The 49,433-nt window shown below is 56.7% G+C and carries 50 protein-coding genes (1 of these 50 running past the window's edge); 22 read left to right on the plus strand and 28 right to left on the minus strand.

Annotated features, from left to right (window positions below):
- On the plus strand, nt 1–602 hold the end of the coding sequence (locus INF73_RS07935) for a DUF445 domain-containing protein (RefSeq protein WP_059357826.1). Its footprint begins 676 nt before the window's first position; 602 of the gene's 1,278 nt are visible here — the last part of the coding sequence; its start codon lies off the left edge, out of view; it ends in the stop codon at nt 600–602.
- On the opposite strand, the gene INF73_RS07940 is transcribed toward INF73_RS07935, so the two are convergent.
- Nucleotides 583–1,446: a LysR substrate-binding domain-containing protein gene (locus INF73_RS07940; protein WP_028015386.1), complete on the minus strand. Its 864-nt coding sequence runs from the start codon at nt 1,444–1,446 to the stop codon at nt 583–585. The two genes, INF73_RS07935 and INF73_RS07940, sit on opposite strands and share 20 nt — an antisense overlap.
- A 97-nt stretch (nt 1,447–1,543) precedes the next feature.
- On the opposite strand from INF73_RS07940, the gene INF73_RS07945 reads away from it, so the two are divergent.
- Both INF73_RS07945 and INF73_RS07950 read left to right on the plus strand, forming a co-directional pair.
- Entirely contained in the window at nt 1,544–1,852 is a 309-nt protein-coding gene (locus tag INF73_RS07945; RefSeq protein ID WP_028015385.1) for a carboxymuconolactone decarboxylase family protein, read from the plus strand.
- A complete protein-coding gene (locus INF73_RS07950) occupies nt 1,852–2,232 on the plus strand; it encodes a tautomerase family protein (protein ID WP_028015384.1) in 381 nt (126 codons plus the stop codon). Before INF73_RS07945 ends, INF73_RS07950 begins: the two co-directional genes overlap by 1 nt.
- On the opposite strand, the gene INF73_RS07955 is transcribed toward INF73_RS07950, so the two are convergent.
- From INF73_RS07955 to INF73_RS07985, 7 genes are all read right to left on the minus strand, one after another.
- Nucleotides 2,223–3,287 (minus strand): DUF2955 domain-containing protein, encoded by a 1,065-nt coding sequence (locus INF73_RS07955; RefSeq protein ID WP_045259544.1) that lies wholly within the window; start codon nt 3,285–3,287, stop codon nt 2,223–2,225. The genes INF73_RS07950 and INF73_RS07955 overlap by 10 nt on opposite strands.
- The gene (locus INF73_RS07960) at nt 3,277–4,344 is read right to left on the minus strand and encodes an HlyD family secretion protein (protein ID WP_193542105.1); all 1,068 of its coding nucleotides are present in this window, start codon (nt 4,342–4,344) and stop codon (nt 3,277–3,279) included. Before INF73_RS07960 ends, INF73_RS07955 begins: the two co-directional genes overlap by 11 nt.
- A complete protein-coding gene (locus INF73_RS07965; protein ID WP_028015381.1) occupies nt 4,341–4,811 on the minus strand; it encodes a MarR family winged helix-turn-helix transcriptional regulator in 471 nt (156 codons plus the stop codon). The genes INF73_RS07960 and INF73_RS07965 overlap by 4 nt, the downstream gene beginning before the upstream one ends.
- A 149-nt stretch (nt 4,812–4,960) precedes the next feature.
- Entirely contained in the window at nt 4,961–5,656 is a 696-nt protein-coding gene (locus INF73_RS07970) for a helix-turn-helix transcriptional regulator (RefSeq protein WP_041911329.1), read from the minus strand.
- Nucleotides 5,631–6,026: a hypothetical protein gene (locus INF73_RS07975; protein WP_063438171.1), complete on the minus strand. Its 396-nt coding sequence runs from the start codon at nt 6,024–6,026 to the stop codon at nt 5,631–5,633. The genes INF73_RS07970 and INF73_RS07975 overlap by 26 nt, the downstream gene beginning before the upstream one ends.
- Complete coding sequence (locus tag INF73_RS07980) at nt 6,019–6,342, minus strand: antibiotic biosynthesis monooxygenase (protein ID WP_028015378.1); 324 nt, start codon at nt 6,340–6,342, stop codon at nt 6,019–6,021. Before INF73_RS07980 ends, INF73_RS07975 begins: the two co-directional genes overlap by 8 nt.
- Before the next feature lie 75 nt (nt 6,343–6,417).
- Nucleotides 6,418–7,830, minus strand: a complete 1,413-nt coding sequence (locus tag INF73_RS07985) for an aldehyde dehydrogenase family protein (RefSeq protein WP_193542090.1) — start codon at nt 7,828–7,830, stop codon at nt 6,418–6,420.
- Between the two features lie 100 nt (nt 7,831–7,930).
- Between INF73_RS07985 and INF73_RS07990 the strand changes: the two genes are divergently transcribed.
- Complete coding sequence (locus INF73_RS07990; RefSeq protein ID WP_126326261.1) at nt 7,931–8,833, plus strand: LysR family transcriptional regulator; 903 nt, start codon at nt 7,931–7,933, stop codon at nt 8,831–8,833.
- On the opposite strand, the gene INF73_RS07995 is transcribed toward INF73_RS07990, so the two are convergent.
- Entirely contained in the window at nt 8,820–9,299 is a 480-nt protein-coding gene (locus INF73_RS07995) for a carboxymuconolactone decarboxylase family protein (RefSeq protein WP_014882392.1), read from the minus strand. The genes INF73_RS07990 and INF73_RS07995 overlap by 14 nt on opposite strands.
- A gap of 101 nt (nt 9,300–9,400) precedes the next feature.
- Between INF73_RS07995 and INF73_RS08000 the strand changes: the two genes are divergently transcribed.
- Nucleotides 9,401–10,789 (plus strand): PLP-dependent aminotransferase family protein, encoded by a 1,389-nt coding sequence (locus INF73_RS08000; RefSeq protein ID WP_193542086.1) that lies wholly within the window; start codon nt 9,401–9,403, stop codon nt 10,787–10,789.
- Nucleotides 10,790–10,828: 39 nt separating this feature from the next.
- On the opposite strand, the gene INF73_RS08005 is transcribed toward INF73_RS08000, so the two are convergent.
- Nucleotides 10,829–10,990 carry a DUF1127 domain-containing protein gene (locus tag INF73_RS08005; RefSeq protein ID WP_063154866.1) on the minus strand — a complete coding sequence of 54 codons (162 nt, stop codon included), beginning with the start codon at nt 10,988–10,990 and terminating at the stop codon, nt 10,829–10,831.
- 176 nt (nt 10,991–11,166) lie between these two features.
- On the opposite strand from INF73_RS08005, the gene INF73_RS08010 reads away from it, so the two are divergent.
- Nucleotides 11,167–12,582, plus strand: a complete 1,416-nt coding sequence (locus INF73_RS08010) for a PLP-dependent aminotransferase family protein (RefSeq protein WP_041911335.1) — start codon at nt 11,167–11,169, stop codon at nt 12,580–12,582.
- Between the two features lie 78 nt (nt 12,583–12,660).
- Here INF73_RS08010 and foxA read toward each other — a convergent pair whose 3' ends face one another.
- The 3 genes from foxA to INF73_RS08025 form a co-directional block, all read right to left on the minus strand.
- Nucleotides 12,661–14,769 carry a ferrioxamine B receptor FoxA gene (foxA, locus tag INF73_RS08015; RefSeq protein ID WP_193542103.1) on the minus strand — a complete coding sequence of 703 codons (2,109 nt, stop codon included), beginning with the start codon at nt 14,767–14,769 and terminating at the stop codon, nt 12,661–12,663.
- Nucleotides 14,770–14,890: 121 nt separating this feature from the next.
- Nucleotides 14,891–15,844, minus strand: a complete 954-nt coding sequence (locus tag INF73_RS08020) for an AraC family transcriptional regulator (protein ID WP_193542084.1) — start codon at nt 15,842–15,844, stop codon at nt 14,891–14,893.
- 138 nt (nt 15,845–15,982) lie between these two features.
- Entirely contained in the window at nt 15,983–16,216 is a 234-nt protein-coding gene (locus INF73_RS08025) for a DUF2171 domain-containing protein (RefSeq protein WP_003863067.1), read from the minus strand.
- 219 nt (nt 16,217–16,435) lie between these two features.
- Between INF73_RS08025 and INF73_RS08030 the strand changes: the two genes are divergently transcribed.
- Entirely contained in the window at nt 16,436–16,624 is a 189-nt protein-coding gene (locus INF73_RS08030) for a hypothetical protein (RefSeq protein ID WP_047363975.1), read from the plus strand.
- Between the two features lie 38 nt (nt 16,625–16,662).
- On the opposite strand, the gene INF73_RS08035 is transcribed toward INF73_RS08030, so the two are convergent.
- Nucleotides 16,663–17,784: a cupin domain-containing protein gene (locus INF73_RS08035; protein ID WP_193542082.1), complete on the minus strand. Its 1,122-nt coding sequence runs from the start codon at nt 17,782–17,784 to the stop codon at nt 16,663–16,665.
- Between the two features lie 135 nt (nt 17,785–17,919).
- Nucleotides 17,920–18,516 carry an ATP-dependent Clp protease proteolytic subunit gene (locus tag INF73_RS08040; protein WP_193542080.1) on the minus strand — a complete coding sequence of 199 codons (597 nt, stop codon included), beginning with the start codon at nt 18,514–18,516 and terminating at the stop codon, nt 17,920–17,922.
- Nucleotides 18,517–18,800: 284 nt separating this feature from the next.
- Here INF73_RS08040 and INF73_RS08045 point away from each other — a divergent pair, with 284 nt between their 5' ends.
- Complete coding sequence (locus tag INF73_RS08045; RefSeq protein ID WP_193542078.1) at nt 18,801–19,418, plus strand: response regulator transcription factor; 618 nt, start codon at nt 18,801–18,803, stop codon at nt 19,416–19,418.
- 3 nt (nt 19,419–19,421) lie between these two features.
- On the opposite strand, the gene INF73_RS08050 is transcribed toward INF73_RS08045, so the two are convergent.
- From INF73_RS08050 to INF73_RS08070, 5 genes are all read right to left on the minus strand, one after another.
- The gene (locus INF73_RS08050) at nt 19,422–25,004 is read right to left on the minus strand and encodes an ATP-binding sensor histidine kinase (protein WP_193542075.1); all 5,583 of its coding nucleotides are present in this window, start codon (nt 25,002–25,004) and stop codon (nt 19,422–19,424) included.
- 9 nt (nt 25,005–25,013) lie between these two features.
- Nucleotides 25,014–25,394: a response regulator transcription factor gene (locus tag INF73_RS08055; protein WP_193542073.1), complete on the minus strand. Its 381-nt coding sequence runs from the start codon at nt 25,392–25,394 to the stop codon at nt 25,014–25,016.
- Nucleotides 25,395–25,417: 23 nt separating this feature from the next.
- Nucleotides 25,418–25,678 (minus strand): XapX domain-containing protein, encoded by a 261-nt coding sequence (locus INF73_RS08060; RefSeq protein WP_193542071.1) that lies wholly within the window; start codon nt 25,676–25,678, stop codon nt 25,418–25,420.
- On the minus strand, nt 25,675–25,896 hold the full coding sequence (locus INF73_RS08065; protein ID WP_028015362.1) for a DUF1427 family protein: 222 nt from the start codon (nt 25,894–25,896) through the stop codon (nt 25,675–25,677). The genes INF73_RS08060 and INF73_RS08065 overlap by 4 nt, the downstream gene beginning before the upstream one ends.
- Before the next feature lie 61 nt (nt 25,897–25,957).
- Nucleotides 25,958–26,644: a hydrolase gene (locus INF73_RS08070; RefSeq protein WP_023331928.1), complete on the minus strand. Its 687-nt coding sequence runs from the start codon at nt 26,642–26,644 to the stop codon at nt 25,958–25,960.
- 219 nt (nt 26,645–26,863) lie between these two features.
- On the opposite strand from INF73_RS08070, the gene INF73_RS08075 reads away from it, so the two are divergent.
- The 6 genes from INF73_RS08075 (at nt 26,864) to mcrC (ending at nt 34,824) form a co-directional block, all read left to right on the plus strand.
- The gene (locus INF73_RS08075; RefSeq protein WP_193542069.1) at nt 26,864–28,735 is read left to right on the plus strand and encodes an amidohydrolase; all 1,872 of its coding nucleotides are present in this window, start codon (nt 26,864–26,866) and stop codon (nt 28,733–28,735) included.
- Complete coding sequence (locus INF73_RS08080) at nt 28,735–29,142, plus strand: DoxX family protein (protein ID WP_193542067.1); 408 nt, start codon at nt 28,735–28,737, stop codon at nt 29,140–29,142. The genes INF73_RS08075 and INF73_RS08080 overlap by 1 nt, the downstream gene beginning before the upstream one ends.
- Complete coding sequence (locus INF73_RS08085) at nt 29,139–30,758, plus strand: MFS transporter (RefSeq protein WP_193542065.1); 1,620 nt, start codon at nt 29,139–29,141, stop codon at nt 30,756–30,758. The genes INF73_RS08080 and INF73_RS08085 overlap by 4 nt, the downstream gene beginning before the upstream one ends.
- Before the next feature lie 30 nt (nt 30,759–30,788).
- Nucleotides 30,789–31,610, plus strand: coding sequence for an alpha/beta fold hydrolase (locus INF73_RS08090; RefSeq protein ID WP_193542063.1), 822 nt, complete (start codon nt 30,789–30,791; stop codon nt 31,608–31,610).
- A 131-nt stretch (nt 31,611–31,741) separates the two neighbouring features.
- Complete coding sequence (locus INF73_RS08095) at nt 31,742–33,694, plus strand: AAA family ATPase (RefSeq protein ID WP_022650329.1); 1,953 nt, start codon at nt 31,742–31,744, stop codon at nt 33,692–33,694.
- Nucleotides 33,691–34,824 (plus strand): 5-methylcytosine-specific restriction endonuclease system specificity protein McrC, encoded by a 1,134-nt coding sequence (mcrC, locus tag INF73_RS08100; protein ID WP_193542061.1) that lies wholly within the window; start codon nt 33,691–33,693, stop codon nt 34,822–34,824. The genes INF73_RS08095 and mcrC overlap by 4 nt, the downstream gene beginning before the upstream one ends.
- Nucleotides 34,825–34,864: 40 nt before the next feature.
- Here the strand turns inward: mcrC and INF73_RS08105 are convergent, their stop codons facing one another.
- Nucleotides 34,865–36,259: an MFS transporter gene (locus tag INF73_RS08105; RefSeq protein ID WP_047367247.1), complete on the minus strand. Its 1,395-nt coding sequence runs from the start codon at nt 36,257–36,259 to the stop codon at nt 34,865–34,867.
- A 45-nt stretch (nt 36,260–36,304) separates the two neighbouring features.
- On the minus strand, nt 36,305–37,393 hold the full coding sequence (locus tag INF73_RS08110) for a cellulase family glycosylhydrolase (protein ID WP_193542059.1): 1,089 nt from the start codon (nt 37,391–37,393) through the stop codon (nt 36,305–36,307).
- Between the two features lie 185 nt (nt 37,394–37,578).
- Between INF73_RS08110 and INF73_RS08115 the strand changes: the two genes are divergently transcribed.
- Nucleotides 37,579–38,586, plus strand: a complete 1,008-nt coding sequence (locus tag INF73_RS08115; RefSeq protein ID WP_193542057.1) for a LacI family DNA-binding transcriptional regulator — start codon at nt 37,579–37,581, stop codon at nt 38,584–38,586.
- Here INF73_RS08115 and fosA read toward each other — a convergent pair.
- Nucleotides 38,572–38,997 carry a FosA/FosA2 family fosfomycin resistance glutathione transferase gene (fosA, locus tag INF73_RS08120; RefSeq protein WP_193542055.1) on the minus strand — a complete coding sequence of 142 codons (426 nt, stop codon included), beginning with the start codon at nt 38,995–38,997 and terminating at the stop codon, nt 38,572–38,574. The two genes, INF73_RS08115 and fosA, sit on opposite strands and share 15 nt — an antisense overlap.
- 199 nt (nt 38,998–39,196) lie before the next feature.
- On the opposite strand from fosA, the gene trpS reads away from it, so the two are divergent.
- Nucleotides 39,197–40,201, plus strand: coding sequence for a tryptophan--tRNA ligase (trpS, locus tag INF73_RS08125; RefSeq protein ID WP_193542053.1), 1,005 nt, complete (start codon nt 39,197–39,199; stop codon nt 40,199–40,201).
- A 574-nt stretch (nt 40,202–40,775) separates the two neighbouring features.
- The gene (locus tag INF73_RS08130) at nt 40,776–41,147 is read left to right on the plus strand and encodes a hypothetical protein (protein ID WP_193542101.1); all 372 of its coding nucleotides are present in this window, start codon (nt 40,776–40,778) and stop codon (nt 41,145–41,147) included.
- Nucleotides 41,148–41,205: 58 nt separating this feature from the next.
- On the opposite strand, the gene INF73_RS08135 is transcribed toward INF73_RS08130, so the two are convergent.
- The 4 genes from INF73_RS08135 to INF73_RS08150 all read right to left on the minus strand — a co-directional run bounded on the left by INF73_RS08135 (nt 41,206) and on the right by INF73_RS08150 (nt 43,617).
- Nucleotides 41,206–41,673, minus strand: coding sequence for a SymE family type I addiction module toxin (locus INF73_RS08135; protein ID WP_193542051.1), 468 nt, complete (start codon nt 41,671–41,673; stop codon nt 41,206–41,208).
- Nucleotides 41,674–42,115: 442 nt separating this feature from the next.
- The gene (locus tag INF73_RS08140; RefSeq protein WP_008501360.1) at nt 42,116–42,601 is read right to left on the minus strand and encodes an Hcp family type VI secretion system effector; all 486 of its coding nucleotides are present in this window, start codon (nt 42,599–42,601) and stop codon (nt 42,116–42,118) included.
- A 1-nt stretch (nt 42,602) separates the two neighbouring features.
- Nucleotides 42,603–43,121, minus strand: coding sequence for a hypothetical protein (locus INF73_RS08145; protein WP_193542049.1), 519 nt, complete (start codon nt 43,119–43,121; stop codon nt 42,603–42,605).
- Nucleotides 43,102–43,617 carry a DUF2778 domain-containing protein gene (locus tag INF73_RS08150; protein WP_193542047.1) on the minus strand — a complete coding sequence of 172 codons (516 nt, stop codon included), beginning with the start codon at nt 43,615–43,617 and terminating at the stop codon, nt 43,102–43,104. The genes INF73_RS08145 and INF73_RS08150 overlap by 20 nt, the downstream gene beginning before the upstream one ends.
- 636 nt (nt 43,618–44,253) lie before the next feature.
- On the opposite strand from INF73_RS08150, the gene INF73_RS08155 reads away from it, so the two are divergent.
- From INF73_RS08155 to INF73_RS08175, 5 genes are all read left to right on the plus strand, one after another.
- Nucleotides 44,254–45,267, plus strand: coding sequence for an HNH endonuclease domain-containing protein (locus INF73_RS08155; RefSeq protein WP_193542045.1), 1,014 nt, complete (start codon nt 44,254–44,256; stop codon nt 45,265–45,267).
- Nucleotides 45,267–45,851, plus strand: a complete 585-nt coding sequence (locus INF73_RS08160; RefSeq protein WP_193542043.1) for a bifunctional 2-polyprenyl-6-hydroxyphenol methylase/3-demethylubiquinol 3-O-methyltransferase UbiG — start codon at nt 45,267–45,269, stop codon at nt 45,849–45,851. The genes INF73_RS08155 and INF73_RS08160 overlap by 1 nt, the downstream gene beginning before the upstream one ends.
- 153 nt (nt 45,852–46,004) lie before the next feature.
- Entirely contained in the window at nt 46,005–47,126 is a 1,122-nt protein-coding gene (locus tag INF73_RS08165) for a ParB N-terminal domain-containing protein (RefSeq protein WP_193542041.1), read from the plus strand.
- 15 nt (nt 47,127–47,141) lie between these two features.
- Nucleotides 47,142–48,155, plus strand: a complete 1,014-nt coding sequence (locus tag INF73_RS08170; protein WP_193547289.1) for a hypothetical protein — start codon at nt 47,142–47,144, stop codon at nt 48,153–48,155.
- A 68-nt stretch (nt 48,156–48,223) separates the two neighbouring features.
- Nucleotides 48,224–49,087, plus strand: coding sequence for a DNA adenine methylase (locus tag INF73_RS08175; protein WP_193547290.1), 864 nt, complete (start codon nt 48,224–48,226; stop codon nt 49,085–49,087).
- A gap of 48 nt (nt 49,088–49,135) precedes the next feature.
- Here the strand turns inward: INF73_RS08175 and INF73_RS08180 are convergent.
- Nucleotides 49,136–49,433: hypothetical protein (locus INF73_RS08180; protein WP_193547291.1), on the minus strand; the 298-nt coding region annotated here is incomplete at its 5' end.

Genomic DNA, 49,433 nt, shown 5'->3' on the forward strand with positions numbered 1-49,433 from the left:
CCACGGAGTGGCTGGGCGATCAAAGCGCGGAGATGGTGTCGAACGCGGTGAACACGCTGCTGGACGATATCAGCCACGACCGCACGCACCAGATCCGTCAGGCGTTCGACCGCGCCACGCTGAAGCTTATCGACAACCTGAAAAACGATCCGGAAATGGCGGCGAAAGCCGACAACATCAAGCACTACCTGAAGAACGATGAGGCGTTTAACCGCTATCTGGGCGAGATGTGGGCTGACCTGCGCCAGTGGCTGAAGGCGGATATGCAGAGCGAGGATTCGCGCGTGAAGCAGCGCATCGCCAACGCCGGACTGTGGTTTGGCGAAACGCTAACAAACGACGCCAGCCTGCGCGCGTCGCTGAACGAGCATCTGGAGCAGGCCGCGCACCGCGTCGCGCCGGATTTCGCCGCGTTCCTGACCCGCCACATCAGCGACACGGTCAAAAGCTGGGACGCCAAAGACATGTCCCGCCAGATTGAGCTGAACATCGGCAAAGACCTGCAGTTCATCCGCGTCAACGGCACGCTGGTGGGCGGGACGATAGGCCTAATCCTGTTCTTACTCTCGCAAGTCCCAACGCTTATCCATTCAGCGTCCTGAGGATCAGCGCCTTCATGCTGGTAATAGCTGCATCGGGGGAGGCGCTCCCCTGATGCAGCGCGATTCCCAGTTCTCCTGCATCTGGCAGCAGGTGGCTGTCGATCCGTAACGTCTCGGGCAGACCAATACGCGTGCGGAGCGTAATACCCAGCCCCGCACTAACTCCCGCCCACAGCCCGCTCAGGCTATAGCTGGTATAAGCGATACGCCAGGGAATACCTGCGGCATCCAGTGCCGCGATGGCCCGGCTTCGCAGGAGGCAGGGCGCGTCAAACATCACCAGCGGCAGCGGCTCACCTCGTTGCAGAAGGACCTCAATGTCCTCGCGGGACCGGCAAATCCATGCCAGCGGTTCGCTTCGCACGTAGTCGCCTTCTCGACCTTCCTGCCAGACCAGCGCCAGATCGAGTTCATTCGCCGCCACGCCGCGCAGCAGCGGCGGGTTGCGATCGACACGTGCCGTCATGCGAAGCTCAGGGTGTTGTCTGTGAAAATCGCCGAGGACCTTCGGCATCACGGACTCGCCAAAGTCCTCCTGCATACCCAGCCGTACCTCGCCCTGAAGCAACTCACCTCTGATAGCCCGGAGCGCTTCATCATTTAATACCAGCATGCGTCGGGCGTAGCTCAGCAGAATTTCACCCTCTCGGGTCAGTGCCAGCGTACGCCCCTGCTTAACGGTCAGAGCCACGCCACACTGCTGCTCCAGCTTTTTTAACTGGGCACTGACCGCAGAGGTGGACCGACACAGCCTGTCCGCCGCCTCGGCAAAACTGGCGGACTGAATCCCCTCCACAAAGCTGCGCAGCGCGTCCAGGTCTAATGCTGAAAAGCGTTTATCCATATCATCCTCATTTTCAGGACATTCAGTCCTGAACATTGCGATTTTATTTATGGTGGCAGCCTGCGAGAGTGATTTCCAGACGACAGGAGGAATAAAAATGAGCACAACACTGAATCGCGACACGCTTGCGCAGGTTTCCCCTAAGCTGGCGGAACTGAGCCAGCAGGTACTTTTTGGCGATATCTGGCAGCGTCCGCAGTTAGCCCCGCGGGATCGCAGTCTGATCACGCTTGCCGCGCTGGCAGCCCTGGGGCGCACCGCGCAGCTTCCCTGGCATATCGGCTTCGCCCGGCAAAACGGCGTGACGGACGACGAAATAGCCGAAGCGTTTACCCATCTGGCGTTTTACGCAGGCTGGCCGGCCGCCGTCAGCGCGCTGAGCAGCCTTGCAGAGGAGAAACAATAATGCCGTTTGTTCGTATCATGACGGGTGACCGCTATAGCGAGATGCAGCAAAAGCAGATCTCGGACATTCTGCACCAGGCGCTGACGGAAACCTTCGCCGTTCCCGCGCAGGACAGGTTCCATTTTTTTGAATGCTTCGCGGCCGGGGATCGATACATTGATCGGCGCTATCTCAGCACGGGCAGAACGGAGGGGGCGATACTGTTTAACATCGTTGCTGGTAAGCCGAGGAGCACTGAACAGAAATCTGCCCTCTACCGCCAGCTGGCTGCGCAACTGAATGAGAAGATGGGCATTGACGGTGGAGACGTGATGGTCGTTATCCAGTTTACGGCCGCTGAGGACTGGAGCTTCAGCGGCGGCAAACGCTATCAGCCCTGAATGACGTAGCGCGTGGCGGCGAAACGGTTCAGGATCAAATGCACCAGAAAGACCATCGTCAGCGTCGCCACCAGCGAAAAGGTCACGGAGGTGATGCGATAGAGATCGCTGAACACCAGGTCGCTGTCCGGGTGCATGTTCTGCCCGAACATAATGCCGATGGTCGTGATGCTGGAAAACCCCACGCCCGCGCCCACTTTCTCCATCACGTGCAGCCGCGCGCCAAACGCCAGGCCGAGGCCAATCAGCGGCATCATCAGCAGCATATGGCTGCTGTGATCGTAGAGGATAAGCTGCACCACCAGAATGTAGAGGCAGCCCAGCACTACCCCGACCACGCGCCAGATGGAGCTCATCACCGCGCCGCGGTAGTGCATAGGGAACAGGATCAGAATTCCTGCCATCAGCGCCGAGAGCGAATCGCTTAAGTCGCTAATCTGAAACACCACGAAAATCATCGTCGCGACGCTGCCGGAGAGCAGCGACTCGTGGCGCACGCGGGCGTCGTCTTTCTCAATCAGCGGCGGCGGCTTGCGGGGCTCCACGTCCGGCAGCAGGTAGTTCATCAGCGCGCTCAGGCACACCGCCATCACGCTCGCTTCAATGTTGGAAAACAGCAGCGTGTGCCAGTTGGTGGTGGGGTAGCTCATAAAGTTGAGCATTACGCTCTGGCACACAACGCCCATCGAGCCGAACAGGAACAGCGGCCCTTTGCTCATAAAGCGAAAACGCATCACGTAAAGGGCAAATACCACCAGCGTCATGATGACCGGCCATTGGGAAAGATAGCCGATGATAATCACCATTTCGACGCAGTTCAGCGATGCGCTGAAGATAAACTGCTTCGCCACGTGGCGGTTAAACACCGGCACCAGCGACAGCAGCATGATCGGATAGACCACGAAAAACACGCCGTAGCTGGTGTTGTAGAAGCTCGATATGCTCAGGGCAATCATCCCGGCAAAAACGATGCGCAGGGTCTGGCGAAAGTCGTTTGCCGTGTAGACGATGTTGCCGTGCGGGGTAAAGACCCGCGCCAGCGTATTAATAGACATAGTGAAGCAGGCTCACCAGGTGGATCTGCATTCCGGAGAAGAAGCGCGCAAACGGCCCTTCGCTGTTGTAGAGCTGCACGGTCGCCCGCGCGCCGGTTGGCAGCGGCTTCGGCAGCGGCTCATCCAGCTTGACGTGAATGCGCATGCGTTGGGCGTCTCGTACCCAGCGGTTAGAGGTCTCCGGCTGGGAGAGCTGGCCGTTAACCGCCTCCTGGCCTGCGAGGATCCCCGCGTCGCTGCTGGCCACGTGGGCGCGGAACACCTGCCCCGGGAAGGCGTCAAACACCACGGCGGCATCGGTGCCCTGACGGGTATGGCGCAGGCTCTTCTCGCGGAAATCGGCCACGATATCGGTCTGGTTGTTTACCAGCGCCAGCGCGGCGGAGCCGGATGAGGCGTAAAAACCGGGGCTTAACTGCAGGTTACTGACCGTGCCGTCCGCCTGGGCGTAGACCTTTGTCCAGCCGAGGTTCAGCTCTGCTTCATCCAGCGCGTTGCGGTATTTTTGCAGCGTCACGTTGCGGTGTTCTTCGCGCTCGCCGCGCTGGATGCGCAGGTTCCGGATGTTGGCCTGAATCGTGCTGACGGACTGCTCGCTGCTCTGCCAGGCGGTGCGGACCTTATCCAGATCCGCCTGCGAGACGTTCTGTAACGTGCTCAGCTTCTGATAGCGTTCGAAGGTCACCTTGTCGTTACGCGCGGTCAGCACCGCGGTTTTCAGGCTGGCCTGCGCGGCGGCTATCTGCGCGTCCAGCTGTTCGTTAGAGAGACGCGCCTGCTCCAGCGCGATTTGCGCCGCTTCCACTTTATTGCGAAACGGCGTGTCGTCGAGCGCAAACAGCAGATCGCCTCTCTTCACCTGGCTGTTGTTGTGGACATGTACCGCCGCCACGTAGCCGGAGACGCGCGGAGAAACCGGCGTCACCACGCGCATGACGGTGGAGTCCGGCGTCAGCGGGATCCAGATATCCGCGACGACAAAATAGATAAACATCAGCAGGAAAGAGGCAATACTCACCCTTACCCAGCGGGCAAACTTTTGTTCAGGGGTCATTATTTTTCGGTCTTGTTGTCTTCTTCGCGGATTGTCCGCAAATTGCAGGCGATTTGATTTAACGTGGCGCTGAAAATCTCGATATGCTCCGGCGCGATGTGTTGCGACACGCGTGCCTGATAGGTCTCAATCACCTGAGTGAGCCTTTTTAATATGGCTTTTCCCTCAGGCGTCAGCGTCAGAAGCCGGATGCGCTTGTCATAAGGCGATGTGGTGCGCAGCAGGTAACCCTGTTTTTCCAGCTGTGTCAGGGTGCGCATCAGCGGCGGCAGTTCAATACCCTGCACCTCCGCCAGCTCACTCATTGAGACGTTATCCCCGAGCTGATGAAGCTGCATCATCACCGTCCAGCTCGACTGGGTTAAGCCGGTATCGAGAATGGCATCATCAATCACCGCACGCCACTGGCGCACGATCATCGCCATCCGCATGCCCATCGGCCTGCGGCTAAACAGCGCTTCTTCACTCATGGGGAAACCTCTCGTCACACGCGGTCAAGATAATAGTTATCAGGGTAAGTATCAAGAAACACGAGACGAAAGCGCAGGAATTGCGAAAACGATGTCTCCCTCTCCCTGTGGGAGAGGGTCGGGGTGAGGGCACCAGCCCGCAGTGGAGTTTAGCGGCTAAAATGCCTCCTGACGGCACTTTTTCCCGAAGCCGTCACCACCACCTCCCGATACCCCGCCACCCGCTGGATCCACCCTTTGCTTTCCAGATGAATAAGCAGCGCCGCGCCAGCTTCGCCTCCGAGGTGAAACCGCCGCTCGCTCCAGTCCAGACAGGCGCAGCAGGCCTTGCGGCGCGGATGAGCGCTTAACGACACGCCGAGCTTCAGAAACTGCTCCCGGCCATACAGCGTGAGTGCTGAACCGTCTGCCTCCAGCCAGCCTTCCGCCTGCATGAAATCGTAGATCTTTACCGCCACCGCGCCCGCCAGATGATCGTAGCAGGTGCGCGCCTCCCGCATGGCCTTCGGCGCGGTGGTTTCCGGCGGCGCAATGCGGCTCCAGGAGAGCCCCATCATCTGTTCGATCAGCTCCGCCACGTCGTGCCCCGCCAGACGATAGTAGCGGTGCCGCCCCTGAGACAGACAGGTAATCAACTTTCCCTCCACCAGCCGGGCGAGATGCCCGCTGGCGGTCGAGGGGGCGACGTCTGCCGCGGTGCTCAGTTCAGTGGCGGTCCACGCCCGCCCGTCCATCAGCGCACACAGCATCTTCACGCGCGAAGGATCGGCCATTGCCGCCGCCACCGCCGCAATGGCCTGCTCCAGCGCCGCGCCGTTATCAGTCGGTAAGCTTGTCTTTAACATGTGCTGCCCAGGGTTCGGTGATCTCTGCGGCCAGCTTATCATCATCCGTCAGCAGAATAAGGTGATTCGCATGGTCGCTGTACTGGGTAAGAACAGACACGCCGCGTGCCGCCAGCGCCGCCGCGATCTCGCCCAGCTCTCCGGGGCGTTCCTGCCTGAGCTTTCTGATCACCGGCCTGCGCACCGCCTGCACGGTAAACCCGGCCTCCACCAGCACGCGGCGGGCTTTTTCCCCGTCCTCCACCAGGAAATGGGCATCGGTACCGAATACGCCGCCACCCTCAAGCCCCACGCCGTTGCGCCCCAACAGCTGTCCAAAGCGCGCCAGCTCGCCGGGCCCGTCGCGGAAAATCACGTGAACGTCATACATCCGCGCGCCCTCCCGTTTCGGAACTGTACTCCCGCACCAGCTGCGCCACGCGAATACGGTAGAAAGAGAAAATCGACTCCCGCCCTTCGGCCTGCGCCGCCTGATGGAAGACGTTCTGCTTCCAGCGGCGGACGGCCTCTTCATCCCGCCACCAGGAAAGGGAAAGAATTTTGCCGTCGGTCGTCAGGCTCTGGAACCGTTCGATATCGATAAAGCCGTCGATGTCGGCCAGCAAAGGCTTAAGCTCTGCGGCAAGTTGGAGGTAGCGCGCCTGATGGGCAGGCGCGGCTTTGGCTTCGAAAAGGACTGCGATCATGATGGTCTCTCCGCTGTGATGTTGAGGAGAGAATGCAGGATGGAAAAACACAATGCTTCGGTAAAGAGCGAAGCTTTAGCCCAGAACCGACCTTGGCTCCATAAACGCCCGGATCCCCCACTCGCCCATCTCGCGCCCCACGCCGGAGTGCTTAAACCCGCCGAACGGCGCTTTCGGTTCATGGGCCAGGGTGTTCACCAGTACGCGACCGGAAACAATCTGCTGCGCCACGCGGCGCGCGCGGTCCGCACCGCCCAGCACCACAGCGCTCAGGCCGTAGTCCGTGTCGTTGGCAATGGCAATCGCCTCCGCCTCGTCACGATAGGGAATAACGCACAGCACCGGGCCAAAAATCTCGTCACGGGCAATCGTCATTTGGTTGTTCACGTCGACAAACAGCGTCGGGCGCACAAACCAGCCGTCCTGCGTGCCTTCCGGCCGCCCCTCGCCGCCCGCCAGCAGGCGCGCCCCCTCTTCGACACCTTTGCGGATATAGCCCTGCACCCGCTGCCACTGCTTTGCGCTGACCATCGGGCCGACGTCCGTTGTTTTATTGCGCGGGTCGCCGGAGTTCACCGCCGCTACGGCCTGCGCCAGCGCGGTTTCGATCTCCGCCTTACGCGAGTAAGGCACCAGAATGCGCGTTCCGGCCACGCACGCCTGCCCGCTGTTCATAAACCCGGCCTGAATCACCAGCGGGATCGCCTGCGCCAGATCCACGTCATCCAGCAGGATCGTCGGCGATTTCCCACCTAACTCCAGCGTCACGCGCTTAAAGCTTTCCGCCGCGTTGCGCAGGATCGCCTTGCCGGTATGCGTCGAACCGGTAAACGAGATTTTTGCCACGTCCGGATGGCGGCTGATTGTGTCACCGACCGTCTCACCCCGCCCGGTGACGATGTTAAACACGCCCGGCGGCAGAGCCGCATCGCGCAGCGCTTCGGTGACAATCTGCGTTTGCAGGGCGCTCATTTCGCTCGGCTTGATCACCGCCGTACAGCCCGCGGCCAGCGCGGCCGCCAGCTTGCCGCAGATAAATCCTGCGTCGCTGTTCCACGGCGTAATCAGCCCGGCCACGCCAAGCGGCGTCATCTGCACCGTGGCTGCGCCCGCGGGGGTGACGAATTCAAACGCCTCCAGCGCCTCAATCGCCTGAGCAATCACCTCCGCCGGATAGCTGGCCATCCACGCCGAGCGCGAGGCGGGCGCGCCGTACTCTTCGATGACCGCTTCCAGCAGATCGTCGTGACGAGCGGCCACGGCGGCGTGCATACGTTTTAGCGCGGCAATGCGCTCCTGCTTTGTCGTCTGCGACCACGCGGGGAACGCCGCTTTTGCCGCCGCAACGGCGCGCGCTGCGTCAACCTCATCCGCCAGGCGTACCTGCCCGATGACCTGCGCCGCCGCCGGGTTGTATAAATCAAACCGTTCGGTGCCGTGCGGGGTAACAAATTCGCCGTTAATAAAGATCTGTTCGATAGTGTGCATATAAACCTCCTCAGGCTGTGTGGGCACAGTCTGGCACGGCTTCTCCGTTGCGATAATCCACGCTATGCTGCAAGGGTTGTTTCGATTTTCAGGATAATCTATGCATCGTTCAGGTCTGACAGAGCTGGAAGTGGTTATGGCGGTGGTGCGGCGCGGCAGCTTTCGCGGCGCGGCGCAGGAGCTCGGCATGTCCGCCACGGCGGTCAGTAACGCCATCGCCGGGCTGGAGAGCCGCCTTGATACCCGCCTCTTTAACCGCACTACCCGCAGCGTGGCGCTCACCGACGCCGGACAGCGCTACGTGGCGCGCGTTGGCCCGGCGCTGCAGGAGATCCGCCTCGCCAGCGAGGAGATCCACAGCGACACCGGGGAACCCGCCGGCACGCTGCGTCTGAACGTGCCGAACCATATCGGCACCCTGTTTCTGGACCAGCTGCTGATCGACTTTATGATCCGCTATCCGAAGATGCGCGTGGAAACCGTCAGCGAAGCGCGCATGATCGACATCGTCGCGGAAGGCTACGACGCGGGGATCCGCCTTGAGGAGTCCGTGCCGCAGGACATGATCGCCGTGCCGTTGACCGGGGAGATCCGCCAGCTGGTGACCGCCACGCCGGACTATTTTGCCCGTCACGGTACTCCGCAGACGCCGGACGATCTGCTTTCGCATCAGGGGATCGGCATGCGCATGGCCCACGGTGGGATCTACCGCTGGGAGCTGGCGCGTCGGGGGGAAACGTACGCCCTTGCCGTACCGCCGCGCTTTGCGACATCCGATCTTTTCGCCTCGATCCGCGCCGTAAAGGCGGGATTAGGGGTAGGATTTTTGCCGGAACTGTATATCCGGGAAGAGCTTGAGAATGGAGAGCTGGTGAGCGTTTTAAACGACTGGGCGCAGCCCTTTGCCGGGCTGCGCCTGTATTACCCCGGCCATCGCCACGTTCCGCCGGGACTGCGGGCGCTGGTGGCGATGATCCGCGAGCGCGGGATTACTCCAGGTTAGCCTTATTCAGCCCGTAAGCCGCGTCCAGCGAGCCGGGCGCCATGCGGGAGGTGATCCCCAGACGGTTCCAGGCGTTGATCGCCACGATGGCGAAGTTCAGCTCTGAAATCTCCACGTCCGAGAAGTGCTCCGCCACGCTGCGGTACAGCGCGTCGCTCACCCCGTGAACGCCAATCTGGGTCAGCGCTTCGGTGAAGGCCAGCGCGGCTTTCTCGCGGGCGCTGAACAGCGGGGACTCGCGCCAGGCCGCCAGATGGTACAGGCGCAGCTCGCGTTCCCCGGCGATTTTGGCCTCTTTAGAGTGCATATCCAGACAGAACGTACAGCCGTTCAGCTGCGACACGCGAATGTCGATCAGGTGCTTCAGCGCCGGGTCGATGGAGGTTTTTGCCACCTCCATGCTCAGGGCAGACAGCGCGTTGGCGAGGGCAGGTGTAACTTTATGGTGGTTAACGCGAGTGCTCATTGTCTTTCCTCTTTTTGTGCGGCATGTGCCGTGCGATGAGGCAAATCTACGCCGTTCATGACATAGTAAAAAGATACAAAAAGCGTGAAATGAGGTAGGACATGAAGCCGGGCTATCACGACATTTATTCCCTCTATCGCGACAACATCACGCGCGGCGTGCTGAAGCCGGGCGATAAGGTGCCTGCCATCCGCGTGCTGGCGGAAGAGCTGAAGGTGGCGCGCAAAACCGTCGAAACGGCGTACGCCATTCTGACGGGTGAAGGGTATCTGGTGAGCCAGGGCGCGCGCGGCACGCGGGTCAACCCGGATTTACTGCTGCCGGATAACAATGCCCCTGCGGAACAGCCTACCGGCACGCTTCCGGCCTCGCTTATCAGTCAGCGCGAGCGGGCCGGATTTCTGCGCCCTGGCATCCCCGCCCTCGACAGCTTCCCGTATAAAAAATGGCTGCTGCTGGCGGGCCAGGCGACGCGCGCCATGCGTCAGGAGGAGATGCTCAACCCGCCCGTCCTGGGCTGGTATCCGCTGCGCCAGGCCATCGCCAGCTATCTCAATATCTCACGCGGCTTGTCCTGCACCGCCGAACAGGTGCTGATCACCAGCGGCTACAGCGGCAGCCTGCGGCTGATCCTCGACACCCTCGCCAGCCGCAGCGACAAGGTGGTGTTTGAAGATCCGGGCTACTTTATGGGCCAGCAGCTGCTGAAGCGGATCGTGCCGCGCCTGCACACGGTGCCGGTCGATCGCTGCGGCATTGATACGGACTACCTGCTTCGTCACCATCGTGACGCGCGTTTTGCCATCGTCACCCCCTCGCACCAGAGCCCGCTGGCGGTGACGCTCTCCCTGCCGCGCAAGCAGCAATTGCTCGACTGGGCCAACCAGAACGAGGCGTGGATCATCGAAGACGATTACGACGGGGAGTTTCACTACACCCGCAAGGTGCTGCCGTCGCTGAAAAGCCTCGACCAGCACGACCGGGTGATCTTTATGGGCACCTTCAGTAAAACCATCATGCCGTCGCTGCGCATGGGCTACGTGGTGATGCCCGCCAGCACCGTCGGAGCCTTTACCGACTGCGCGGATATCACCACCAGCGGCCAGCCGGTGCTGACGCAGAAGATCCTCACCGCGTTTCTCAACGAAGGGCATTTTTTCCGCCATCTCAAGAAGATGCGCGCGCTGTATCAGACCCGCCGCGACTGGATGATTGCCGCCCTGCGCGAGGTGTATGGCGATCTGTTTTTCACCGAGCAAAACGACGGCGGGATGCATATTGTGGCGTTTCTCGCCAAAGGGAGCTGCGACCAGGAAGTGGCTCGCTGCTGGCAGGAACAGCAGCTGCAGGTCAATGCGCTCTCGGAGTGGTATCGCGGGTCGGGCAAACGCTACGGGCTGGTGATGGGCTATAACAACGTGCGGTCGTTTCAGGAGGCGCTGGAGCTGCTGGAAAGGCCGAAGCGGCAGACGCTCGCGCTGTTGAGCTGAAAAACGCCGGGTGGCGGCTGCGCCTTACCCGGCCACGGTTTAAATATCATTGCGGGATAACCCAACGTCCTTGAGCTGCTCGTCGCTCATCTGGCTCAGGATGCGGCGGGTGCGGTTGATGCGGTACCAGTTACGCAGCGTTTTTGCGATCCAGACAAACACAATAAACGGACGTTTTGAACGATTCTCGTAGAATTCCATAATGCTCTCCTCACTGTGCCAGTGGGGTTATCATCCTGGAAATCGACCTGCGCAATACAGATGCAAAAACAACTTTTGTTTAACATACAGATCCGCTAAAACGGTATCTGCATGCCGGTTTTTGCGGCAATCTGTACTGGTTTAATAATCTGTATGGTGAAAATAAAGGATACAGCATGACACGCTATCAACACCTCGCCAACCTTCTGGCAGAACGCATTGAACAAGGGCTGTATCGCAGCGGCGAGCGTCTGCCGTCGGTGCGCGCCCTGAGCCAGGAGCATGGCGTGAGCATCAGCACCATACAGCAGGCCTACCAGATCCTCGAAAACCTTCAGCTGATCACCCCCCAGCCGCGCTCCGGCTATTTTGTCTCGAAACGCAAAGCCCAGCCGCCCGTCCCGGCGATGACGCGCCCGGTGCAGCGCCCGGTGGACGTCACCCAGTGGGATGAGGTGATGATGCTGCTGGACGCCCGCGCCGACAAAGAGATGATCTCCTTTGGCGGCGGTTCGCCGGACATTAACCAGCCGAGCCTGAAGCCCCTGTGGCGCGAGATGAGCCGCCTTGCGCAGCATAACCCGAGCGAGATGCTGAGCTATGACGTGCTCGACGGCCGCCTTGAGCTGCGCGAGCAGATCGCCCGCCTGATGCTGGACGGCGGCTCTACCGTCTCGGCAAGCGACATTGTGATCACCAACGGCTGCCACGGCGCGCTGTCGATCGCCCTGCTGTCGGTGTGCAAGCCGGGGGACATCGTGGCGGTGGAATCGCCGTCGTTCCACGGCACCATGCAGATGCTGCGCGGGTTTGACATTAAGGCGATTGAAATTCCCACCGACTCTGAAACAGGGATCAGCATCGAGGCGTTAGAGCTGGCAATGGAGCAGTGGCCGATCAAGGCGGTGATCCTGGTGCCCAACTGCAATAACCCGCTCGGGTTTATCATGCCGGAAGCGCGGAAAAAACAGGTTTTAGCCCTCGCCCAGCGGCACGATATCGTGATTGTGGAGGATGACATTTACGGTGAGCTGGCGGCGGAGTACCCGCGCCCGCGCACCATTCACTCGATGGACATCGACGGACGCGTGATCCTCTGCAGCTCGTTTACCAAAACCGTGGCGCCGGGCCTGCGCGTCGGCTGGATTGTGCCGGGACGCTATTACGACCGGGTGATGCACATGAAATACGCCGCGGGCGGGTTTAACGTGCCGGGCACCCAGATGGCGGTGGCGGCGTTTATTCGCGACGGCCATTACCATCGCCACGTGCGCCGTATGCGCCAGATTTATCAGCAGAATATGGAAACATACACCTGCTGGGTGCGGCAGTATTTTCCGGCGGAGATTTGCGTCACGCGCCCGCAGGGGAGCTTCCTGCTGTGGGTTGAGCTGCCGGAGAAGGTGGATATGGTGTGCGTCAGCAAGCAGCTGTGCCGGCTGAAGATCCAGGCGGCGGCCGGGTCGCTGTTTTCCGCCTCCGGGAAGTACCGCAACTGCCTGCGGATCAACGTGGCGCTGCCGCCGACGGATAAGCATCGCGAGGCGTTGAAGAAGATGGGCGAGGCGATTGTGATTGCGATGGAGGAGTAGCACGTTTTTTAGCTCCGGTGGCGCTACGGAATAAAGTGGCCGGGTAAGGCGAAGCCGCCACCCGGCAAAATCAACGACTCAGAACTTCCACGAAACGCTGCCCACAATGCTGCGTTCTGCGCCGAAGTAGCAGTAAGAGAGCGAGTTACACGCCGCGACGTAGCTTTTGTCCGTCAGGTTATTGACGTTCAGCTGTGCGCTCACGCCCGTGAGCCCCACTTTTGACAGGTCATACCCCACGACCATGTCCACCAGCGTGTACGACGGAAGCGTATGGGTGTTCTGGCGATCGCTGACGATCCCGTTGACATAGCGCACCCCGGAGCCGACGGTCAGGCCGTCCAGCGGGCCGGTTTTGACGTCGTAGCTCAGCCAGGCGCTGGCCATGTTACGCGGGGCATAGACGGCGCGCTTGCCCTCCTCTTCCGGGCTGCTCTTCTTATAGCGAATATCCGTGTAGGTGTACGCCGCCTGCATACGCAGGCTGTCGGTCAGCTGACCAATCGCCTCCAGCTCAACGCCTTCGGATTCGATTTCACCGATGGAACGGTACGGATCGGTCGGCTCCTCTTTGGTAGCAATGTTCTTCTGGTTGATGCGGAACACCGAGGCGCTGAACTGGCTGTTCATCCCTTCAGGCTCATACTTCACGCCCGCTTCCCACTGCTTGCCCTTCATCGGATCCAGGATATTGCCCTGCTCGTCAGCAAAGCTGGTCGGCGTAAAGGCGGTGGAGTAGCTGACGTACGGGGCAACGCCGTTATCAAACAGATACAGTAGCGCCGCGCGGCTGCTGAAGTTGTTTTTATCCAGATCGCTGCGGGTGTGGTTGAAGTTGTCGACGTTCGACACGCTCACCTGGTCGTAACGTCCGCCGAGCGTCAGGCGCCAGCGGTCAACGGACATCTGATCCTGTAGGTAGTAACCGGTCTGGCGAAGCTTATGCTTTTCCCTGCTGTACTGGGTGATGTAGTCCGGCTTCGCACCGTAAACCGGGTTGAAGGCGTCAATCGGCGGGAAGCCGCCATAGTAGCCGGTCACGTTGTTGGTGCGGTCCTGGTAGTCCATGCCGATCAGCACGCGGTGGTTCACCGCCCCGGTGTCGAAGCTGCCGTCGACCTGGTTATCCAGGGTGATGGCGTTCATCTTCTCGTCGGAGCCGGAATAGCCGCGGTTCAGCTCGGTGTCATTCAGCCAGCCTGCGGCATACACCTGGTTCAGCTCCACTTTGGTGTGCAGGTAGCGCAGCTTCTGGCGCACGGACCAGCCGCTGTCAAACATATGCTCAAGGTTATAGCCGACCATGTTTTCCCGACGATCGTACTTGTCGTAATCGTCTTCACCTTCAAAGAACGTGTTGGAGATTTTCTTCCCGCTGTGCGGCACAACCGTGCCCTCATACGGCAGGCCGGAGTGGCTGCCGCCTTCCGGATCGCGGTGCAGGTAGGCCATCAGATCCAGACGGGTGTTATCGGTGATACGCCAGGTCAGGCTCGGCATCAGCGCGTAACGCTCTTCCTTCAGCGGATCGAACTGGGAATCGGCATAGCGGGTCATCCCGCTGAGGCGCACCGCCACGCGGTCATTATCATCAACCGGGCCGGTGACGTCGAACATCGCCCCACGCTGGCTATTGTTCCCGGCGAAGAGCTTGATCTCCCCGCCCGGATCGAACGACGGCTTACGGGAGGTAAGCGCCACAATCCCGCCCGGCGATGAACGGCCATAGAGCACGGAGGCCGGACCGCGCACGACTTCGATACTGTCCAGGAACCACGGATCAACCACTAGCGAGCTGTGGGAGTTGGTGTCGCCCATCATCTTCAGGCCGTCCAGGTAGACGTTGTCGAGGCTGCCGTCAGAGAAGCCGCGCAGCACCATGTAGTCAAAGCGGTTAGACGCCCCAATCTGGTTGCTGTAGACCCCCGGCGTGTAGCTCACGGCCTGACGCACGCTGGTTGCGCCCTGCTCTTCGAACTGCTCGCGCGTGACGATAGAGACCGACTGCGGAGTTTCAATATCCGGCGTTTCAAGCTTGGTGGCCGCAGACTGCATCTGCGAGGTCACCACCACGGTGTCAGTTTTTTGTGCATCCTGCGCCAGTAAAGGAAAAGCGACGCTACCGGTAACCCATCCCACCAGCAGTGCCAGACGCGATTTAGCAAACATAACCCTCTCCAGAGATATTTCTTATTGTTAATAAGAATTATTACCTTTTTGAGAGTGCAAACGGCTATGCGCGCCGCCAGGTTACGTATGCGCGATGCTAAACCGCACGGGATGCGTTCGCGCGATGGGCGAAATTACGTTAGCGGAGTTTGCGCACGTCGCCCGGAGAAATCCCGTAATGACGACGAAACGCGGTGGCGAAGTTGGTGGCATGCTGATACCCGCACATCCATGCCGCCTGCTGCACGCTGTGGCCTTCCAGCAGATAGCGGCGCGCCAGCGCAAGGCGACAGTCGCGAAGATAATCGAAGAGGGTGCAGCCGTAGCGCTGACGGAACTTGCTGCGCAGGCTGCTTGGGCTCATTGCAGCCAGGGCTGCCAGCTGCGCGAGAGTATGATCCCGTTCAGGAGACTGTTCCAGCATGCTCCTTACGCGTTCCAGGCGCGTATGCTCAGGGCGGCTCGGGCAGGGCTGCTGGCGCTGATTCAGGCCGTGGCCGAGCAGCTGGTACATCAGCCCCTCCAGCAATAGCTTACGCGCGAGCACGCTTCCCCTCTGCTGCTGCGCATGCTGAATGCCTGACATAACAAACTCGGGAACGTGCCAGACAAACGTGGGTGTATTCAGGTTTTGCCATTCCAGCAGCAGCGACTCAAGCAGGGCTTCACGCCCGGCTTCATGCGGGTACACGCCAAACGAGAGCGTTTTCAGCGCGCTGTCGGCGTCGTGACGCGCACTCATCACTTGTTCCTCACTCAGACGGGCGCTGAACGCCATGCCGGGACGCACCTGATAGTCGATGCCATTGAGCGCGATCGTAACGCACCCTTCCAGGACTACCAGCATATAGAGCGGGCTGCTGTGGCGAGATGTGGTTTCGTAGGGTTGTAATACATGCACGTCGGAGTGAGTCAGCGAAATGCCGGACGAGAGCGTCATCTCTTCCACATTCCCCTGCAACACCGGGCTGCCGCTGATCTGCTCCCCTTTTAACAGCGGGAAACGGTAGTCGATGCCGTAGCGCTCACCGAATACCTGAAAATCCTCAACAAAAAATATGCGTTTCGCTGATCTATTTTCACTCTGGAGCATAATTCGGGGCCTGCATCAGTAAAAGGGCAGGCAAAACAGTACCATCCCTTTGCCATATCAGCAATCACCGGGCGCAGACACTATTACGCTCCGGACTAAGCCGGAGCGAAGATATATATTCCTTTACGAGAAATATATTTATGCTTCCTGCCACTCAGCAAAAACCTCTTTATGGTTTTTGGTCAGGACAACTTTATTATCTTCGACCTTATCGACCCAGCCGAGAGGAATAAAGTGGTGCTTGCCGCCTGATTCAGGGTCACTCTTCGCAAGCTTGATACGCTCGCCGTCTAAATGGTCCACAACCCCGACGTGCGTTCCGCAGCTGGCGACAACCTGAGTGTGATCCTTAATTGCGCTTTTATCTACCATAATCATTCTCCTGTTTCGGTTATTTGCCTGTTGCACGAAAATAACTGTAGCGCATAAATTCAGGCTTAAAAGGCTTATTAGCATTTTGAAACATCATTGACAGAATGGAATATGATGTCTATTTAACGCCGAATTGAAAAAGTAAGAATAAGATGAATTATTACCGACTGATTATTTCCCGTTCATAATTAAATTATCGCAACCAACGAGGAGGTATTTATGACGATTCGCAACAATAATCGGGCAGAAATTTCGCTGGCTCTTGGTGAAGCGGTCCTGGACATCGTGCAAAAAGGCCATGAGGTATCGCGAGAGAATCTCGCCCAGGCGATGAAAATCAAAGCGGAAAAAGAGCGCGACGACGAGCGGCTTTTGAACTACTGGAAGGCATGTAATATGCTGGTTTAAACGTAGCGGCGTTTAGGCTGACTAAACGCCGCCTCCTGTTACTCGTCGAAGTACCAGTACCCCTGGTTAATCAGCCCGGTGAGTTCGTCAACAAACGCCGGATTATTCAGTGCGTCACCCAGCTCGGCCTGGCCGAGTTCGGTGTAGCGGCACAGCGCGTCTGCCCCGTTCACATCCGCCGTCTCCAGCTGTTCGCTGTTGATGAAGAAGCTGCCGTTAACGTTCAGCACGCGCAGGCCGCTCAGGCGCGACAGCGTTTCGCCGCCCTGCAGCGCGTCCAGCACCTCTTCCGCTGAATACGGCGGCTCGGCGGCGGCGATATCCAGCTCGTGGCGCGGCGTGGAGACAAAGCTGCCGAACCATTTTGTGAAATCATCGGGCTTGCCGATCATGTCGATCATCATCTGACGAATGCGATCGAGCTCGTACTGCTCCACGCGGCCCGGGTGTTCGCGGCAGGTCAGATCCGGATCGCTGTAGTGCTCGCCGCCCAGATCGTTTTCCAGCGCGTAGTCGGCAAAGCTGCTGATCAGATCGCGGCCGTTCGGCCCGCGGAAGCCGACGGAGTAGTTGAGCGCGGTTTCATGGGTGAAGCCGTCATGCGGGAATCCAAGCGGAATGTAGAGAATATCGCCCGGGTCCAGATCTTCGTCGATGATCGGCTCAAACGGATCCACGTGCAGCAGCGCCGGATGCGGGCAGAACTGACGCATCGGCAGCTTGTCGCCCACGCGCCAGCGGCGGCTGCCCATCCCCTGAATGATAAACACGTCGTACTGATCGATATGCGGACCCACGCCGCCGCCCGGCACGGAGAAGGAGATCATCAGATCGTCCAGACGCCAGTCCGGCAGGACGCGGAACGGACGCACCAGCTCCGCGGCGGGCATATGCCAGTGGTTCACCGCCTGCGCCAGCAGCGACCAGCCGGTTTCGCCCAGACCGTCAAAGTGCTCAAACGGACCATTGCTGGCCTGCCATTTGCCGTTTACGTGGCTCACCAGACGGCTATCGACTTCCGGCTCCATCGCCAGGCCTGCCAGCTCGTCTGGGGTAATCGGGTCGACAAAATTCGGGAAGGCATTTTTCAGCACTACGGGTTGTTTTTGCCAGTATTTTTCAAGAAATTCCGGCCAGTTCAGGTTCAATTGATACGCCATGGGTAGCACCAGTGAGAGGGGAAACAGGCGCGATTATAGGCAAGAAGGCAGAGGGGGAACTTGTCATGGGTCAAACGAGCGCGCGTAGGTCGGGTAAGGCGAAGCCGCTACCCGACACGTACACGGCGGTAAAACTTAATCCAGATTCAGCTCGTCGTAATGGGTAATCAGTTTGCCCACGATGCCGTAGTCCAGCGCTTCTGCCGGAGACATCCAGTAGTTGCGGTCGGTGTCTTTTTTCACTTTTTCCAGCGGCTGGCCGGTGGCGTCAGCGATCAGCTTGTTGACGCGATCCAGCATGCGGATGATCTCGCGCGCTTCGATCTCAATATCCGTCGCCTGACCGCGCACGCCGCCCAGCGGCTGGTGGATCATAAAGCGGGTATTCGGCAGCGAGTAGCGGTGCTCTTTTTTCGCTGCCAGGAAGATGGTGATCCCGGCGCTTGCCACCCAGCCGGTGCCGATGACATGCACTTCCGGGCGGATGAACTTGATGAAGTCGTGAATGGTGTCACCCGCTTCCACGTGGCCGCCCTGGCTGTTGATGTACAGCTTGATCGGATCGTTGCTGACGCTTTGCAGCAGGATCATCTGGGTAATGACCTTCTGCGCCAGCTCCTGGTTGATCTCGCCGGAGATGACAATCGAACGGGACTCCAGCAGTTTTTGCTGCAGAGCGCCCGCGCCGTTTGACCCTTCCGCTTTGTCGCTTTCTTTCAGTGTGTAGTGCATTGTTATGTCCTCAGCATTTAGCGCTCAAAACCAGAGTGTAGCCTGTTTTACCGATCAAAGTCCTCACCGGCAAATCACGAGGGAGCTTATGCACATTGCCCATGTTGCACGCGTTTCGTTCCTTCACCGCCCCCGCCCCGGCTCGCTATACTTCATATGGTTATCATATTGTTAAATGATAATGATATTTAATGTGTTAAGATGAAAGTCAGCATAAACAGTCTCTTATGCCACCGTTGGGACTGTTTGCATCCTCGACATTTAAATCAGCACCGGGGCGGTGAATGGAACACATTGTGTATGTGGTTGATGACGATGACGCGGTCAGGCAGTCCGTAATCGGGCTGCTGGAATCGGCAGACTTAAACGCCATCGGCTTTTCATCAGCAGAAATGTTTCTTCAACACCGGTTTGAGGATCTGCCGTCGTGCGTGATCCTCGACATGCAGATGCCCGCCATCTCTGGCTTCGAGGTGGCGGACGCGCTCAAAGACAGCGGGCGCGAGATCCCGATTATTTTTCTCACCGGCCACGGCACTATCCCGATGTCGGTGCGCGCCATAAAAGGCGGCGCGTACGAATTTCTCACCAAGCCCGTTGAATCCGCCGCGCTGATCGACGCCATTGAGTCCGCGCTGCAGTTGGCGGAAAACAACGCCGAGCGCAATAAAGAGCACTACGCCCTGAAGCAGCGCCATCTGTCCCTCACGCCGCGCGAGCACGAGGTGCTTGAGCTTGCCATCACCGGCAAGCTCAACAAGCAGATTGCCGCCGAGCTGGGCGTCAGCGAGATCACGGTGAAGGTGCACCGCCGCCGCGTGATGGAGAAAATGCAGGTGCGCTCCGTGGCCGAGCTGGTCAGGGCCGTTGAGCGCCTGACCAAAAGCCAGCCCGCGGAGTAACGTTTACCCTTCCTGCGCGGCCAGCGGCAGCGCGAAAGTAAACACCGTGCCGTGCGGCTCCCGGCGGCGCGCGCTCAGCTTTCCGCAGTGGCGCTCGATGATGCTGGCGCTGATGGTCAGCCCCATCCCCATCCCCTGCGGCTTGGTGGAGTAGAACGAGTCAAAAATCTGCTCCAGCCGTTCGGGCTCAATGCCGCTCCCGGTATCGGCGATCTCAACGATCACTTTCCCGTCCGCGTTGGCGGTGCTGAGGATGATGGTGCTGGCGCGATCCCTCACCTCGGCCATCGCTTCTACCGCATTCATCACCAGATTCAGCAGCACCTGCTGGATCTGCACGCTGTCCCCGGTGATAAAGCTGTCGCTGGCGTTCAACAGATAATCAACGCTAATGTGTCTCTGCTCCAGCTCGCTGCGCGAAAGCGTGATGATATGGTGGATCAGGTAGTGCATATCGATGCGCGAGAAGGTGGGATCCTGCTTGCGCGTCAGGGACTGGATGCTGCGAATGATCTCCCCCGCACGCGCGCCTTCCGCGGCGATCTCCTCCAGCCCTTCGCGCACTTTATCCAGGCGGGCGGGCTCGCGGCTGAGCCAGCGCAGGCTCGCCCCGGCATTCGAGACGATGGACATCAGCGGCTGGTTGATCTCGTGGGCGATGGAGGAGGTAAGCTGCCCGACGGTGGTGGCGCGGGAAACGCGCGCCAGATCCGCCTGCGCTACCCGCATGGCATCTTCCGCGGCGCGCTGGCTGGTGATATCGGTAATGATGCCGTAGTACTCGTTCACCTCGCTGCCCACCCCCACCGGATCGCCAATTCCGAGGATGTAGCGCGTTGAGCCGTCGGTGCGCTTAATACGAAACTCCGCACGCATGGAGAGCCCGTCGCGCACGCTCTGGGTGACGATGGCGCTGATGCGGGCGTAATCGTCCTCGTGGACGAAGGTTAAAAACTCCGCCATGGAGATCATCTTTTGCTGGTCGGGCAGGCCGAGAATGCGGGCGTACTCTTCCGAGACAAACATCAGATCCTGCTCCAGCTCCCAGCGCCAGCTGCCGGTGTGGCTGATCTGCTCGCCCAGCATCAGCGAGGTCTGGCTGGCGCGCAGCTCTTTTTCCACCCGGCGGCGCTGAATGTTCTCCGCCAGCAGCTCGGCGTAGAGCCGCGCCGTCTCCAGGGATACCGCTGCCTGCGCGCCCAGCAGGCTGACCACGCGCGAGTGCTCGGCGGTGAAGACCTCCGGCATCAGGCGGTTTTCCAGGTAGAGCACGCCCACCAGCCGCGCCTGTTTGAACATCGGGACGCACATCACCGCCGCCCCCGAGGTCACCAGATAAGGGTCCTGGCTGAAGGGATGAAACTCCTCCGGCTTGCCGGTGCGGATCTCCTGCCCGGTGCGGATCACCGCAGCCAGCACCGACAGCGGCATGTCGGTCGCCATCGGCACGTCTTTCAGGATCCGCACCCGCACGCCGTCGGTGCTGGTCCAGGCGCTGGCCTCGATCTCCGGGATCAGGTTATCGCTCACGCGAAGCAGCAGGCCGCGCTGCGCCCCGGCGCGTTCGAGCAGGATGGTCATCAGGTTTTCAATCAGGCGCTCAAGATTGATCTCTTCCGACAGCGCGCGGGAAGCCTTGATCACGCTCTGCAGATCGCGGATCGTCTCGTTCTGAGCAAACGCCACCGTGTCGTAGGCGCTGGCCTGCCCGGAGGCCAGCAGGTGCGGGAAATCCTGCTCCAGCTGGCGCACCTTGGCCTGCGCGCCCGCGCGGCCCCAGGCGGCAATCGAGCCGCGGAAGTGCGCGTCTGATGCGGTCGGGTAGCCGCAGGCCAGCGCAAAGCGGCCCGCCAGCTCGTGGGCCAGGGCGTTAATCGGGTTAAAGCCACCCTCGCGGGAGAGCCGGACCGCCTTCTCATACTGCTCAAGCGCAATGCTGTTCATCCCGTCCAGACGGACAATTTCGGCGTAGATCAGCGCCTCTTTATCCGCGAACGTGCCGGGATTAATGCGCGCCCAGAGGGCGATTTTGTCGTAGTGTGCGTGAATGCTGCGGCGGTGATTCGCCGAAAACGTCTCCGGCGTCAGCTGACGTGAGAGCGCCAGCGCGCTGTAGAGATGGTAATCCAGCAGATGGATATGGCCCGGCGCAGACCACGCGTACCAGCCCGCCATCTCAAGATCCGCCTGCGCGTCGGTATACTCGCCGCAGGTAAAGTGCGCCATGCCACGGTAGAGCCAGTACCAGAACAGCATGGTGGAGGTCTGCTCCGGGGCCTGCTCCGGCGACGCGGGAAGCAGCGCCTCGGGCAGCGCCTGCGACGCGGTCCAGGTGCCGATCGTCGGCGTGCGCAAAAACTCCACGAAGGTGCGCTGGAGCATCAATATGGTCTCCACATCCTGGAAGTGGGTTTTACGTACAAACGCCAGGCCGCGATCGATGCTGGTCAGCACCCCGTCCAGGTGATCGCCCCGTGAGAGGAAGTTAATGACCTGATGGCAGGCGGCAAAGCAGGCCACCGTCATATCACCGTGGGTAACGGCGGCGGTGAAGCAGGCTTTTGCGCACTCGATGGTGAATGACAGCGGCTGGGTCCAGACGCTGAGCTGGTCGAGGGGCAGCAGGGTTTTGGCTTCGAACGCGTCGTAGCCGTGGCGGTTCACCAGCTCGCGGGCCAGGGTGCCGTACTGGAACCCGAGGCGGTACTCGGCGTAGCGCTGGCCAATCAGCACGCCAAACCAGGCCATCGCCGTGGTGGAGGCACCAGTGATGCCGTGGTCGAGGGTCAGGTGCATCATGCGGCAGAGCAGCAAAAAATGCAGGCGTGGGCAGATGAAGCTGGCGCAAATGCTGGCGCTGTAGAGCAGGTTCATCACCGCTTCGGTTTCCGGGTTATCCATTCGCGACAGCTGGGCAAAAAGGCTTTGCGGCGCGTCGGCCGTGCGGTTGCAGAAGCGTTCCCAGGCCTCGTCGCAGTCGGCATCTTCCGGGTGGCGGCCAATCTGAATACCAAAAATCCCCAGCCAGCAGAGCGCCGCCTCCAGCGCCAGACGGCTGTCCGACTGGCGAATGTACACTTCCACCAGCAGGTTGGCCGCCAGCGCCTTTTCGGTCAGCCCGCCGGGGCAGCCGAGGATGGCGTCACACAGCTCGCGGGTGCGCTCCAGGTGCCCCAGAGCAAACTCGCAGCCCGCCTCTTCGATATCAAGCATAAAGTCTGACACCGTCCCGGCGTTGCCCAGCGCTCTGGCGGTCTGGATATAGCTGAGCGCCGATGGATAATCCCCCGAACGCTTTGCCCGTCGTGCGGCCAGCAGGCTCAGCTCGCGGAACATCTGGCGCTGCGGCGCGGGCTGGATGCTGTCCAGCGCGGCCGTGACGTGGTGAACGGCGCGGAACAGCAGCTCGTTCCCCGCCGCCTGACGCGCGGCGTCGGCCAGCAGGCTGGCGGTGGTCAGGTGAAGATGGCTTTTCTCATGCTGATCCAGCATCGCAAAGGCCGCCTCCTGCACCCGGTCGTGGGTGAAGGCGTACTCTTTTTCCGTCAGCACAATGAGCTGGGCCATCACCGCCGGATGCAGCGCATAGCGCATTTCCGCCATCGACATGCTGACCACCCGGCAGATCATCTCCATCTCGCCCGTGCCGCCGAGGCAGGCGAGGCTGCCCAGCAGGCGGCGCGTCTCGTCGGGCAGCTCTTCGAGCTGCTCCAGCACCAGGGTAACGACGTTTTCGGTGTAGTGCCGGGCGCGGATCGCCTGCAGATCGTAGTGCCACTTATCCTGATATTTGTTGTGCACCACCAGCCCGTCATCCACGATGCGGCGGAAAAACTCGTGCACAAAGAGCGGGTTGCCCCCGGTTTTCTCGTGGATCAGCGTGGCGAGGTCGGTCGTCGCCGCGCTGCGGGCACGAAATATCGTCGCCAGCCAGCGCGCCACCGCCCTCACGGACAGCGCCTGCGGGACAATTTCAGTCGCGTTTTGCGCCGCCTCCGGCAGGCTCGCCAGCTGCTGTTGCAGCGTTGGTTCAGACAACGAACCGATATCGCGGTGGGCGACCACCAGCAGCAGCGGGATAGCGCCGCAGGTCACCAGCAGATGTTTCAGCGTATGCAGGCTGGCCGCGTCGCTCCACTGGAGATCGTCGAGCACCAGCACCAGCGGGCAGCCCTGAGAAGCAAAGGTTTTAACCAGCGCCAGCACCATATGGCTGAAGCGCGCCCGGGCATCAATGGAAAAGGTATCCGCCGAGTAGCGCGGCTTGCTCTCAAGGAGCAGCCCCAGCTCGGGCACCAGGCTGACGGCCAGCGCTTCGTATCCCTCCAGGGCGCGGGACAGGCGGATTTTCCACTTCGCCACATCTCCCGCGGGCAGCCCCAGCAGGTGCAGCGTCAGGGTGCGGAACGCGGAGCTTAATACGCCGTAGGGCAAAGACGGCGAGAACTGATCGACTTTCCCCACCGCCAGCAATACCTGACGCTGCTGCAGCGTTTTGAGCGCCGTCGCGATGATGGACGATTTGCCAATCCCCGACGGCCCGCCGATCGTCACCAGCTCCGGCACCAGGTTCTGCCCCACCCGCTCAAACGCGGCAATGACGTCATTCGCCTGCGGATGCGTCGCGAACAGGGAGTCCGCCAGATGGATCGCGGGAGTGCGGTCCTGCTGGCCGGGCGTAAAGGCGACGATCTCGCCCTCACAGGTCAGCGTCGCCTGGCAGCGGCGGAGGTCGGCAATCAGCCCGTCGACCGTCTGGTAGCGGTTATCGGGGTGCTTTTCCAGCAGCTTGAGGATGATGGTCGACAGCATCCCCGGCACGTCCGGGCGAATCTCGTCCGGGGCCAGCGGCTCCGAGGCAATATGGTAGTGCGCCCAGTTGGTTTGATCGTCCTCCCCCAACTCAAACGGCAGGCGTCCGGTCAGGAGTTCATACAGCACCATGCCGAGGCTGTAGAGATCGCTGCGGCCGTCAACGGGACGCCGGGTGCGGGTGGTGTGCTCCGGCGACATATACGCGGGCGTACCGCCTGAAACGGCAAGCCGGGTCTGGGAGAAGGCACCGGAGAGGCTACAGGAGAGGCCAAAGCTGCCCAGACGGCAGGTGCCATCGTGATGAACAAAAATCGCGCCGGGCTTGATATCGCCGTGGATCAGGTTTTGCAGGTGCATCTGGCGCAGGGGAACGCAGATCTGGATCGCCATCTCAATAAAGCGCGAGATCCCCGAGATCGCCCTGCCCGCGCGCCGCGCCAGCAGCTCAAACGCAAACGGCGCATACACCAGCGCGAATCGTCCCCGGTACTGGGTGGAGGCAACGGCGCGGATGGCCCAGCTGTCCTGCAGCACGTCACGCAGCGCAAATTCGTTTTTCAGCAGCCGCGTGGCCCGTTCTTCCTCTTCGTCGCTCACCGCTGTGGCAATGATGAACGAGCCGCCTGAATGGGGATGGCGCGCGTGCATCCAGGCGATACCGCCCTCCTGCGCCAGCACGGTAAAAATCACATCCTCTTTAAGGACAAAAACCCGCCCCTGGTGAAGATTCCCCTGGGCGGGCCAGAATGCAGGCTGCTCGTGTTCGTTCATCCGCGATCCTTATCGTCGGCGGGCCAGCTCCCGCTGTATATGATCCAGCAGAATATCGATGTTAATGGGTTTACGCAAAAATGCAGCGGCGCCCAGGCTAAGAGCGTACCGCTGCATATTTTCATCAGCATGACCGGAGATAAAGATCACGGGAGGCGGGGGAACGGCCAGCAGCCGCAGCTTTTCAAACAGCTCCAGACCGCTCATGCCCCGCAGCTTGATATCGGCGATCACCAGCGCCGCGCCGGACAGGGCGAGCGGATGGCTCAGAAATACCTCTGCCGAATCAAACGTATCGGCGGCATACCCTTCCGACTCCAGGAGATTACTCAGCCCGCTGCGGACGGAACGTTCGTCATCAATGATGGCAATGCACCACGGCAGCGTCATGCTGTCTTTCCTCAAAAAAATCATTAAACGTCGCGATCGTCCTTCGCGGGCGCAGGGGGCGCCGTGCCGCTGATTTTCGGCACGCATTCGTGACGAAACCAGGCGAGGGTAAACGGTTCGCGACTCAGTAAACGCCGTCTCACCGGGATGAGCTGTTCACCCACCAGCATGCCAAACAGGCCAAGCAGGGCGACAACCGGCGGTGCCGGGGAATGAACGTCGAGCAGGGCGTAAATTACCCCAGCAACCACGCCGCACACCAGCGAAATTATCCATGCTCTCATGACGTTGCTCCCGTCTGCGATTTCACCTGTGGAACCGTTACCTGAGGAGGCGGCGCGCCGTCGCGGGATAACAGATGGCGCGTCGCCTGTTCACCCGCCAGCATCCCCAGCAGGCCAATCAGCGCCAGCGCGGGCGGCGCAGGGGAGCGCACCTTCAGCACGGCATACATCAGGCCAATCAACACGCCTGCGGCAAGGGATATCAGCCCAGTACTCATTGTGAACTCCAGAGAAAGAGGCAGCGGCGAGCCGGATGAGGGACCAGCCCGCCAGCGGAACTTAGCGAGCCGGGACCGGCGCTAAGGTGCGGTGCTCGCTCTTCTGGCGAGACGGTGCTTTGTGCACCATGGTGTAGGCGTAATCCACGCCCATGCCGTACGCGCCGGAGTGTTCGCGCACGATATCCATCACCGCGGTGTAAGTCTCTTTACGCGCCCAGTCGCGCTGCCACTCCAGCATCACCTGCTGCCAGGTCACCGGGATCACGCCTGCCTGGATCATGCGCTGCATCGCGAAGTCGTGGGCTTCTTTGGAGGTGCCGCCGGACGCGTCCGCCACCATATAAATTTCGTAGTCGCCTTCCAGCATCGCGCACAGGGCAAAGCTGTTGTTGCACACTTCGGTCCACAGGCCGGCAACCACCACCTTCTTCTTGCCGTTAGCCTTCAGCGCGTCGCGCACCTTCTGGTCGTCCCAGGAGTTCATGGAGGTACGCTCCAGAATGTCCTGGCCCGGGAACACGTCCAGCAGCTCCGGATAGGTATTGCCGGAGAAGCTTTCGGTCTCTACGGTGGTGATGATGGTCGGGATGTTGAACACTTTGGCCGCTTTTGCCAGCGCCACGGTGTTGTTTTTCAGCACCTGGCGGTCAATAGACTGCACGCCAAACGCCATCTGTGGCTGGTGATCGATAAAGATGATCTGACAGTTCGCAGGGGTTAACACTTCGAGCTTTGAAGAGGTCATAGCATTTTCCAGTGGTTAAGGGTAGAAATCGCCGCGAGCGCCGCGACGATAAAGTCACCCTCATCCTGCGATTTTCCGTCGCCGCGCGTAATTATCTCTTCGTATAGTTAACCTTAGGTATAGTTATACTTTGGTATACCTATCCTATTGTATAACTGGATCTTTGCCGAAACCGGTTCCCATAATCCTGACCATTCCCCCTCTCAGTCAGGAGCAGTTATGGTTACCCTCGGTAAAGCCGATCTTATTCTGGTTAACGGCCAGTTTCACACCGTCGATCGCGAGAATCCTGTCGCGGAAGCCGTTGCCGTGCGCGATGGAAAATTTCTGGAAGTGGGTACCGTCGCCGAGGTGATGCAGCACCACTGCGACGGCACTAAGGTGGTGGATTTGAAAGGCCACACCGCCATCCCCGGCCTGAACGACTCGCACCTGCACCTGATCCGCGGCGGGCTGAACTACAACCTCGAGCTGCGCTGGGAAGGCGTGCCGTCGCTGGCCGATGCCCTGCGGATGCTGAAAGAGCAGGCCCTGCGCACGCCGTCGCCCCAGTGGGTGCGCGTGGTGGGCGGCTGGAGCGAGTTCCAGTTTGCCGAGCGCCGCATGCCGACGCTGGATGAGATTAACGACGCCGCGCCGGACACCCCGGTCTTCATTCTGCACCTGTACGACCGCGCTCTGCTCAACCGCGCCGCGCTGAAGGTGGTCGGCTACACCAAAGAGACGCCGAACCCGCCGGGCGGCGAGATCCAGCGCGACGCCAACGGCAACCCGACCGGGATGCTGATCGCCCGTCCGAACGCCATGATCCTCTACGCCACGCTGGCGAAAGGGCCGAAGCTGCCGCTGGAGCAGCAGGTCAACTCCACGCGCCAGTTTATGCGCGAGCTGAACCGTCTGGGGCTGACCAGCGCCATCGACGCGGGCGGCGGCTTCCAGAACTACCCGGAAGATTACGAGGTGATTGCCGAGCTGCACGAGAAAAAGCAGATGACCATCCGCATCGCTTATAACCTGTTTACCCAGCGTCCGGGCCACGAGCTGGAAGACTTTGAAAAATGGACCGACATGCTCACGCCGGGCCAGGGCAGCGACTTCTTCCGCCACAACGGCGCGGGCGAGATGCTGGTCTTCTCCGCCGCCGATTTTGAAGACTTCCTCGAGCCGCGCCCGGACCTCGCGCCGGGCATGGAGGACGAGCTGGAGCGCGTGGTGCGCCATCTGGTGGAGCACCGCTGGCCGTTCCGCCTGCACGCCACCTACAACGAATCCATCAGCCGCATGCTGGACGTGTTCGAAAAAGTTAACCGCGACATTCCGTTCAACGGCCTGCACTGGTTCTTCGACCATGCGGAAACCGTTACCCAGGCCAACATCGACCGCATCAAAGCGCTGGGCGGCGGCATTGCCGTCCAGCACCGCATGGCCTTCCAGGGGGAGTACTTTGCCGAGCGCTATGGCATCGAAGCTACCCGCCACACGCCGCCGGTGGCAAAAATGCTCGAGACCGGCGTGCCGGTGGGCTTAGGGACGGACGCCACCCGCGTGGCGAGCTACAACCCGTGGACCGCGCTCTACTGGCTGGTCTCCGGCCGCACCGTCGGCGGGATGCAGATGTACGACCACAGCGCCCGTCTGGACCGCGATACCGCCCTGATGCTCTGGACCAAGGGCAGCGCGTGGTTCTCCAGCGAGCAGAACCAGAAGGGGCAGATCAAGGTCGGCCAGCTCGCCGACCTGGCGGTGCTCAGCAAAGACTACTTCCGCGTGCCGGAAGAGGAGATCAAGGGCATCGAGTCCGTCCTGACGGTGGTGAATGGCGATATCGTTTACGCCGCAGGCAGCTTTGGCCCGCTCGCGCCACCGGCCATTCCGGTTCTGCCCGAGTGGTCCCCGGTGGTGAAGGTGCCGGGCCACTACCGCAGCGCGCCGCCGCAGGCCGCACGCGTCGGCTTGAGTGTGGCTCACCACTGCAGCGGCCCGTGCGGGGTTCACAGCCACCAGCACGATTTTGCCCGCACGTCAGCGATGCCGGTATCCGACGATAACGCTTTCTGGGGGGCGCTGGGCTGCAGCTGCTTTGCATTCTGATGAAAAACACTACTACGCCGCCCCGGGTAGACCTGGGGCTGTTCTTCCTGCGCCTCTCCGGCAGCCTGCTGCTGCTCTACGTGCACGGCCTGCCGAAGGTGCTGCACTTCAGCGAAGAGCTGACGCGCATTGAAGATCCGTTCGGCTTCGGGCCTTACGCGAGCCTGATCCCGGCGATCGTCGCCGAGGTCATCTGCCCGCTGTTGATCATTGCGGGCGTCTACACCCGCCTGGCGTGCCTGCCGATTATCGCCGTGCTGCTGGTGGCGATGCTGGCGGTACACCCGGACTGGTCGATTGCCGAAGGGCAGTTTGGCTGGCTGCTGCTGATTATCTTCACCACCCTTGCCCTCACCGGGCCGGGCCAGTGGCGGCTGCAGCGTAAGGCAGCGGAGAGGTTCGCATGACCCAGGTTAACGACGTTCGCGACGCACACGTTGAGACGACGCCCGCGCGGGCGGTTTCGCCCTGGCAGCCGCTGAGCCAGCCGGTGTTCCGCATGCTGTGGATCGCCACGGTGGTCTCTAACGTCGGCTCATGGATGAGCGACGTCGGCATCAACTGGAGCATGCTGACGCTCAGCGCCGACCCGCTGGATATCGCGCTGGTGCAGGCGGCGAGCAGCCTGCCGATGTTCCTCTTCGCCCTGCCGTCCGGGGTGATGGCGGACATCGTCGACCGACGTAAATACCTGCTCTTCTCCCAGCTGTGGGTGTTCATCGCCGCCGCCGGGCTGACGGTGCTCTCCTTCACCGGACACGTCACCCCCGCCGTGCTGCTGGTGGCGACGTTTCTGCTGAGCGTGGGCGCGGCGATGAGCTCGCCGCCGTTCCAGGCCGTGGTGCCCGATCTGGTGAGCAAGCCGGAGCTGGGTGCCGCCGTGGCGCTGAACTCGCTCGGGGTGAACATCAGCCGGGCGATTGGCCCCGCGCTGGGCGGTTTTCTGCTTTCGCTCGCCGGGCCGTGGATGGTGTTTGCCCTGAACGCGCTGTCCGTGGTGGGCGTAGCGTGGGTGCTGTGGCGCTGGCGTCCGGCCCCGTCCGTGCAGCGCCTGCCGCCGGAACACTTCTTCTCCGCGGTGCGCTCCGGCATTCGCTACGTGCACGCCGCGCCCGTGCTGCGCAACGTGCTGGTGCGCACCGTGGCCTTCTTCGTTTTCGGCAGCGCGGGCTGGGCGCTGCTGCCGCTGGTGGCGCGCCGCGAGCTGGGCTTAGGCCCGGCGGGCTACGGCGTGATGCTGGCGTGCATCGGCCTGGGGGCGATTGCCGGGGCGATCCTGCTGCCGCGCCTGCGCCAGCGGCTGAACGCCGATCGGCTGATGGTGGCCGCGAGCCTGGTTTTTGCCCTCACCATGCTGGCGCTGGCGTTCGTGCGCCACGTCTGGCTGCTCAACCTGTTTGAGTTCTTCACCGGCTTTGCGTGGATTGCGGTGCTCTCCACCCTCAACCTCGGCGCGCAGCGCAGCGCCGCCCGCTGGGTGAAGGCCCGCGCGCTGGCGGTCTACCTGACGGTGTTCTTCGGCTCGATGACCACCGGCAGCGCCATCTGGGGGCAGATCGCCTCTCAGTTTGGCACCCCGACCTCGCTGGTTGTCGCCACGCTGGGGATGGTGCTGGCAAGCGCCACGGTGTTCCGCTGGAAGCTGGAGAAAGATCCTGATTTAAACCTCGACCTGAGCGGCCAACCGCTGGACGGCGTGGAGATTGAGTTGCCGAACGAGCGCGGCCCGGTACTGGTGTCGCACGAGTACATCATCGACCCGCAGAACGCGAAAGCCTTCCTGGAGGCGGTACACGAGTTGCGCCGGGTGCGCCGCCGTGCCGGCGCGATGAGCTGGGCGGTATATGAAGATATTGAGCGCCCCGGTCTGTTTATTGAGACCTTCCTGATGGGCTCGTGGATTGAGCATCTGCGCCAGCAGGAGCGCCACACCATGAATGACCTCCTGCTGCAGAGCCGCGTTCTGGCTTTTCATCAGGGCACAACATCACCGGCAATTCGCTATCTGGTCGCGCCGGTATAACCATAACCATCACCTGTACAGGAACACACTATGGCAACGTTTAAGGCAAAAGACGGCACGCAGATTTACTACAAAGACTGCGGCGCGGGCAAACCGGTTCTCTTCAGCCACGGTTGGCCGCTGGACGGCGACATGTGGGATAGCCAGTTGAACTACCTGGCGGAGCGCGGCTTCCGCGCCATCGCCTTTGACCGTCGCGGCTTTGGCCGCTCGGATCAGCCGTGGAACGGCTACGACTACGACACCTTTGCGTCCGACATTAACGACCTGATCACCACCCTGGACCTGCGCGACGTGACGCTGGTGGGCTTCTCCATGGGCGGCGGCGACGTGTCCCGCTACATCAACAACTACGGCAGCGCGCGCGTGGCCGGTCTGGCGCTGCTGGGCGCGGTCACGCCGATCTTTGGTAAATCCGACTCCTTCCCGCAGGGTGTGGATCAGAGCGTGTTCGACGGCATTCGCGACGGACTGCGTAAAGATCGCGCCCAGTTCATCAGCGACTTCGCGACGCCGTTCTACGGCACCAACGCCGGGCAGACCGTTTCCGCCGGTGCCCTGACCCAGACGCTGAACATCGCCCTGCTGGCATCCCTGAAGGGCACCATCGACTGCGTGACCGCGTTCGGCGAAACCGACTTCCGCCCGGATATGGCGAAAATCGACGTGCCGACGCTGGTGATCCACGGCAGCAACGACCAGATCGTGCCGTTTGAAAGCACCGGCAAGCTTGCGGCAGAGATGATTAAAAACGCCACGCTGAAGGTGTACGACAACGCGCCGCACGGCTTCGCGCTGACCCACCAGGACCAGCTCAACGAAGATCTGCTGGCGTTTGTGAAGTCGCTGTAACGTCGTCCAGGGGCATGTTGATCCGGCATGCCCTTATAGATCACTGTTTTAGGTAGTTATTCACTCAGGCTTGCAATCCCGTAAAATTCATTCGCCAGGTTACTGAAGCCTGTAATTTTACTGGAGAGCATATGGACGCAGTTGAGCAAGACGTCAGATTCGAATGGGCAGACTTTTATCAGGCTTTTGCCTCTCAGCTACTGACCTGGCGAAATCGAAGAGAGGAGTTGGTGGCGGGTATTCACCGCATTGCTGCTGAGATTGGTAGTATGTCACACCTGCAGGACAAGCCCGCTAATGGCGTCCCCCATCCTTTGAAAGACATTTGTCCTTTCACCACTATGGGCTTGTTTAATCGCTCGCTTACCGTTACCAACCGAAGAAATATCGCAGCCAGCCTGGCAAAACTGATAGGCGTACGCGAAAAGGTTCCTGAATCGTTCGACGGTATTCCGCTACTTAACAATCAGAAATCATGGTTCTTTGGCTATGAGAAATCACGTAAGCCTGAAGACATCGATACGCTGTGGGAAATGTTTTCTCAGGCAATCTCATTCGCCGACACCCCAAACGCCGATCCCGCTGACTTCCTCTTTTCTTATGACGCCGCATCTAACGTGCGCAATGTGGGCTGGAACCTGACAATGGGATTGTACTGGCTACGCCCCTGGTTCTACCCTACGCTGGATAGCCAGTCTCAGTACTACATCCAGAAAGTCCTGAACATTAAAATCATTAAAAAAGGTGCCAAAGGGCGCTGTAGCGGACACAACTATCAGACCGTAGCCCTGGCGCTCAAAAAGGCTTTTACCCAGCCAAACTATCCGGTTCACTCCTTCCCTGAACTCTCTCTGGCGGCATGGAATATCGATTTGCAACAGTCAAATGATGAAGTCGAGCGGCTGACATGGAAAGCGTATTTGCTCAATAAGATCAAGGTGCTGTGCCTACGAAAAGACAGCCCATTTTTCTCTTTGAGGGAGTTAAAAGAGGCCTATCTGGATGAGATTAAGGCGGATTATCCCAATAACAATACTATTGAATCATCCATTTCATATTATCTGCAAAAACTACGTGATGATGATGAACTGGAGTTTCAGACCCCCGGCAATTATGAATACCTCAACTTCGATAAAGGTGAATTGCAGAGCATCACCGAGGAAACGGTTGAAGAGAACGTGCCCGCAGAAATCCCCCACAAGCCTTACACGATAAGCAATTTGATCGATGAGGGCTGCTTTTTAGAAGAGGAAAAAATCCAGTTCATCCTTCAGCGGTTACAGGCCAAAAAAAACCTGATCCTTCAGGGCCCGCCGGGAACCGGTAAAACCTGGCTTGCGCGCCGTCTGGCGTATTGTCTGATGGGTGAGGAAACCTCTAAGCGCATCAGCGCGGTGCAGTTCCACCCTACCCTCTCCTACGAAGACTTTATTCGCGGCTGGCGTCCTAACAATGAAGGACGTTTAGCACTGGTAGACGGGCCTTTTCTCCATGCAATAGACAAAGCAGTAAACGATCCGACAACTAAGTACGTGGTCATTATTGAGGAGATTAACCGGGGCAATCCTGCGCAAATTTTTGGCGAAACGCTGACGCTGATGGAGGCGGATAAACGTACGCCGAATGAGGCGCTTGAGCTCTCATATCGATCTGATATGGATGAAAAAACCTACATTCCTGAAAACCTGTATATCATCGGGACGATGAATATCGCTGACCGCTCGCTTGCCCTGCTAGACCTGGCATTACGGCGCCGCTTTGCATTTATTGATCTAAAACCCGAGTTTAACGACGCGTGGAAAAAATGGGTTAACCAACGGTTTAATGTGAGCCTGGAAACATTAGCCCTTATCGAATCCAAATTAACCGCGTTAAACGAAAAATTGTCCAGGGATGCGGCCCTGGGACCTCAATTTTGTATCGGGCATAGCTATGTTACCCCACCTGCGGGGTTGAAAATTGACGACGGGATGGCCTGGTACGAGCAAGTTGTCGAAACCGAAATCTGCCCCTTACTTGCCGAATACTGGTTTGATGCGCCGGAGAAAGTCCAGGATTCCAGAAAGGAGCTTCTCAGCGTATGACCGATCTTGCTGAACGTGACGATACGCAGGCTCGGGCAGCTGTATCGCGTATTCCTTTGCGGAATATCTGGCTATTGATGCTGTACGCCTCCAGTCTGTTTCGCCACCACGGGCGCAGCATGGTTGCCGCTGAAAACAACCCGGAGGAGATCCCGGCGCTGGTGGCCAGGATCCTGCTTCACGAAGTGGAGCAGCGGCTGTTAAGGCATTTAAGTATGGGATACCATACTCGCCGCGCCACGCTTAACAGGGTAAGGGGACGCATTGATGTTCTGCGCACAACTAGTCGACAATTGCATGAGCGGGCACAGGTAGCCTGCCAGTTTCAGGAAATGACGCTGGATACACCACGAAATCGCTATGTTCGCTCTGCGTTAGAGCACCTTGTTCCGCTGCTCAGCAACGGCACGCTGGCTGCACAATGTCGCACAATGGCAATCAATTTGCGTCGTCGTGGTATTGAGGGGGGTATGCCCGGCAAAGGTGAACTGCCGTCAATCACACGTTTTGGCCGCCATGATGCGGCGGATAAAGCCATGGTCGATGCCGCGAAGCTGGCATTTGAATTATGGCTACCAACCCAAACTGCGGGGCAAAAACTGTTGCCAACGCCTTCTGATGACCCTTATTGGATGCGCAAGCTCTTCGAGAAAAGTATGGCGGGTTTCTATCACTTCCATCTTCCCAAAAAAGACTGGACAGTCGCTGCCGGAAAAGAGTTGAAATGGGGATTAACGTCTCAAAGTGCAGGGAGCGAAAGTATTTTCCCAACCATGAACTCGGACATTATTCTTGAGCACAAGCAACCTCCACAGCGCGTCATCATCGACACCAAATTCAATAACATTCTGACTAAAGGCTGGTATCGCGATAAGAGCTTGCGCAGCGGTTATATCTACCAGATTTATACCTATCTGCGAACGCAGGAGAACCGAACAGACCCATTATCTCTCCGTTCAGCTGGATTATTACTTCATCCAGCCGTCGATGTAATGCTCTACGAATTCGTTGAGGTACAGGGGCATAAAATCCACTTTGCCACCTTAGATTTAGCAGCAGATGCCGCCACAATGACTCAGCAATTATTGAAATTAGCGCGTGATTGCTGTGGGATAACTGACGTGAATTAAGTTCTGAAGTGGACGCCTGCATGACAGGCGCCCATTTCTCTTAGTTCGCCGGGGCCGGACGCTCCAGCCGCTCATTCTCCGCACGGCTATTTTCTACATGATGCCGACGCTCCGCCAGCAGCCGACAAACCTCCGCATGCTTCTCCTCGGTAAAGGTAAAGCGCGACATAAAGCCCATGCGGATCAGCGACCCAATCGCCGGTAACAAACAAATCCCGAAGAACAGCCCCGACAGCACGCCTTCGCTCTGGATTTGCGCCTGCGGCACGTAGCCGATCATCGTCAGAAACACGCCAATAAGCCCGCCGCCCACCGCCACCGACATCTTGCCGGTAAAGGTCTGCCCGGAGAAGGTGATCGCCGCGCAGCGCTTGTTAGTGTGGTACTCCGCGTACTCGATGGTGTCGGCAATCATCGACGAGGTGAGGATGTTGGTCATCATCACGAACAGCGTGCTCAGGCCGAGGAGAATAAACAGCATCGTCACCTGTTGATACCCGACAAACCACATCACCACGCGCACCGCCACGTCCAGCCCGCAGAGGATCATAAACAGCTTCCGCTTCTGCATCCGGCGCGTCAGCATCGGGGCGACCAGGCACAGCACCGCCGCCACAATGCCCATCACGCCAATCGCCATCTGCAGGCTGCCGTCGCCCAGGTTGTTGATAAAGAAGTAGATATACAGCCCGCCCGCCACGTTGTGGAACACGCAAAAGAAGAACGACAGCAGGACGATAAACAGCGGCTTGTTCTGGCGCAGGTTGTGGAAGGTGTCGCGGATGGTCACCTTTTCCGGGCTCGGCGGCACGCGCTCTTTGATCTGCATAAAGCCGTTGAGCATCAGCGGCAGGCCCACCAGCATCATCACCAGCGCCGCCATAAAGTAGCCTTTATCGTTGCTGTACTGGGCGAAGAACGCCGCCAGCTTCGGGAAGAAGATATTGGCGCAGGCAATCCCGGCGTTCACCCCGAGCATTGCCGCCGTCACCGCGCGGGTGCGCTGGGCGGAGTCGTTGGTCATCACCGACGACATCGACCAGAACGGGATATCGGAGATGGCGTACAGCGTCCCCCACAGGATATACGTCACCCCGGCGTAGAGGATTTTGGTGGTCATGTCCGCTTCGATTTTATAAAACGACAGCAGCGTGACGCCGGTAATCAGCAGCGGCGCGATCAGCAAAAAGTGGCGAAATTTGCCGAACCGGCTGTTAATGGTGTCCATTATGCTGGCAAACAGCGGATCGTGAACCGCGTCCCACGCGCGGGCAATCAGGAAGATGGTGCTCGCCGCCAGCGCCGAGATCCCCAGCACGTCGGTGTAAAAATAGTTAATAAACGAACCCACTAAACCAAAGCTAAAACACTGACCTAAACCATAGCCAAAATAAGACCACAACTCGCGAGACGGTATTTTCATTGTCGTTGCCATAGTGCGTACCTGTTTGCCCGGCGACAGCGCGCCGGGTCGTTATTATTAGCCCTGCGGATTCGGGGCGATTTTGCGCAGCTTCTGCATCAGCGTAATTTCAGCGCGTGAGAACGGAATGCCGTTCTCCTCAAACACGTCGTGGAACCAGAGGCGACAGTAGTCCGTGGACTCCTTCATCACTACCGGCCACGGCAGCCACGTCTGGGTTTTGCCGCGCACCAGCCCCCACTGATACGGCGCGACCTTCGCCATGTACATCAGCGGAAGCTGCTCTTCGATGGTGCTGCCCACGTGGCGCGCCAGCCATTCGGTGCAGAACAGCGGGCGACCGAGCTTTTGCAGCTGCTGAATCATCGCCGTCATGCGCCCCGTGTGGGTGTAGGCGTGGAAGCTCACCACGTCCGAGAGCGCCAGCGCGGTCTGGTCCAGCGGGTGCTGGAAGAACGTCTCGCCCTCCTCTTCCGGCGGGACGCGCCACGCGCAGACGGTGAGCGGCTGGGTCGGGTCTTCTTCACGCACCCACTGGAACGCCAGCTTCATCAGCGCGTGGGCGCAGGTCTCCAGCTTCGCGTCGTACTGCACCTCCTGCGTGCCGGTCGCGAAAATGCCGCGGTTGCCCGGCTCGTTATAGAGATCCCACAGTAGCACGCGCTTATCGTCGCGGAACTGGCGAACAACGTCGCGGATATAGCGTTCAATCTGCGGCCAGCAGTCGGGATCGCACACCTTATCGCGACCGGGGCTCGCCGCCGCCTGGCTGTTGTGCTTGCCCGGCACGGGCGGCTTTTGCGGGCCAAGGTACGGCTCGTCCCCGGAGAAGCCGCAGTCGTCCATCAGGGTCAGCATAGTGCTAAACCCGTGACCGTCGGCAATCGTCAAAAAGCGGTCGATTCGCGTCATCAGCCCGTCGCGGTCATGCTCCCAGACGATAAACGGCAGATTAATGCGCAGGGTGTTATAGCCCGCCTCCGCCGCCCAGCCCAGCTCGCGGTCAATGGTTGCGGCATCGAAGGTCTCTGCCTGCCAGATATCGGTCCAGTTCACCGCCGTCGACGGCAGATAGTTAAACCCGCACAGCCAGCCTTTTTGCTCATACCACGCCTGTACCTGCTCCCTGCTCCACTGCTCTTTCATTACGCATCCTCTCACTGATAATGTTTAGCTAATAAATATTAGTTGCGGGATAAATGCGCAAATCACGGCGTTTAGAAAAGCGACGCCCCTCACAAAGTTCACGCTTCGATGAATGAGAAACGTGATCGACGGCGCTAAAGCGTGCGGTTAGGGTATGATGCGAAGTCGCGAAAGGGAGAGGACGGATGAAGCGAAAAACAAAAGTGACGATGAACGATATTGCGCGGGCGGCAGGGGTGTCGCAGGCAACGGTATCGCTGGTGCTTAACCAGTCCCGCAACATCAAGCTCAGCGACGACACCCGCCAGCGGGTGATTAGCGTCGCCACCGAGCTCGGTTACGACCGCCTCCCCGCCGTTCACGCCCCACGCAACCAGGAAGAGATCGCCCTGCTGGTCAGCTCGCTGCAGAGCTTTGACCCGTTTATCGACGCCATCAGCCAGGCGCGGGAAGCGGCGTGGCGCAACGAGACCCTGCTCACCGTCTACGACTACGGCGACGACATCGAGCTGGCGCTGAACATTATCCGCCAGCTGGAGAAGCGCAACTGCATCGGGATTATTCTCGCCTCTCCGGTCACCACGCTGGTGGACATGACGGCGTTTCACGACTGTACCCGCATCCCGCTGGTGCTGCTCAACCAGCGCGACCCCGGCTCGCCGCTGCTGCCGTCGTTTATTCCGGACGACTACGCCAACGCTTTCCAGGTCACTAAACACCTCATCGCCTGCGGGGCCACGCGCATCGCCCACATCACCGGCGAGAGCTGGATGGAGGCCTCCCGCCAGCGTCTGGCGGGCTACCGGGCGGCGCTACAGCAGGCCGGATTAGCGTGCGACGACGGCCTGGTGCGCCAGACCAACTGGCAGTTCAGCGAGTCCTTTACCGCCACCACGTCTTTGCTGGAACTGACCGAGCGCCCGGACGCCATCTTCTGCGCCAGCGACTGGCTGGCGATTGGCTGCTATCAGGCGCTGGCGGTGAACGGCGTGCGCATCCCGCAGGACATGCTGCTGGCGGGTTACGACGACCAGAAGATCTCCGAGCAGCTCACCCCGCCGCTGACCAGTATCCAGCTGCCCTACAGCGAACTGGGACGGCTGGCGGTGGAGTACCTGTGCAATGAGGAAGATGCCGCCACGCACGTGACGCTGGCGGGCAGGCTGAAGGTGCGTGCCTCAAGCCTCGTTTGAGGTAAACACCATGCCCGCGTAGGGCTTCTCGCGACACGCCGCCAGCCGCGCGGCGAGGCTGCCCACGTGCAGCTCCAGCTTGTGCCCGTCCGGGTCGAGAAAGTAGAACGACGCCCCCTCGCTTTTGTTCTGCTTCCAGACGGTGACGCCCGCCTGCTCAAGCTTTTGCGAGAACGGTTCAAAATCCGCTTCCGCCACGGTAAACGCGTAGTGGGTATAGTCGCTCTCCTGCGGCGGCACGTACTGGCGCGCCTCGTCGTACGACAGGCAGACCCACAGATCGCCGCAGGTGAGATAGGCCCCGGTATTCCAGCGGGCGTGCAGCGTCAGACCAAGCAGTTCGTGCCAGAAGGTGACGCTTTTTTGCAGGTCGCTGACCGCGAGGGTCAGGTGGTTGAGTGATTGCAGCATGACGTGCCCTTTTGTTTTTCGCGCCGGACGTGGTACGGTAAAGAGATGAACATAAACGACGCCGTCCTCACCGTAAACCGCTGGTGGCTGCCTTCTTAAAGGCGGCACGGAGTAGTTTTCCCCATTTTCAGATAGCCGCCGAAAGGCGGCTTTCACTTTTCTAAGACCCCTTTCGGCATTACAACGTTAAGGAGTCTTTATGAACGCACCCACCATCCTCACCGGCGATCGCCCAACCGGCCCGCTGCACCTCGGCCACTTCGTCGGATCGCTGCGCCAGCGCGTGGCGCTTCAGCAGACGCACAACCAGTTTGTGCTGATTGCCGACCTGCAGGGGCTGACCGACAACGGCAGCAACCCGCAAAAAATTCGCGACAACATCCCCGAAGTGCTGGCCGACTACCTCGCTGCTGGCATCGACCCGAACCTGACCACGATCTGCCTGCAATCCGCCCTGCCCGCCCTCGCCGAGCTGACGATGCTGTATATGAACATCGTCACCGTCGCCCGCGTGGAGCGTAACCCGACGGTGAAAAACGAGATTGCGCAGAAGGGCTTCGCCCGCTCGCTGCCGGTCGGGTTTATGGCCTACCCCATCAGCCAGGCGGCGGACATCACCGCGTTTAAGGCCGAGTGCGTGCCCGTCGGCGACGACCAGCTACCGATGATTGAGCAGACCAACGAGATCGTCCACAGGATGAATAGCCTGCTGCCCGCCCCGGTGCTGCGCCACTGCAAGGCGATGCTGAGCGATACCAGCCGCCTGCCCGGTATCGACGGCAGCGCCAAGATGTCGAAATCGCTGGGCAACACGCTGCACCTTTCGGCCAGCGAAGAGACCATTCACCGTGCGGTGAGCGCGATGTACACCGACCCGAACCACCTTAAGGTGAGCGACCCGGGGCAGATTGAGGGGAACGTGGTGTTTACGTACCTCGACGCGTTTCATCCGGACAAGGAGAAAGTGGCGGAGATGAAGGCGCACTATCAGGCGGGCGGGCTGGGTGACCGGGTGTGTAAGAACGAGCTGGAGGGGTGCCTGCAAGAGCTGATTGCACCGATGCGGGAGCGGCGGGCGATGTATATGCAGGACAAGGGGGAGCTAATGACGATGCTGAAGCGCGGGACGGAGCGGGCGCAGGGGGTGACGCAGGCGACGTTGAGGGAGGTGAAGGTTGGGCTGGGGGTGCCGGTGTTTAGTTAAGTTAGGTTTAGCGGTGGAGTGCGGGGGATTGACATGAAGCCGCTAACTTGATTATTGCGTAAATAAGCGAGGCGCAATAAATGCTTAAATGCATTATTAGCCAATGTCGTTTGTCATTCTGTTGAGAGCGCTATATTCATAGACTCTTTTTATTTTAAACGCCACGGCAACTGCTATGAGTAAGTTTATTATTTCCATGCTGAATACGTTACTTTGTGTTTTTGTAATTGTGTTATGCCTCATATGCGTGGGCGTCACTGATAACTGGAAAGAATGCGCTATAGCTATAATCATCACTTTAGGATGCGCACATTTCATGGCCGTTTTACTGAATCGTGTATTGCCTCATAAGTTATCTATCTTAGATGGAATACTGGAATTATTGGGAGGACCACTATTAGTTATAGGCGCAATTGTGTGCTTTGATGTATTCGAACCCTGGCCGTTAAAAATCATTGGTATGTTTGCGTGGATTGTTTTGATTTTCTTTGTACCTTCAATAATAAGTCCCAGGCGTTAACTCGATCTACTGATGAATGTCTACGTCATTTCTGTACCAAAGGAATTCAACATAATGCAACCCACTCTTTCGCAGGTCATTGAGGTTGTGCGTCAGTCCTCTGGACATCATCGCAAGCATATTGATGAGAACACCCTAATCGAAGCCGACCTTGATATCTGCGGCATGGATGGCGATGCCCTGATAGAAGACTGCGAGGAAGCGTTTGGCGTTACGCTCGTCACTGAAGAAGATGGCTATGAGAAAACTTTTTCCCTCGCTGAAAACGAGTTTCTTTTTAGCACCGAGGGCATAGATTACTTTGGTATCTGCCGTTTGATTCGCAGGCTACGAGGCATACCCGAACCTGTGATACGCGATTTAACCGTTGGCGAACTCCATGCTGTACTGGTTAAGGCAGTAAAAGAACAAGTACATCATTATTGAGTGACTTTTGGCATAGTGCGGGCATGTGCTCATATGCCCGCACTCGTTAGTCTTTAGTTTAAACGGCCTTCCCACTCCCACGCTTAATCACCGGAACATCACCCGTATCATTCAGCGCTCCCGGAAAGGTCTTCAGCCACTGCGCGACTTTCTGCTTATTGATATTCACCACACTCATACCTTCTAGGCATCCCCATAATTCTCTTGTATGCTGGGGCGTAATCACAATGCAGTCTTTCATGGCGCGGATTTTTACGGGCATACCGTTGATAAAGCCCGCACGGGTTAGCCAGTCACCGCCCAGAAGAAGGTATTTCATGTCTATACGCGCATACAGTTCGCAGCAAGCGGCACTGTCCTGCGGCGTTTCCGCGCGGGGATGGAGAGGCGCCGCGTTGGGCGGGTTGCCGTGCAGACGGCGGGCGCTGTTTTTGCGTACCAGCTCGCGGTTTTCAATCATGCCGGTGAAAGCGTCTGATTCTGTTTTGCAAACGGTAAACTCTGGCTTAAAATTCGTCGCAGCCATTTTCAACTCCTGTCTAGTTGGTTGTGGTTAGCGGTATGGGGGTGTTGCAGCACCTTCATATCGCGAATTCTTATTTAAATATTCTTCGATACTTCCTTTGCCGTTCGGCGTAATTTTTGGTGCTCATTATACAGAGCTGAATATAAATACAGCGGTTTGGTGTGGAGTAAATTTGAAATTTGCGAGGGGGATTCAGGAAAAGGGTTGGGTCAGAGAAATTACGCAGCGAGGACTATCAGAATATAAGGTGAGCGCCCGCATGGACCTCTGAGCAACCATTCGCCTATCTGCGGGCTGGCAATGAGTCATTTTATTATCAAGTTCGGTGACCGACTGAGCGATCACCTATAATACGATGGCAGTTACACAGCATTATGGACAGGCTCCTTTGAGAGGATAAGCGTTAATAAAGAGGAGGCACTCAATGCCTCCTCTTTATTTGTTACGCTCTTACGTTCCAATCGTCCGTATACTGGACATTACCATCAACATAACGCCAGGTGATTTTGTCATACATCAGGGAAACAGATTCCATGTGGTTGATCTGCGAGTTTCCTGCCATTTTAGCGTTTGGCATCCCTGGGTTAATGCCCGTCACTTTCACACCCTCAATGGTCATGACGAAGTAGCACTCTTCTTGTCCTGCATGGTTAATGCGATACCAGCGAATCTCCGCACTTTTCAACGTTTGACCGGTGGCAACGGCTTTGTATAGATACGGGCTGGAGCTATCAAACTCCTTTTCAATCATCATCGGAGAATGTGAACGCTTGCCAGTAATCTTCCCATTGGCACTGTCTACTGGAATGTTCAGACCATGACTAAAGCCAACAATCTCTATACTCCCCTCACGATCCTGAACGTCTACAGCTCCTTTAATGTCTGCGCCGCCATCGTCCTTAAGCCACATGTAAGCCGGAATAGGCATTTTACAAACTCCTTTTAGTTGTGATTTTCTTCGTGATGAACCAGTAGCAAACAATCGTTAAGAGCAACTGAAAGCCCACAATCGCCGCTATTGTGAAATTTGAATACGTTTGATCTGGGAATAAAGACTGATAAGGCAGTAAGCGAAATAACGCCCAAAACAGGAAGGTAAACCCGAAGATTTTAGCTAACCGTCGCAATGTGGAACTGAACCACTCTCTGGGGATACCACCTGGACTAACTTTGTGTGTCGCGCCACTGTACGCCGTGGTAATAGCGCTCATGACAGGTACGCTGATTAATGTATTGATTAAGATGCTAAAGTAGCCGTCTAAAGATTCCCAAACTTCTGAATCAGGTTCACCTAAAATGAAGCGGGTAAACTTGTCGGCGCTTTGGAAATCGAAAAGCTCCGTAATAGAATTAACTAATCCATCATACGGAACCATTTCAGCAACGATCAGCATAACAACAGCGAACAGCACTATCTTGATGAATAAACTAAGGGCATGTTTTGCCATTGGAGATCACCTCAATCGTGCCGTATGCCTGTAGCTTCCTCATGCAAGGAACATCTATTTTTTGGCTTCTCAACAGAGCATTACGCAACATGGCAAAATCAGAATCATGTGGGAGAGTGATACAACCTTCTGATAGTACGCCTGGATGCAAACGGAAATTGCCACGCTGAACGCTCTCAATCCATGTGTAATCGTCGATCCCCCAATCATCACGCCATAATGCGAACCATTCAGAATGTTTGAATGTTGCACCATTGGCGAAGTGATTATAAATGTCTCTTCCCACTGCGTTTAGCTGTGACTTGAGTCCACCCTGAGGGCGGTCAACAATCCAGTATTTACCCGCTGGTACTGGCCCCTCTTTGGGGATCATTCCACATGCCCCACGATTACGGTAAGCACCATTACCAGAGAAAGCTAAAAATGTGCCTATACCAGGAAACGATAACGGGGAATAGTACGCATCATTAATTACGAACTTTCCATGTAGAGCCATAGATAACCCTTTTATCTATAATGATTTGTTGGCTTATCGTACTCCTACGCAATCGGGCATAAGAAGATTTTCTTCCGAGAGACCTCTGATTTTCAGACAATAGCCCGTTGGTGGTAAGACAACGTGTATGGCCGTTAGGCGGAAACATCAGGGTGTGTCAGGAAGCGAAGTTTCTCAAGTTGACCGTGTACCCTCAGGGGCGAGACCGAACCGCTGGCAGAGTGACCTGCTCCCTGATGTTAGTAATGTCTTCATAAGCCACATGAGGACATCCTATGAAGAGGCGTTTTTCCGACTGGCGTAATTACTGCTGCCTATTATACAGAACTGAATATAAATACAGCGGTTTTGCGACAGGTAAAATTGGGAAATACGAGAGGGATTCAGGAAATGGGTTTGGGGGATACTGGTAACTCGCTGGCTTGAAAATCAGTCTTATTTTCCTCATCCAGAAATCTATTCATTCGCTAAAGTACCTTAGACGACAAATTCATCGCATCCAGCCCTTTTTCTCAGATCCCACAAAAATTCATCAAACCTATAGATTAACGATTTACATCACCCTAATTTTGTTATGTGATCCTGTTACAGGCTTTAGTAACGCCCTGTCCAGCCAACCGTAACAGGACTTCATCGATGGAATTTTATCAGGCCGATCCGACGCTTGAGAACTACTGGCGTGGTGTGATCCTCTTTGGAAGGAACGTCGCATCTTACAAATTTGCGCTGGCGTCAGCGTTGTATGAAGTGGATAAGACGGGCAGCGATTTGATTACGCTCGACCAGCTTGCCGTGCCGTTCAGCCGCTATCTTTGCGAGCACCTGAAGCATGCGCCAAAACAGATCACCTCCCGCAGCAGTCAATTTCTGGAAACCTGTCTGAAGTTCAACAGAGGTGAAATCACCCACGCCCAGCTCATTGAAGCAACGGTGCGCCTTGGCTTTAACAACGTAATCGATGCCTTTCACTACGTGAACCAGGGCGAGATCGATAAACGTTTTTTCCTTGATGAGCGTAAAACCCATAGCGGGATCCGACTGACGGATAACTTCTATTTACTGGGCGAACGCCTGCAGTATAAAAACCTCGCCTTTGAAACCAATGCCCGTTGGAACCTGGTGGAACAGGCCTGGTCGATGGGCATTTCACGTAACCTTGTGGGCGTGGAGTTCGACGAAGATAATCAGCTGTTGTTCACACGGGTGAACGCGCGTCGCGTAGACATCACCAGCTGTCGCGACAGCCTGAACGGTTACCAGAAAGGACGGTGTTTTTACTGCTTTAAACCCATCAGTCTGGTAACGGGAGACGCAGAACTGGCGGACGTCGACCACTTTATTCCCTGGGCTGCCCGCAATGAAGTGAGCAATATTAACGGCGTATGGAACTTAGTGCTGGCCTGTCGATGTTGTAACCGTGGCGTTGAAGGCAAATCGGCACGCATTCCCGACCTCAAGCTCCTGCAGCGGTTACACACCCGCAATGAGTATTTTATTCAGAGCAAACTGCCGTTACATGAGACGATTGTTCTACAGACGGGGCAGCGTCCCGAAGCACGGAGAAGCTTTCTTCAGCGTAACTGGCAGGCTGCGCTGGATAAACTTATTCATACCTGGAAACCCAACGCGGAAGCCGAGGCAACGTTTTAATGACACTTCACTACTACCAGAACCACGCACAGGATTTCTTCGATGGCACGGTCAATGTCGATATGACCCCGCTATACGAGGCCTTCACCCAACATCTGACGCACGGTGCCCGGGTTCTGGATGCGGGCTGCGGTTCAGGGCGGGACGCAAAGGCATTTCATGAGATGGGTTATCAGGTGGATGCTTTTGATGCCTCTTCCGCCATGGTGGAACTGGCAAGGCAACATACCGGGTTACCCGTGCAGCTGATGACATTTTCAGAGATTGACGGTAAAGCGCAGTACGATGGGATCTGGTGTTGTGCATCTTTGCTGCATGTCCCCTCTTCTGAGCTGCCTGCGGTGATGCAGAAGCTTGCGGATGCGCTTAAGCCTGGCGGCGTCTGGTACGTGTCCTTTAAGTATGGCAACGGTGAACGCGTGCAGGGTGAAAGACGGTTTACGGACCTGGATGAAGAGGGGTTGCAGGAGTTACTGAAGGCGGTTTCGGGGATTGAGATAGCTTCGCTGTGGGCGACTCAGGATAACCGCCCGGACAGGGATGAGACATGGCTGAATGGAATATTACGAAAAAACGCCGCTTGATGATGTCATTCCTCACCTCTGATCCTTCCACCTAAGCATGACTGTAAAAAGAGCTTCCTCTGTGGTAGTGTAGAAAGGTTTATCGATCAGCTATCCGCATACCAACGTGAGTTAGCTTTGTAAGCAGGTATACTGCAAACCTCGGATGAAAGTATGACCAATAACAATTATCCAGAATCAGGCGCATTCAAAATATCTCCTGAATTTCTTTCCCTAGATACGGAAAACCCAAGGTTGTTCTTGCCTGATGCTGCTTCACGAAATAGTGAACCAGAGTTAATTAAATCGTTAGCTGATAATAGTGATCTTAAAGAATTGATAGTTTCGATTGCAAATAATGGCTTCTTAGATATGGAGCCTTTAATTGTAATTACAGATCCTAATAACAACGATAAATTTAGAGTATTAGAGGGTAACCGACGCTTAGCGGCAATTAAAGCAATTCGTTCTCCTGATATAGCTCAAAAATGCAGAATTAAAATCCCTCCAATGTCAAAAAAGATATTGGATACAATGAATGAAATTCACGTTTACCGTGTTCAAACTGAGGAAGAAGCAAGAGGCTTCATAGGCTTTAAACATGTAAATGGCCCGCATAAATGGGATTCATACGCTAAGGCTCAATTCGCATATAAATGGTATAAAGCTGAAAAAGAAGAAGGCATAACCATAGATGATATAGCAAGGAAACTTGGCGATACTAACCAAACAGTGCGTTCACTTATAAGTGCAATGTTTGTTCTCGAGCAAGCCCAAGAAAAAGGTGTATATAATTTAAACGACAGAATGACTCCGAGATTCTCTCTTTCTCACTTCTATACAGCTCTTGGAAGGCGAGAATATATGGATTTCCTCGGTCTCGATCGTGGCTGGAGCAATGCGCCAGATGATAATCCTGTAGATGAATCACACCTAGATAATCTCAGAGATGTTTTAGTAGGTTTGTATGGTTCTAAAGAAGAAAACAGGAATTCGTTAATTAAAAGCCAGAATCCTGATGTCAAGAAATTTGGCGAAATTTTAGTAAATGCAAAGGCATATAATTCTTTTAAGAGTGGTGCAGATCTTGATGTAGCCTATAATGATGCGGGTGATGCTAATGGAAAACTCAGCGCAACGCTAGTAGGGATTAATTCGCTACTCGATAAGGCATCGTTGCTTTTAGATAAAATAGAATTCATTAATGATATAAATAAAGAAAACATATCAGAAATGGCAAGAAAATTTGAAAAAATAGAATTTCAGTCTAGTAAACGGAAAAGTAAAGATATTTAATAAGGAATTGACAATATGTTACTAAATACTTTTCCGGTAACGGGTCCCGTTCAGAACCAAGCTGACTGGATTGAATTAAAATGTCTTTCAGATGAATTCAACTTTATGCCTGTAGCAGATATTCGCTCTGCTATAGAACTTCAGAACGATTATCAAGATGATGACATTGCAAGAGAGGATGGAGAAGTTGAAGCTGAAATAGATTCAATTCTACTTGAGATTAGATCAAGACAAGAGCACATGAATGATACTTATCCATTTCAGATCGAAGATGGTGGGTCTGTAGTTTCACTTGTAACCTCCATTAATGAATTATCTATTTCACAAAAAGTATATCTTTATTGCCTTATCTTTTCACATATTCTGAATAGTCCTTTGTTGATTGTTGATGGCACTCCACTTCCTGCAGATAGGGATATTCTACAAATATGTGCAACGATTGCAGCTGCAGGCTATGTTAGGGGACATTCAATATCGTTTGGTTTTCCCCGGAGAGATCATTCAAATTTCTACGACAAAGCGTTGGAAGTAATTAATCTTTTAGGTGAAGGGGAACTTCACTCTCTAGAGGAAGTAAACCCTGTACACTCATTATCCCCAAAAGATAGTGGAATTGATGTAATTACGTGGGAAGATAGCTATGATAAAAGAGCGGGAAAAAGGGTTTATTTTTCACAAGTAGCTTCCGGAAGAAACTGGAAAGATAAACCAGTATTACATTATATCGACATATTTAGAAACTATTGGTTAAAAAAGCCTATTCTTTCCCGAATAAATGATGCAATTTTTATTCCATATGAAATGATGGATGATGTCGACAATCATTATACAGCAGAACAATTATTAGAAAGCCAGCTTAGTACTCTAGGGACAATATTTTATCGAAGGCGCATTCCCGTTCATTTTAAAGAGGGCATACAGCTAAAAAGAGAAAATGATAATCTTTCCATTGAACGTATTGATGAGTGCCATAAAATTTCCGATTATGTTGATGGTAAGATAAACCTATTAAAAGAATTGGCAACATAATTACAGATTGCATTCCAATGAGAAAAAAAACTATAATAAACCCATTTTTCTGAAAACTAGGTCTTTTTATGCGCAATGCAACTCCACTTCGTTACCCTGGCGGGAAAGGGAAACTAACTGAATTCCTCAAGGATTTAATAAAAATCAATGAGTTAGAGGGATGCACTTACGTTGAGCCTTATGCTGGAGGGGCTGGCGTTGCGCTAAACTTACTGTTTGAAGGTGTAGTCTCGAAAATCGTTTTGAATGATTTGAACCCTTCTATTCATGCATTTTGGCATAGCGTATTATACGAAAATGATGCCCTCTGTAAGCTGATAGCAGAAACACAAGTTAATATGGATGAGTGGTACAAGCAAAAGGAAATACAGTCCAGCGCTCAAGAGCACTCTCAATTAACTCTAGGATTCTCTACCTTTTTTCTCAACAGGACAAATCGCTCAGGTATAATCAATGCAGGAGTCATTGGAGGGAAAGAACAGACGGGAAAATGGAAAATTCATGCAAGGTATAATAAAGAAGCTCTAATTAACAGAATAACAAAAATTGGTACACTATCTGACTCTATATCGCTATACAATAAAGATGCGATTGTTTTATTAGATGAAACAGTCCCTTTTTTAGAAGGGAAAATTTTAGTTTATCTTGACCCTCCTTATTATGTAAAAGGTCAAGGGCTATATCAGAATTTCTATCAACACGATGATCATGTAAATATAGCTAACACTGTTACTAATAAGCTCCATAGTCCTTGGGTAGTTTCTTATGATGCAACAAAAGAAATATTAGATATTTACAAAAATCAGAAAAAACTAATCTATGGGCTAAACTATAGTGCCCAACGAAAACATGTTGGTTCTGAAGTAATGTTCTTTAGTCAGGATTTAATAATACCAAATACATCAAATCCATCCAAACATGTAAAGAAATAGCAATATGGTATTACATTCATTATATTCAGAATGAATGTAATACTTGCCTTATAACCAGTGTTCAGGTATATCAAGACTAAATTTTTTTGCTACATAAATCAAGATGTTGATTATCTCTTTATGCCGTTTAACATCAAAACTATCGCCATTAGCGCGAATTTTAATTATATTTTCAAGCTCCTTTAGATTAAACATATTTATACTATAAAAGTTTGCCCACGAAGGATGACCGAATAAATTATATATTTTAATCGTATCATCTCTTTCACTAGCAAGCTTTTTTTTTCCTTTTATTTTCATATAGGCAAGTTCAGCTTCTTCCTTCTCTTCATAAGTATTTAATAAC

The organism is Enterobacter cloacae complex sp. P6RS (assembly GCF_014982245.1).
GTDB classification, from domain to species: domain Bacteria; phylum Pseudomonadota; class Gammaproteobacteria; order Enterobacterales; family Enterobacteriaceae; genus Enterobacter; species Enterobacter bugandensis.

Excerpts from the sequence above, each read along its gene's own strand:
- INF73_RS08175 (WP_193547290.1), top strand. The coding sequence starts at position 48,224 with ATGCGCAATGCAACTCCACTTCGTTACCCTGGCGGGAAAGGGAAACTA.
- INF73_RS07955 (WP_045259544.1), bottom strand. The coding sequence starts at position 3,287 with ATGTCTATTAATACGCTGGCGCGGGTCTTTACCCCGCACGGCAACATC.
- INF73_RS07980 (WP_028015378.1), bottom strand. The coding sequence starts at position 6,342 with ATGATCGCAGTCCTTTTCGAAGCCAAAGCCGCGCCTGCCCATCAGGCG.
- INF73_RS08115 (WP_193542057.1), top strand. The coding sequence starts at position 37,579 with ATGAAGCGAAAAACAAAAGTGACGATGAACGATATTGCGCGGGCGGCA.
- INF73_RS08030 (WP_047363975.1), top strand. The coding sequence starts at position 16,436 with ATGACGATTCGCAACAATAATCGGGCAGAAATTTCGCTGGCTCTTGGT.
- INF73_RS07995 (WP_014882392.1), bottom strand. The coding sequence starts at position 9,299 with ATGAGCACTCGCGTTAACCACCATAAAGTTACACCTGCCCTCGCCAAC.
- INF73_RS08045 (WP_193542078.1), top strand. The coding sequence starts at position 18,801 with ATGGAACACATTGTGTATGTGGTTGATGACGATGACGCGGTCAGGCAG.
- INF73_RS07970 (WP_041911329.1), bottom strand. The coding sequence starts at position 5,656 with ATGTTAAAGACAAGCTTACCGACTGATAACGGCGCGGCGCTGGAGCAG.
- INF73_RS07950 (WP_028015384.1), top strand. The coding sequence starts at position 1,852 with ATGCCGTTTGTTCGTATCATGACGGGTGACCGCTATAGCGAGATGCAG.
- INF73_RS08145 (WP_193542049.1), bottom strand. The coding sequence starts at position 43,121 with ATGGCAAAACATGCCCTTAGTTTATTCATCAAGATAGTGCTGTTCGCT.
- INF73_RS08135 (WP_193542051.1), bottom strand. The coding sequence starts at position 41,673 with ATGGCTGCGACGAATTTTAAGCCAGAGTTTACCGTTTGCAAAACAGAA.
- INF73_RS08055 (WP_193542073.1), bottom strand. The coding sequence starts at position 25,394 with ATGACGCTGCCGTGGTGCATTGCCATCATTGATGACGAACGTTCCGTC.
- INF73_RS08050 (WP_193542075.1), bottom strand. The coding sequence starts at position 25,004 with ATGAACGAACACGAGCAGCCTGCATTCTGGCCCGCCCAGGGGAATCTT.
- INF73_RS08020 (WP_193542084.1), bottom strand. The coding sequence starts at position 15,844 with ATGCTCCAGAGTGAAAATAGATCAGCGAAACGCATATTTTTTGTTGAG.
- INF73_RS07975 (WP_063438171.1), bottom strand. The coding sequence starts at position 6,026 with ATGTATGACGTTCACGTGATTTTCCGCGACGGGCCCGGCGAGCTGGCG.
- INF73_RS08110 (WP_193542059.1), bottom strand. The coding sequence starts at position 37,393 with ATGAAAGAGCAGTGGAGCAGGGAGCAGGTACAGGCGTGGTATGAGCAA.
- INF73_RS08080 (WP_193542067.1), top strand. The coding sequence starts at position 28,735 with ATGAAAAACACTACTACGCCGCCCCGGGTAGACCTGGGGCTGTTCTTC.
- INF73_RS08075 (WP_193542069.1), top strand. The coding sequence starts at position 26,864 with ATGGTTACCCTCGGTAAAGCCGATCTTATTCTGGTTAACGGCCAGTTT.
- INF73_RS08010 (WP_041911335.1), top strand. The coding sequence starts at position 11,167 with ATGACACGCTATCAACACCTCGCCAACCTTCTGGCAGAACGCATTGAA.
- INF73_RS07990 (WP_126326261.1), top strand. The coding sequence starts at position 7,931 with ATGCATCGTTCAGGTCTGACAGAGCTGGAAGTGGTTATGGCGGTGGTG.
- INF73_RS07985 (WP_193542090.1), bottom strand. The coding sequence starts at position 7,830 with ATGCACACTATCGAACAGATCTTTATTAACGGCGAATTTGTTACCCCG.
- INF73_RS08085 (WP_193542065.1), top strand. The coding sequence starts at position 29,139 with ATGACCCAGGTTAACGACGTTCGCGACGCACACGTTGAGACGACGCCC.
- INF73_RS08025 (WP_003863067.1), bottom strand. The coding sequence starts at position 16,216 with ATGGTAGATAAAAGCGCAATTAAGGATCACACTCAGGTTGTCGCCAGC.
- INF73_RS07965 (WP_028015381.1), bottom strand. The coding sequence starts at position 4,811 with ATGAGTGAAGAAGCGCTGTTTAGCCGCAGGCCGATGGGCATGCGGATG.
- INF73_RS08035 (WP_193542082.1), bottom strand. The coding sequence starts at position 17,784 with ATGGCGTATCAATTGAACCTGAACTGGCCGGAATTTCTTGAAAAATAC.
- INF73_RS08065 (WP_028015362.1), bottom strand. The coding sequence starts at position 25,896 with ATGAGTACTGGGCTGATATCCCTTGCCGCAGGCGTGTTGATTGGCCTG.
- INF73_RS08095 (WP_022650329.1), top strand. The coding sequence starts at position 31,742 with ATGGACGCAGTTGAGCAAGACGTCAGATTCGAATGGGCAGACTTTTAT.
- INF73_RS08130 (WP_193542101.1), top strand. The coding sequence starts at position 40,776 with ATGCAACCCACTCTTTCGCAGGTCATTGAGGTTGTGCGTCAGTCCTCT.
- INF73_RS08070 (WP_023331928.1), bottom strand. The coding sequence starts at position 26,644 with ATGACCTCTTCAAAGCTCGAAGTGTTAACCCCTGCGAACTGTCAGATC.
- INF73_RS07945 (WP_028015385.1), top strand. The coding sequence starts at position 1,544 with ATGAGCACAACACTGAATCGCGACACGCTTGCGCAGGTTTCCCCTAAG.
- trpS (WP_193542053.1), top strand. The coding sequence starts at position 39,197 with ATGAACGCACCCACCATCCTCACCGGCGATCGCCCAACCGGCCCGCTG.
- INF73_RS07940 (WP_028015386.1), bottom strand. The coding sequence starts at position 1,446 with ATGGATAAACGCTTTTCAGCATTAGACCTGGACGCGCTGCGCAGCTTT.
- INF73_RS08040 (WP_193542080.1), bottom strand. The coding sequence starts at position 18,516 with ATGCACTACACACTGAAAGAAAGCGACAAAGCGGAAGGGTCAAACGGC.
- mcrC (WP_193542061.1), top strand. The coding sequence starts at position 33,691 with ATGACCGATCTTGCTGAACGTGACGATACGCAGGCTCGGGCAGCTGTA.
- INF73_RS08170 (WP_193547289.1), top strand. The coding sequence starts at position 47,142 with ATGTTACTAAATACTTTTCCGGTAACGGGTCCCGTTCAGAACCAAGCT.
- INF73_RS08155 (WP_193542045.1), top strand. The coding sequence starts at position 44,254 with ATGGAATTTTATCAGGCCGATCCGACGCTTGAGAACTACTGGCGTGGT.
- INF73_RS08005 (WP_063154866.1), bottom strand. The coding sequence starts at position 10,990 with ATGGAATTCTACGAGAATCGTTCAAAACGTCCGTTTATTGTGTTTGTC.
- INF73_RS08090 (WP_193542063.1), top strand. The coding sequence starts at position 30,789 with ATGGCAACGTTTAAGGCAAAAGACGGCACGCAGATTTACTACAAAGAC.
- INF73_RS08000 (WP_193542086.1), top strand. The coding sequence starts at position 9,401 with ATGAAGCCGGGCTATCACGACATTTATTCCCTCTATCGCGACAACATC.
- fosA (WP_193542055.1), bottom strand. The coding sequence starts at position 38,997 with ATGCTGCAATCACTCAACCACCTGACCCTCGCGGTCAGCGACCTGCAA.
- INF73_RS08060 (WP_193542071.1), bottom strand. The coding sequence starts at position 25,678 with ATGAGAGCATGGATAATTTCGCTGGTGTGCGGCGTGGTTGCTGGGGTA.
- INF73_RS08105 (WP_047367247.1), bottom strand. The coding sequence starts at position 36,259 with ATGGCAACGACAATGAAAATACCGTCTCGCGAGTTGTGGTCTTATTTT.
- INF73_RS08165 (WP_193542041.1), top strand. The coding sequence starts at position 46,005 with ATGACCAATAACAATTATCCAGAATCAGGCGCATTCAAAATATCTCCT.
- INF73_RS08150 (WP_193542047.1), bottom strand. The coding sequence starts at position 43,617 with ATGGCTCTACATGGAAAGTTCGTAATTAATGATGCGTACTATTCCCCG.
- INF73_RS08160 (WP_193542043.1), top strand. The coding sequence starts at position 45,267 with ATGACACTTCACTACTACCAGAACCACGCACAGGATTTCTTCGATGGC.
- INF73_RS08140 (WP_008501360.1), bottom strand. The coding sequence starts at position 42,601 with ATGCCTATTCCGGCTTACATGTGGCTTAAGGACGATGGCGGCGCAGAC.